48 protein-coding genes and 1 tRNA gene (2 of these 49 only partly in view) are annotated in these 57,671 nt (G+C 58.3%); 25 read left to right on the top strand and 24 right to left on the bottom strand.

The window, feature by feature from the left end; translation table 11 throughout:
- Positions 1 to 96, bottom strand: the 5' portion of a protein-coding gene (locus ABVF61_RS13530) for a helix-turn-helix domain-containing protein (RefSeq protein ID WP_353994077.1). It extends 798 nt beyond the left edge of the window; only the first 96 of its 894 coding nucleotides appear in the window; it begins with the start codon at positions 94 to 96; the stop codon falls past the left edge of the window.
- 161 nt (positions 97 to 257) lie between these two features.
- Here ABVF61_RS13530 and ABVF61_RS13525 point away from each other — a divergent pair, with 161 nt between their 5' ends.
- From ABVF61_RS13525 to ABVF61_RS13500, 6 genes are all read left to right on the top strand, one after another.
- On the top strand, positions 258 to 956 hold the full coding sequence (locus ABVF61_RS13525; protein ID WP_353994076.1) for a hydrolase: 699 nt from the start codon (positions 258 to 260) through the stop codon (positions 954 to 956).
- Between the two features lie 104 nt (positions 957 to 1,060).
- Entirely contained in the window at positions 1,061 to 2,857 is a 1,797-nt protein-coding gene (locus tag ABVF61_RS13520) for an amidohydrolase (RefSeq protein ID WP_353994075.1), read from the top strand.
- Between the two features lie 75 nt (positions 2,858 to 2,932).
- On the top strand, positions 2,933 to 4,657 hold the full coding sequence (locus ABVF61_RS13515; RefSeq protein WP_353994074.1) for an amidohydrolase: 1,725 nt from the start codon (positions 2,933 to 2,935) through the stop codon (positions 4,655 to 4,657).
- Between the two features lie 17 nt (positions 4,658 to 4,674).
- Positions 4,675 to 4,947, top strand: coding sequence for a DUF1427 family protein (locus tag ABVF61_RS13510; RefSeq protein ID WP_353994073.1), 273 nt, complete (start codon positions 4,675 to 4,677; stop codon positions 4,945 to 4,947).
- Positions 4,948 to 4,961: 14 nt separating this feature from the next.
- Positions 4,962 to 5,807, top strand: coding sequence for an efflux RND transporter periplasmic adaptor subunit (locus tag ABVF61_RS13505; protein WP_353994072.1), 846 nt, complete (start codon positions 4,962 to 4,964; stop codon positions 5,805 to 5,807).
- A 67-nt stretch (positions 5,808 to 5,874) separates the two neighbouring features.
- Positions 5,875 to 7,485 (top strand): MFS transporter, encoded by a 1,611-nt coding sequence (locus ABVF61_RS13500; protein WP_353994071.1) that lies wholly within the window; start codon positions 5,875 to 5,877, stop codon positions 7,483 to 7,485.
- A gap of 21 nt (positions 7,486 to 7,506) precedes the next feature.
- Here the strand turns inward: ABVF61_RS13500 and ABVF61_RS13495 are convergent, their stop codons facing one another.
- From ABVF61_RS13495 to ABVF61_RS13470, 6 genes are all read right to left on the bottom strand, one after another.
- Positions 7,507 to 8,526: a LacI family DNA-binding transcriptional regulator gene (locus ABVF61_RS13495; protein ID WP_353994070.1), complete on the bottom strand. Its 1,020-nt coding sequence runs from the start codon at positions 8,524 to 8,526 to the stop codon at positions 7,507 to 7,509.
- A complete protein-coding gene (locus ABVF61_RS13490) occupies positions 8,523 to 10,010 on the bottom strand; it encodes a glycerophosphodiester phosphodiesterase (RefSeq protein ID WP_353994069.1) in 1,488 nt (495 codons plus the stop codon). The genes ABVF61_RS13495 and ABVF61_RS13490 overlap by 4 nt, the downstream gene beginning before the upstream one ends.
- Positions 10,011 to 10,020: 10 nt before the next feature.
- Positions 10,021 to 11,079, bottom strand: a complete 1,059-nt coding sequence (locus tag ABVF61_RS13485; RefSeq protein ID WP_353994068.1) for an ABC transporter ATP-binding protein — start codon at positions 11,077 to 11,079, stop codon at positions 10,021 to 10,023.
- Positions 11,079 to 11,906, bottom strand: a complete 828-nt coding sequence (locus tag ABVF61_RS13480) for a carbohydrate ABC transporter permease (protein WP_353994067.1) — start codon at positions 11,904 to 11,906, stop codon at positions 11,079 to 11,081. The genes ABVF61_RS13485 and ABVF61_RS13480 overlap by 1 nt, the downstream gene beginning before the upstream one ends.
- Before the next feature lie 8 nt (positions 11,907 to 11,914).
- Entirely contained in the window at positions 11,915 to 13,219 is a 1,305-nt protein-coding gene (locus ABVF61_RS13475) for a carbohydrate ABC transporter permease (RefSeq protein ID WP_353994066.1), read from the bottom strand.
- Between the two features lie 68 nt (positions 13,220 to 13,287).
- Entirely contained in the window at positions 13,288 to 14,658 is a 1,371-nt protein-coding gene (locus ABVF61_RS13470; protein ID WP_353994065.1) for an ABC transporter substrate-binding protein, read from the bottom strand.
- Between the two features lie 422 nt (positions 14,659 to 15,080).
- On the opposite strand from ABVF61_RS13470, the gene ABVF61_RS13465 reads away from it, so the two are divergent.
- The 5 genes from ABVF61_RS13465 (at position 15,081) to ABVF61_RS13445 (ending at position 19,753) form a co-directional block, all read left to right on the top strand.
- Positions 15,081 to 15,473 carry a Spy/CpxP family protein refolding chaperone gene (locus ABVF61_RS13465; RefSeq protein WP_353994064.1) on the top strand — a complete coding sequence of 131 codons (393 nt, stop codon included), beginning with the start codon at positions 15,081 to 15,083 and terminating at the stop codon, positions 15,471 to 15,473.
- Between the two features lie 58 nt (positions 15,474 to 15,531).
- Positions 15,532 to 16,155: a Spy/CpxP family protein refolding chaperone gene (locus tag ABVF61_RS13460; RefSeq protein WP_353994063.1), complete on the top strand. Its 624-nt coding sequence runs from the start codon at positions 15,532 to 15,534 to the stop codon at positions 16,153 to 16,155.
- 32 nt (positions 16,156 to 16,187) lie between these two features.
- On the top strand, positions 16,188 to 16,874 hold the full coding sequence (locus tag ABVF61_RS13455; protein ID WP_353994062.1) for a response regulator: 687 nt from the start codon (positions 16,188 to 16,190) through the stop codon (positions 16,872 to 16,874).
- Between the two features lie 10 nt (positions 16,875 to 16,884).
- Positions 16,885 to 18,165, top strand: coding sequence for a HAMP domain-containing sensor histidine kinase (locus ABVF61_RS13450; RefSeq protein ID WP_353994061.1), 1,281 nt, complete (start codon positions 16,885 to 16,887; stop codon positions 18,163 to 18,165).
- Between the two features lie 190 nt (positions 18,166 to 18,355).
- The gene (locus ABVF61_RS13445) at positions 18,356 to 19,753 is read left to right on the top strand and encodes an amidase (RefSeq protein ID WP_353994060.1); all 1,398 of its coding nucleotides are present in this window, start codon (positions 18,356 to 18,358) and stop codon (positions 19,751 to 19,753) included.
- Positions 19,754 to 19,808: 55 nt separating this feature from the next.
- Here ABVF61_RS13445 and ABVF61_RS13440 read toward each other — a convergent pair.
- Positions 19,809 to 19,884, bottom strand: a tRNA-Ala gene (locus ABVF61_RS13440).
- 152 nt (positions 19,885 to 20,036) lie between these two features.
- Complete coding sequence (locus ABVF61_RS13435) at positions 20,037 to 20,429, bottom strand: TIGR02300 family protein (protein ID WP_353994059.1); 393 nt, start codon at positions 20,427 to 20,429, stop codon at positions 20,037 to 20,039.
- Between the two features lie 415 nt (positions 20,430 to 20,844).
- Between ABVF61_RS13435 and aroA the strand changes: the two genes are divergently transcribed.
- The 5 genes from aroA to ABVF61_RS13410 all read left to right on the top strand — a co-directional run bounded on the left by aroA (position 20,845) and on the right by ABVF61_RS13410 (position 27,054).
- Entirely contained in the window at positions 20,845 to 22,200 is a 1,356-nt protein-coding gene (gene aroA / locus ABVF61_RS13430; RefSeq protein ID WP_353994058.1) for a 3-phosphoshikimate 1-carboxyvinyltransferase, read from the top strand.
- Positions 22,197 to 22,823, top strand: a complete 627-nt coding sequence (gene cmk, locus ABVF61_RS13425) for a (d)CMP kinase (protein ID WP_353994057.1) — start codon at positions 22,197 to 22,199, stop codon at positions 22,821 to 22,823. The genes aroA and cmk overlap by 4 nt, the downstream gene beginning before the upstream one ends.
- A gap of 274 nt (positions 22,824 to 23,097) precedes the next feature.
- Positions 23,098 to 24,795, top strand: coding sequence for a 30S ribosomal protein S1 (gene rpsA, locus ABVF61_RS13420; RefSeq protein WP_353994056.1), 1,698 nt, complete (start codon positions 23,098 to 23,100; stop codon positions 24,793 to 24,795).
- Between the two features lie 187 nt (positions 24,796 to 24,982).
- On the top strand, positions 24,983 to 26,035 hold the full coding sequence (locus ABVF61_RS13415) for a DUF3616 domain-containing protein (RefSeq protein ID WP_353994055.1): 1,053 nt from the start codon (positions 24,983 to 24,985) through the stop codon (positions 26,033 to 26,035).
- A 134-nt stretch (positions 26,036 to 26,169) separates the two neighbouring features.
- Positions 26,170 to 27,054 (top strand): DMT family transporter, encoded by an 885-nt coding sequence (locus ABVF61_RS13410; RefSeq protein WP_353994054.1) that lies wholly within the window; start codon positions 26,170 to 26,172, stop codon positions 27,052 to 27,054.
- A 30-nt stretch (positions 27,055 to 27,084) separates the two neighbouring features.
- Here ABVF61_RS13410 and ABVF61_RS13405 read toward each other — a convergent pair whose 3' ends face one another.
- From ABVF61_RS13405 to mtnK, 3 genes are read right to left on the bottom strand one after another with little or no spacing between them, the layout of a single operon-like run.
- Entirely contained in the window at positions 27,085 to 28,104 is a 1,020-nt protein-coding gene (locus ABVF61_RS13405; protein ID WP_353994053.1) for a sugar-binding transcriptional regulator, read from the bottom strand.
- Positions 28,101 to 29,210 (bottom strand): S-methyl-5-thioribose-1-phosphate isomerase, encoded by a 1,110-nt coding sequence (gene mtnA, locus ABVF61_RS13400; protein WP_353994052.1) that lies wholly within the window; start codon positions 29,208 to 29,210, stop codon positions 28,101 to 28,103. The genes ABVF61_RS13405 and mtnA overlap by 4 nt, the downstream gene beginning before the upstream one ends.
- Positions 29,207 to 30,481, bottom strand: a complete 1,275-nt coding sequence (gene mtnK, locus ABVF61_RS13395; protein WP_353994051.1) for an S-methyl-5-thioribose kinase — start codon at positions 30,479 to 30,481, stop codon at positions 29,207 to 29,209. Before mtnK ends, mtnA begins: the two co-directional genes overlap by 4 nt.
- Positions 30,482 to 30,607: 126 nt before the next feature.
- Here mtnK and ABVF61_RS13390 point away from each other — a divergent pair, with 126 nt between their 5' ends.
- The 4 genes from ABVF61_RS13390 to ABVF61_RS13375 all read left to right on the top strand — a co-directional run bounded on the left by ABVF61_RS13390 (position 30,608) and on the right by ABVF61_RS13375 (position 34,879).
- Complete coding sequence (locus tag ABVF61_RS13390; RefSeq protein WP_353994050.1) at positions 30,608 to 32,122, top strand: sugar ABC transporter ATP-binding protein; 1,515 nt, start codon at positions 30,608 to 30,610, stop codon at positions 32,120 to 32,122.
- A 10-nt stretch (positions 32,123 to 32,132) separates the two neighbouring features.
- Positions 32,133 to 33,146 (top strand): ABC transporter permease, encoded by a 1,014-nt coding sequence (locus ABVF61_RS13385; protein ID WP_353994049.1) that lies wholly within the window; start codon positions 32,133 to 32,135, stop codon positions 33,144 to 33,146.
- A gap of 54 nt (positions 33,147 to 33,200) precedes the next feature.
- A complete protein-coding gene (locus tag ABVF61_RS13380) occupies positions 33,201 to 34,223 on the top strand; it encodes a substrate-binding domain-containing protein (protein WP_353996423.1) in 1,023 nt (340 codons plus the stop codon).
- A gap of 227 nt (positions 34,224 to 34,450) precedes the next feature.
- The gene (locus ABVF61_RS13375) at positions 34,451 to 34,879 is read left to right on the top strand and encodes an FKBP-type peptidyl-prolyl cis-trans isomerase (RefSeq protein ID WP_353994048.1); all 429 of its coding nucleotides are present in this window, start codon (positions 34,451 to 34,453) and stop codon (positions 34,877 to 34,879) included.
- A gap of 93 nt (positions 34,880 to 34,972) precedes the next feature.
- Here ABVF61_RS13375 and ABVF61_RS13370 read toward each other — a convergent pair whose 3' ends face one another.
- Positions 34,973 to 36,202, bottom strand: a complete 1,230-nt coding sequence (locus tag ABVF61_RS13370) for an MFS transporter (protein WP_353994047.1) — start codon at positions 36,200 to 36,202, stop codon at positions 34,973 to 34,975.
- Positions 36,203 to 36,338: 136 nt separating this feature from the next.
- Between ABVF61_RS13370 and ABVF61_RS13365 the strand changes: the two genes are divergently transcribed.
- The 5 genes from ABVF61_RS13365 to ABVF61_RS13345 all read left to right on the top strand — a co-directional run bounded on the left by ABVF61_RS13365 (position 36,339) and on the right by ABVF61_RS13345 (position 40,390).
- Positions 36,339 to 37,586, top strand: coding sequence for an ArsB/NhaD family transporter (locus tag ABVF61_RS13365; protein WP_353994046.1), 1,248 nt, complete (start codon positions 36,339 to 36,341; stop codon positions 37,584 to 37,586).
- 151 nt (positions 37,587 to 37,737) lie between these two features.
- Positions 37,738 to 38,724, top strand: a complete 987-nt coding sequence (gene sppA / locus ABVF61_RS13360; RefSeq protein WP_353994045.1) for a signal peptide peptidase SppA — start codon at positions 37,738 to 37,740, stop codon at positions 38,722 to 38,724.
- A 15-nt stretch (positions 38,725 to 38,739) separates the two neighbouring features.
- Positions 38,740 to 39,039: an integration host factor subunit beta gene (gene ihfB / locus ABVF61_RS13355; protein WP_299476276.1), complete on the top strand. Its 300-nt coding sequence runs from the start codon at positions 38,740 to 38,742 to the stop codon at positions 39,037 to 39,039.
- A gap of 63 nt (positions 39,040 to 39,102) precedes the next feature.
- Entirely contained in the window at positions 39,103 to 39,468 is a 366-nt protein-coding gene (locus ABVF61_RS13350; RefSeq protein ID WP_353994044.1) for a LapA family protein, read from the top strand.
- A 13-nt stretch (positions 39,469 to 39,481) separates the two neighbouring features.
- Positions 39,482 to 40,390: an ornithine cyclodeaminase gene (locus tag ABVF61_RS13345; RefSeq protein WP_353994043.1), complete on the top strand. Its 909-nt coding sequence runs from the start codon at positions 39,482 to 39,484 to the stop codon at positions 40,388 to 40,390.
- Between the two features lie 296 nt (positions 40,391 to 40,686).
- Here ABVF61_RS13345 and ABVF61_RS13340 read toward each other — a convergent pair whose 3' ends face one another.
- The 11 genes from ABVF61_RS13340 to ABVF61_RS13290 form a co-directional block, all read right to left on the bottom strand.
- Positions 40,687 to 41,073, bottom strand: a complete 387-nt coding sequence (locus ABVF61_RS13340; protein WP_353994042.1) for a VOC family protein — start codon at positions 41,071 to 41,073, stop codon at positions 40,687 to 40,689.
- 87 nt (positions 41,074 to 41,160) lie between these two features.
- A complete protein-coding gene (locus ABVF61_RS13335; RefSeq protein WP_353994041.1) occupies positions 41,161 to 41,772 on the bottom strand; it encodes a trimeric intracellular cation channel family protein in 612 nt (203 codons plus the stop codon).
- Positions 41,773 to 41,849: 77 nt separating this feature from the next.
- Positions 41,850 to 42,488 carry a nucleotide exchange factor GrpE gene (gene grpE, locus ABVF61_RS13330; RefSeq protein ID WP_353994040.1) on the bottom strand — a complete coding sequence of 213 codons (639 nt, stop codon included), beginning with the start codon at positions 42,486 to 42,488 and terminating at the stop codon, positions 41,850 to 41,852.
- A gap of 143 nt (positions 42,489 to 42,631) precedes the next feature.
- Positions 42,632 to 42,952: a thioredoxin gene (gene trxA / locus ABVF61_RS13325; protein WP_353994039.1), complete on the bottom strand. Its 321-nt coding sequence runs from the start codon at positions 42,950 to 42,952 to the stop codon at positions 42,632 to 42,634.
- An 85-nt stretch (positions 42,953 to 43,037) separates the two neighbouring features.
- Entirely contained in the window at positions 43,038 to 46,577 is a 3,540-nt protein-coding gene (gene addA / locus ABVF61_RS13320) for a double-strand break repair helicase AddA (RefSeq protein WP_502949964.1), read from the bottom strand.
- Entirely contained in the window at positions 46,547 to 49,684 is a 3,138-nt protein-coding gene (addB, locus tag ABVF61_RS13315; RefSeq protein WP_353994037.1) for a double-strand break repair protein AddB, read from the bottom strand. The genes addA and addB overlap by 31 nt, the downstream gene beginning before the upstream one ends.
- Before the next feature lie 275 nt (positions 49,685 to 49,959).
- A complete protein-coding gene (locus ABVF61_RS13310) occupies positions 49,960 to 50,661 on the bottom strand; it encodes a nucleotidyltransferase family protein (RefSeq protein ID WP_353994036.1) in 702 nt (233 codons plus the stop codon).
- 75 nt (positions 50,662 to 50,736) lie between these two features.
- Complete coding sequence (gene tsaE / locus ABVF61_RS13305; RefSeq protein WP_353994035.1) at positions 50,737 to 52,263, bottom strand: tRNA (adenosine(37)-N6)-threonylcarbamoyltransferase complex ATPase subunit type 1 TsaE; 1,527 nt, start codon at positions 52,261 to 52,263, stop codon at positions 50,737 to 50,739.
- A 12-nt stretch (positions 52,264 to 52,275) separates the two neighbouring features.
- Entirely contained in the window at positions 52,276 to 54,702 is a 2,427-nt protein-coding gene (locus tag ABVF61_RS13300) for a PAS domain-containing sensor histidine kinase (protein WP_353994034.1), read from the bottom strand.
- A gap of 327 nt (positions 54,703 to 55,029) precedes the next feature.
- Positions 55,030 to 56,418 (bottom strand): adenosylhomocysteinase, encoded by a 1,389-nt coding sequence (gene ahcY / locus ABVF61_RS13295; protein WP_353994033.1) that lies wholly within the window; start codon positions 56,416 to 56,418, stop codon positions 55,030 to 55,032.
- Positions 56,419 to 56,630: 212 nt separating this feature from the next.
- On the bottom strand, positions 56,631 to 57,671 hold the 3' portion of the coding sequence (locus tag ABVF61_RS13290) for a class I SAM-dependent methyltransferase (RefSeq protein ID WP_353994032.1). 270 nt of this gene lie beyond the right edge of the window; 1,041 of the gene's 1,311 nt are visible here — the last part of the coding sequence; the start codon falls outside the window, past its right edge; it ends in the stop codon at positions 56,631 to 56,633.

Below are 57,671 nucleotides of genomic sequence, written 5' to 3'. Positions count from 1 at the left end.
GTCGATCCCGAAAAGTTCCGGAATGGCATCTTCTTCACGGATCTGCCGATAAATCCGGCAATGCTCAGGTTCGTTCTTAAAGGCGTGACGACCCATTGTTCAGTCCAATTTGACGCGCTTTACATGCGCCGATTTCCAGTCCGCAATTTCCTGTAAAACATATGCACGAAAGATGAAATATTTCCAGATGGCAGCACCTATCTCCTGTCTCGAGCGAACCAAAAACCCTGTTTGCACATGAAGTTATGGAGATTGGAATGTCCGAGAAATTCGAATTGCTGACGCCGCAAAACGCACAGGTTATTTTTATCGACCATCAGCCGCAGATGGCATTCGGCGTTCAGTCCATCGATCGCCAGACCCTGAAGAACAACGCGGTGGCGCTCGCAAAATCCGCAAAGGTGTTCAACCTGCCCGTTACGATCACCACCGTCGAGACCGATGGCTTTTCCGGCCACACCTACCCCGAACTTCTCGCTGTCTTTCCGGATGCACCGCTCCTGGAGCGCACTTCCATGAACTCCTGGGACGATCAGAAAGTGCGTGACGCGCTGGCGAAGAACGGCCGCAAGAAAGTGATCGTGTCCGGCCTGTGGACCGAAGTCTGCAACCTGATGTTTTCGCTCGATGCGATCGGGGAAGGTGGATACGAGATTTACATGGTCGAAGACGCCTCCGGCGGCACATCCCAGAATGCACACGATATGGCCATGCAGCGCATGATCCAGGCCGGCGTCGTACCGGTCACATGGCAGCAGGTCCTTCTGGAGCTTCAGCGCGACTGGGCCCGCAAGGAGACCTACGATCCGGTTCTCGACGTCGTCAAGGAGCACTCCGGTGCTTACGGCATGGGCGTCGATTACGCCTACACCATGGTTCACAAGGCACCTGAGCGCGTCACTCACGGAGAACGCCTCGACCCGGTCCCTGCAACGGCCGCCGTTGCAGCCGCTTAACGCACGAACCTGAAACCCAAGGCCAGCGCCCGGCGAACTGACGCTGGCAGGGTTCCCCATCGATAACACTTCACGCGCCGCTGCAAAGCGGCAGGAGACAAGTCATGCCTCTTCACCGCCGTCAGTTTCTCCAGGGTGCGTCCGCGCTCCTGGCCTCCAGTTCCCTGTCGACGGCCTACGCGCAGGCCACAGGCGATTTTGCGGATCTGGTCGTTCTCGACGGACGCATCACAACAATGGATCCGACGCGTCCGGAAGCAACAGCGTTTGCCGCGCGCGGCGGCCGGTTCATCGCCATCGGCGACGAAGCCGACATTGCCCCGCTGATCGGTCCGTTCACGCAAGTGATCCGCGCGAACAAAAAACGCGTCATCCCGGGCCTGATCGACAGCCACACCCACTCGATCAGAGGCGGTGTGAACTACAATCTTGAAGTCCGTTGGGATGCTGCAGACAGTCTGGAAGAAGCGCTGCACCTGCTGCGGGTGCAGGCGGACCGGACGCCCGATGGGCAGTTCATCCGGGTCGCCGGCGGTTTTTCCGAGTTTCAGTTCAAGGAAAAACGTCTGCCCACCATCGAAGAGCTCGACAGTGTCGCACCGAACCACCCGGTTCTGATCCACTACCTTTACAAGATGACACTGCTCAACAGCCGGGCGATCTCGTATTTCAACTACGATCAGGCTGATCACTCGACCTATCCGGGCGGCATTATCGAGAAGGACGAAAACGGAGCATCGACAGGGCGCCTTCTGGCGGCACCTTCCGGGCTCTTGATGTACAAAACGCTGAGCCAGGCCCCCAAGCTTTCGATCCGCGACCAGATCAACTCCTCCATGCAATACATGGATGAACTGAATTCGCTCGGCATCACGTCCGTGTCGGATGCGGGCGGTGGCGGTATGGAGTTTCCGGATGCGGATCCCTACAAGATCATCAACCACATGCACAGCGAAGGCCTGCTGACCACGCGTATCGGTTATCATACGTTCCCGCAGGTCAAAGGCCGCGAGTTCGATGATTATACGGACTGGACATCCCGCTTCACGCCGGGAGCCGGCGACGACATGCTGAAGCTGGTGGGTGCGGGGGAAAACCTGACCTGGGCGTCCTACGACTACGAGATCTTCGGTGACCCGCGGCCAGAAATCGACCGCGATGCAGAAGAAATCCAGCACAAGATCATGACCCTGCTGGGTGAAAAAGGCTGGGCGTTCCGTCAGCACATCACCTATGACGAAACCGGAGATCGCCTGCTCAAGGTGTATGAAGACGTCGCCAAGGGTGCGGGCCTTGTCGACGGCTGGTTCATCGACCATGTCGAAACCTTCTCGGAAAGAAACCTTGAAAGGATCGCGGAACTTGGCGGCGGGATTGCGCTGCAGAACCGCCTTCAGTTCCAGGCCGAGGACTTCGTGCGCAACTATGGTCCTGAGAAACTGAAGAAGACACCGAACTTCCGGTTCATCATGGACCTTGGCGTGCCGTTGGGCGGAGGCACCGATGCGACCCGCGTAACCTCGTATAATCCCTGGTACTCCCTCCAGTGGATGGCGACCGGTCTCTCGCGCGGCGGCATGCGGATGTATGATGATGCCAACCTGCTAACCCGCGAAGAAGCCCTGCGTGTCTGGACGACCGGCTCTTCCTGGTTCACCGGAGATGCAGGAAAGAAAGGCGCCATCACCGAGGGACTGCTTGCGGATTTTACGATCCTGGACCGTGATTATTTCGCGGTGACGGACGCAGAGATCGCCCGCATCACATCTGCGCTGACGGCCGTCGACGGCAAGGTGGTGTTCGCCAAGGATGATCTGGCGCATCACGACCTGCGGCATGTACCGCCGGTCAGCCCCGACTGGTCACCGGTGATCACATTCGGCGACACACGATCCCTCTAGCAGCGCCAATAGGAGACCGGTTCAAGACACCGGTCTCCGGAAGACTTCAATTCCCGTTCTTTCCCGAGAGTTCTCATGACCGAAGCAGACCTGATCCTGACCAATGGAAAAATCACGACTTTCGACGCGCAGGGTCGGGTCGCAGAGGCCGTTGCAATTGCAGGCGAAACAATCCTGGAGGTCGGCACCGACGAGGATATCCTGCGGCTCAAGGGCAACGACACCATCGTGATCGACCTTGAGGGCAAGCGGGCCATTCCCGGCCTCATCGACAGCCACACGCATATCATCCGGCAGGGCAACAACTTCGCCATGGAACTCAGGTGGGACAACGTTCCTTCACTTGCCGACGGCCTTGCCATGCTCAAGGCACAGGCACACCGGACACCTGCCGGACAATGGATCCGCGTCGTTGGCGGCTGGTCCGCAGACCAATTCGCGGAAAGACGGTTGCCGACGATCAACGAGATCAACGCGGTCGCGCCCGATGTACCTGTCTATGTGCTGCATCTTTACGACCGTGCCTGGCTGAACAAAGCCGCCCTGCGCGCGCTCGGCATCGACAGCCACTATTATGAGCCATTCGTATCGGGCCGGCTTGAACGCGACGACAATGGCAATCCGACGGGACTTGCTCTCGCGCGCCCGAACGCGCAGCCGCTCTACGCGCTACTCGACTTGGCGCCGAAGCTCGATTTCGAGCAGCAGATCCTGTCGACGAAACACTATTTCCGGGCCTTGAACGGGCTTGGCCTGACCTCTGCACTCGACTGCGCCGGAGGCTTTCTGAACTACCCGGATGATTACGGTGTCATCACCGAGCTGAACCGCAGGGGTGAGCAGACCGTGCGGATCGGCTACCAGCTTTTCGCGCAGCGCCCGCTCTCCGAGCTCGACGACTTCAAGCGCTGGCATGACATGGTGAAACCGGATCAGGGCAACAATTACCTGAAGTGTGTCGGGGCCGGTGAAATGCTGGTCGCATCCGCCTATGATTTCGAGGATTTCTCGTATCCGCGCCCTGAATTGCCGAAGCGCATGGAAGGCGATCTCAGGCCTGTTCTCGAATTCCTTCTGGAGAACAGGTGGCCGATCCGGTTTCACTGCACCTATGAGGAAAGCGCCCACCGCCTTCTTACGGTGCTCGAGGAGGTCGGCCGCGACAAGGGTCTTGAGGAACTCAACTGGATCTTCGATCACGGGGAAACGATCTCGGAGAAAACCATGGATTGGGTTGCCCGCCTGGGCGGCGGCATTTCCTACCAGAACCGCATCGCCTTTCAGGCGACCGCCTACCGCGAGCGCTACGGCGAAGATGCGTTGAGGGAGGTCATGCCGGTCCGCAAGATGATGGCCTCCGGCGTGCCGCTTGCGGCTGGAACCGACGCCACGCGCGTGTCGTCCTACAATCCCTGGCTCGCCATTCACTGGGCGGTGTCGGGCAAAGGACGCGGCGGTGACCTCATCTGGGCGAAGGAGAACCGTCTGAGCCGTGAGGACGCCCTGCGCCACTGGACCGCTGCGGGTGCCTGGTTCAGCCGCGAGCAGGGCATCAAGGGTCAGATCGCGGCAGGTCAGCTTGCCGATCTTGCGGTGCTCGACCGCGACTACTTTGCCGTCGAAGAAAGTGAAATCGCGGATATCACCTCAGATCTGACACTGTCCGGTGGGAAGGTTGTCCATGCGAAAGACTCCCTGTCGCACTACGCACCGCCACCTTTACCGGAATTGCCGGACTGGTCGCCCATCCCGTTCTTTGGCGCTCCAGGTGCGCCGGTTGACGCCAAGAGCTTCGTTTGAGCCGGAAGGAGGCAGATATGAACTACACGCCTTATCTCGTTTCTCTGGCCATCGGGCTCGGCGTTGGTGTGCTCTATGCGCTCCTTGGAACCCGTTCGCCCGCACCACCGGTGATCGCCTTGCTCGGGCTCTTGGGCATGCTGGTCGGAGAAACCGCCGTCTCATGGGCGAAATCGAAGCTCACGGTTCAAGAAGCTGCCGCACATTGTCTGGACAGCAAGTCTTTCGCCACCGCCAAGTCCGGGAACGGGGCCGAGGCACCCGACCGGCCGATCCGAAACAGCAGTTAAGCAAGGCGAGCGAGATGACCGACACAACGCGGCAACGCAAAACCAGACCTCTGAGTGTTCTGGGTCTCCTGTTTATTCTTCTTCCGATGACGCCATCGCAGGCCGAAGAGCTTGTGTTCGACGGAACTGTTGAAGTGCGCGAAACCGCTGTTCTGTCCGCGGGAACCGATGGGCAACTTACCGAAATCCTGTTTCAGGGAGGCGAGCTGGTGAGCGCCGGTCAGGCTTTGATGCGGCAGGACACGCGCTCGCTCGACATCGACGTGCAGATGGCCGAAGCACAATTGAAAGCCGCGGACGCCCAGCTTGCGGCCGCGCAGCAACGGGCGTCCCGGCTCACAACCCTTTCGGAGCGCAATGTTGCCTCGGACGCCAGCCTGGACGATGCGACCGCTCTTCTGGCCGCATCGGACGCGCGCCGCCTGATCGCCGCGGCGCAATTGAATCAGGCGGAACTAGCGCTTGAAAAGGCGACCATCCGAGCACCGATCGCGGGCATCATCAGCCGGCCATCCGCGGCGCTTGGCGCGTTTCTGGAAGCAGAAGCCGGTCCGCCCCTTGCCAGGATCGTGCAACTGGACCCCGTTCTCGTGGCTTACAAGGTGCCGTACGAAACGCGTATCGCGACGCTTCGCACGTCCAATGCGAAAACCCTTGAAGACCTGTTCCCGAGACTGTCCTTGGCCGTCCGGCTGCAAAGCGGAGAAACAGTTGCGGAAGGGCTCACCCCTGAGTTTGCAAGCGCGACCGTCGACGAGACGTCCGGAGCGCTGACCGTCTTCACGGTTGTTCCGAACCCGGACCGCATATTGCGTCCCGGCATGTCGGTTGTCGTAACTGCTGATCTTATCCAGGACTGAACGCTGCGTCCCGTTACCGCGACTGCGCCACCATTCCGAAAGAGCGAATTTACCCCGGAGGGTTTCCATGTCTACCAAGGTTGAAACGACACCGGCTGCCGACAAGGACGGCGGCGCGTGGGCGCCCTTTCAATCCCTGCCCTTTGCGATGCTGTGGACGGCGACGGTCATCTCCAATGTGGGAACGTGGATGCATGATGTCGGGGCCGGTTGGCTCATGACCACACTGTCGCCAAGTCCGGTGATGGTCTCGCTGGTGCAGGCCGCAACAACGTTACCCGTCTTCCTGTTCGCCCTGCTGGCCGGCGCCGTCGCGGACATTGTCGATCGTCGGCGGCTTCTTCTGATCGTGAACTTGCTGATGGGTATCGTCGCCGGGCTTTTTGCCTTTGTTGTTGCCAGCGGGCAGGCAACCGTCGAACTCCTGTTGCTTTTTACGTTCCTGCTTGGAACCGGAGCCGCCTTTGTAGCGCCTGCCTGGCAGGCGATCGTGCCAAGTCTTGTTCCGAAAAAGGACCTCTCCTCCGCCGTCGCGCTCAATTCGATGGGGATCAATATCAGCCGCGCGATCGGTCCTGCGCTCGCCGGCGTCTTGATTACGGCTGTCGGTCTGGCATCTCCGTTCGCTCTCAACGCGCTCAGCTTCGTCGGCATTCTTGCCGCTCTGGTTTTCTGGAAACCGGAAAGCAAATCCGAGAAGCGCTTGCCGCCCGAACCAGTCTTCAGCGCCATCCAGACGGGCGTGCGTTATGCCCTGCACAGTCCCGCGCTCAAGTCGACGCTCCTGCGCGCCATCGCCTTCTTCCTGTTTGCAAGCGCCTACTGGGCCATGTTGCCGCTGATCGCGAAGGACCTCCTGGCAGGCGGCCCCGGCCTCTACGGCATGCTGCTTGGGTGTGTCGGCGGGGGTGCCGTGCTCGGGGCTCTGTTTCTGCCGAAGATCCGCAAGCGGCTCGGCGCCGACAACACGGTCGCGGCGGGAACGATCGGCACGGCCCTGGTGCTGGCCGTCTTCGCTCTTGTGCCGTCGGCCATTGCTGCCTACGCGGTCTCGCTGCTTGCCGGTTTCGCCTGGATCGCCGTGCTTTCGAGCCTGAATGTCTCAGCCCAGGCGTCCTTGCCTGAATGGGTCCGTGCACGCGGGCTTTCCATTTACCTCACGGTTTTCTTCGGCTCCATGAGTCTTGGCAGCGTGATCTGGGGCCAGGTGGCGTCGTTCGCGGGGATCCCGGCGGCGCTTCTCGCAGCAGCTGTCGTCTTGCTGGTGATGCTTGCGCTTGTGCGAAACGTGCCGCTGACATCGGTCGGTTCGCTCGACCTGACGCCCTCCGCGCATTGGCCCGCTCCGATCGCCTCGGACGAACTCGCGGCGGACAGAGGTCCGGTCATGATCCTGATCGACTACAGGATAAAAGCAGAAGACACCGATGCGTTCCTGACGGCCTTGCGCAGGTTTTCCGCACAGAGGCGGCGCGACGGAGCGGTTGACTGGAACATTTTCCAGGATGCAGAAAACGAGGAGCAATGGACGGAGAGTTTCGTTGTATCAAGCTGGCTCGATCATTTGCGTCAGCATGATCGTGTGACCCAGACAGACGCGGATTTGCAGAAAGAGGTTCGCAAGTTCCATCAAGGATCCGACGCCCCGAAGGTCAGGCATTTGATCGCACCAGACTGAGTGCCGCTTGGCACGATCACCCTAGTTTGAAAAGGTGGTTCCCCGCTGCTTTAGCGATACGCCACAGACTTCAACCTGTTGCGGCAGCTCCGGTTTCTCGAGCCGCTGCATCAGGAGATTAAGCGTGATCTCGCACAGCTCCCGGCGGCTTTGAACGATGGTCGTCATGTCGTAGGATCTCCAGGAAGCCTGAACGATGTCGTCATAGGCAATCAGCTGGATCTCCTCCGGGACCTTGATCCCATGGTCGTGGCGCAATCCGTCCAGCACGCCGAGGGCAAGATAGTCCGCGGTGCAGAACAGACCGTCGACTTCGCTTCTGACGCGATTGACATAAGTTGACGCCTCCAGACCGCCCTCGTAAGTTTGAGCTCCCCAGGCAATGCGGATGACCGGTATGCCCGCATCGTTGGCGATTTGCTCGAATGCCAGGGCGCGGCCGTTGATGGAGAAAGACGAGCGTTCAGGCGTGACGACGGCAAGTTTCCGGCAACCGCTAGCCACAAGGTGCTCGAACGCAAGTCGTCCACCGGCTTCGAAATCGGTCACGACCCGGTCAACCGGTGCGCCGGGATCGCTCTTGTTGACCACGACCAGCGGAACCCCGTTTTCCCGGCATTCCCGGCAGATTTCTTCCGGTGGCGTGTCGGATGTGACGATTACGCCGGCAACGCTGTATTGCAGCAATGAACCGATCAGGTCGGCAACATCGGCCGAGGGGTCACCGCGCAGCAGAATTGGTCTGAAGCCACGTTCCAACAGTCCTTGGGACAGAAGATCAATCTGCTCGGCACGAAACGGATTATCCAGGTCCGCGGCAACCACGCCCACAAGATCCGACTTCTGCTTGTGCAGCGAGCGTGCCAGAACATTGACCCTGTAACCGAGTTCACGGGCCGCCTTGATGACCTTCTTGCGCGTTTCCTCCGATACGCTGGCCCCATCGGTAAATGTCCGCGACACGGCCGAACGTGATACGCCGGCAAGTTTGGCCACGTCGAAGGAGTTGACCTGTTTCCTGGGGCTCCCCTGGTCAGTCATTCTTTGTTCCGATTTTTATCTTTTTCGAACAGGATCCGCCGCGCGAGGAATGGCTCGTTGACATTGAAAATGTCCGGCTGAAACTGGGCGAGCTCTGAAAACACGTTAGGATCGCTGCCCATATAAGCAACCATTACCTTGCGCCCGGTAGAGCGGACGGCAGCAAAATCCCCAAGGTTTGCGTTTCGTGCGTTGAACTCGATGATGTCGGCATCGAAGGCCGCCATGCATTCGTTCAGCGTCTCATAGTCTTCAGGGCGTGCCATCAAGCGGGCTGCGGGAGCTACGCGGCGGATTGTTTTCAGCAGCTCCTGATCGAAGGACCAGAAAAATGCGTTGTCCGGCGGGATTCGAGCGAGGACGGTCTCGACAACGGCCAGCGCGTCCGCCTGCTTGATCTCGACATAGAGTTTGCGGCCAGTCGCGGCCGCAAGATCAACGTATCCGGCAAGTTCAGGTAAAGGTTCTCCCTTGAAAAAGGGATCAAACTTTAATCCCGCATCCAGCTTCCCGAGTTCCTCCAGCGTTGCGTTGGCTAGAGGCCCTGAACCCGTCGTTGTCCGGTCGAGTGTCTCGTCATGGTGGACCACAAGATGCCCGTCCACCGATTGACGCACGTCGATTTCGACGTACTCAAATCCGGCATCCCAGGCTGCCCGCGCGCTGGCAAGCGTATTCTCCGGCGCAATTCGGCAAGCTCCGCGGTGGCAAACGATTTCGGGGATCCTGCCGGTTTCAAAGCTCAGTGCAGACACCATTTCCGGCTGATCGGAACAGATGCCAAGAACCGGCATCCTGACAAGTTCTGCGAGAACGTCGGCGCGCTCCTCGTGCCAGGTCACGACCGGGAGATCCATCGACTTTGCGGTTTGAAAGAAAGCCTCGTCCAGCAAGCGGTCAGGACGCTCGCCCGCACGTTCCCAGCACGGATGCACGATCTCGGCGCGGCACTCACGCGCAAGGGCGAAGGGATCAAGGCCCAGCCCGACGAGTATAGAAACCGGATAGGGGCAGTCGCTTTCAACAAGTTCTGAGGCATAGTCGGAGGTGTTGGCGCCGACGATGACCTTTTCGATCCCGTTTTCGATCAGGCACTCGATCGCCAGAGACGCGGCTCTGCCTTCCTTAGCGTCAAGGTAGATACCAGCACCTAGCTCCGACGCCAGCGTGGCAACCTCTGAAAATCTGGGCGCCGGACGACCGGCAGACGTTGTCAATTGCGACAGTTTTTCCGCTGAAAGCGCGCTGACCGGATCAGCTAAACCGCAGGTCTTGGAAAGATCTTCATCGTGAAAGGCAACCGGAATGCCATCTGCCGTCAGCCGAACGTCGACTTCCCACATCTCGGCGCCAAGTTCATGCGCGATCCTGAAGGCACGCATGGTGTTGTCGAAAGCATAGGCGCTCGCGCCGCGATGCGCTATTGCGAGCGGTGGTCCATCGTGCCGGTGGATCCAGGTTTTTCCGGGTTGAAAGGCAGCCATCGATTCACCGTCAAAGCCGGACGCCATCCGGCCCGAAGGCCAGGATCCGGTCCGCTGCGATGCCCCAGGTCACCTCGTCGCCAACCCTATAGCCGCCACCCTGTGTCTGGATCGAGCGCAGGACCGCGCCGTTTTCCAAAGTAACGTCGTAAAGCTCCTCGCGGCCCTGGGTTTCCACGAAACTGATCCTGCCCGTAACCTTTAACGCGTTGTCCGGCTGAAAGAATTCCGGGCGAATACCAAACCGCATTGCTGCGCCTTGCCCGGGAAGCGTAATGCCCGCGGGTACCGGCAGGGTGACTTCCGAGTTTGCAAGCCTGAAGCCTGCTTCATCCGCGCTGCCTTCAAGAAAGGCAATCGGAGGGTTTCCAAGAAAGCCGGCAACAAAATCAGAAGAGGGGTCCGCGTACATCTCCTTTGGTGACGACAGTTGCATGATCCTGCCCTTGTCCATGATGGCGATCCGGTCGCACATGGACATGGCCTCCACCTGATCATGGGTCACGAGAACGGCCGTGATCCCCGTTTGAAGCTGGATCCGCCGGATTTCGGAGCGCATTTCCAGGCGCAGCTTTGCATCGAGGTTGGCAAGCGGCTCATCGAGAAGAAGAATGTCCGGCTTGCGGACCAGCGCCCGCGCCAATGCAACGCGTTGCTGCTGCCCGCCGGAGAGCTGCGCCGGCCGGCGCTGCAGGAGTTCACCGATGTGAACCAATGCGGCAATCTCCTGAACCTTCCGGTCGATTTCCGCCTTGCTTTGCTTTCGGACCTTCAGCGGAAAGGCGATGTTGTCATAGACGTTCATATGCGGATAAAGGGCATAGTTCTGAAACACCACTCCGACATTTCGTTTTTGCGAAGAGACCTTGGTTACATCCTTGTCTCCGAAAAGAAGCCGGCCGCCGTTCATTCGGTGAATGCCGCAAATGGCGAACAAAGTGGTGGACTTGCCGCAACCGGAGGGCCCGAGCAGTGCCAGCATCTCGCCGCTTTTGATGTCCAGCGACATGTTGTCAATGACCGTTGTGTCGCCGAAGGTCTTGGTGAAGTTTTCGATTGAAATGCGCATCAGCCCTTCGTGCCTCCGCCATAGATGTTCATGAGTTTCTTGTTGAAGATCAGATAGATCAGGATAACCGGCAGCGCATAAAAGACGCCGACTGTCTTGAACATGTTGAAGTCGGGCTTAACGTCGTCAACGATGAGATTTTGCAGATAAACGCCGAGAACCTGGGCATCTGCTCCGGGTGCTAGAACCTGCGGCAGTATGAATTCGCTCCACCCTGACAAGAAGGCGAAGATGCCAAGAGCGGTGAGACCAGGCTGCACTTGCGGGAGAACCAGTTTGTACCAGACGGTAAACCGGCTGGCGCCGTCCTGGAGGCCCGCCATTTCAATCTCCCAGGGCACCGTGTCGTAAAAGCCCTTCATGATCCAGATGCCGAACGGCAGTTCGAGCGCAGCCTTTACAAGGATCACGCCAACCAGCGTGTCGTAGAGGCCAATCATCTGAAGGATCAGAAAGATCGCGATGATCAGCGTGATGGTTGGAAAGGCATGCAGGATGATCAGGCTTGCCAGAAACAAGCCACGGAACGGCATGTTGAGCCTGGACAGTGCATACCCGGACGTCAGAGAGACCGACAGAACCAGCAGGGTTGAAACACAGGCGAAAATGAAGGTGTTGAGCGTGACCGCCCAGATTGACGTCCGGCCGGCCTCCGGTGTTTCCCAGATGAACCGCCAGTGTTCAAAAGTAAAGCCGCTCGGAATGAGTGAGCCGGGCGGGCTGACCGTGATCGTGTCGATCACGAGATAGACATACATGATAACCAGTGGCATCGAGGTCAGCGCAAGCGCCAGCAGAATTGGCCAGGTTTTGAAATTGCTCGACATTCCGACTCCTACTGCTCGATCCGAGGTTTGCTGATCATGGTCTTGAAGTCGAAAAGGCGCAGATACATCAGCGATGCCACGATGCCGATGATCACGAGAACGACTGCCAGGGATGCGCCGTAGCCGTATTCGAGGTTTCCGCCATAGTTGTTGAGCGCAATCTTGAAGGAATAAAGCGCCCAGACATCCGTTGCGCTGCCGGGACCACCGTCGGTCGACAGGTAGATGTATTCGAATGACGTGAGCAGCGAGAGCGTCTGATAAGCGGTCGTGAACAGGATCGGCCAGCGCAGCTGCGGAAGGATGATGTACCAGACCTGTTGCCATCTGCTGGCGCCGTCGACCTCGCTGGCGTAAAGCATGGAGGAGGGTATGGCGCGTATGGCACTGGAAAAGAGGATCATGCCCATCGACGCCCCGACGAATCCGTTGATCAGAATGACAACGACCCAGGCGTGATAGGCGGTGTCCAGCATGAGGTTTCTTGGCGCAACGTCGAAGAAGCTCAACAGTGTCGACAGGAACCCCGTATCCCAGGTCATCCATTTCCATAAGAGCACATAAAGCACCGGCGGCAGGATCCTGGGCAGGAACCAGATCGTGCGAAACGCCGCCGCTTGTCCGGCTGGCAAATAGAACGTCGTGATCGCAAGAAACAGACCGAACCCAATGTTGAATGCGAGGGTAAAGCCGACATAAACGCCCGTATTGGATGCGGCCCGGTAGGTCGACGGCAAAGACGCCATCCGGGAATAATTTTCCGTCGTCCAGACCCAGCCGGTATAGGCGTCTTTGGTGATAATCTCGGTCTCTTCCGGTGTCAGATTCAGATCGAGCTCATGCAACCCTTCGAGGAAGTCTTCACGGTTCGAATAGCGGGTGTTCAAGATGGAACGTTTGAAAAGATCAGCCGCCTTTTTCAGCTCGCGTGTCGATTTGGGCCTCGATCTGATTTTCTTGAGCGCGCGCTCCAGATCCCGTCGCCCCTCAAAGCTCTGGTCGAGAAGGGACTTTTCGATCGCATTGGCAAATTCAGTTCCATAAGCCGCCTTTACGTCTGCTATCCCGGCAGCATCGACCCGGTAGATATTGCTTTCAAGGCTTTCGATCACGTCCGGCTGCAGACCGTCTTCCCGCAGCCGCCGGACAGTGTCCTGAGAGACCTCATAGGCCCCTCCGGTAATTCCGGTGGATGTGCTCATCGAGGTGAAGGAAAACACACCTGTCAGAAGGACAGGCACGAGAAAGAACAGCACGGAAAGAACGATTGCCGGTGCCATGAAACACAGGCCGAAAAGGTCAGCGCGGCGCATAATGAACCTCTGGAAAAACAGCCGGGCAGCAAAGGGAGTGAAACGCCGCCCGGCCGTCGTTGGTGCAGTTAACGAACGATCAGATCGTCGCCGAGCGTCGCCTGCATTTCAGCTTCAACTTCAGCAACCGCTTCCGCCGGTGTTTTGGTGCCGGTCCAGGCTGTTTCCAGACCCTTGAACATCAGTTCGGAGAACTGGCCGTATTTCAGATGGTTCGGCTGGGCGTTCGCGTGGCCGAGCAGACGATCCGTCGCCTCTGCTGCCCAACGGTCATTTGCGTAAAGCTCGATGTTGGACTGTTCCTTCGAGATACCGAGATGCGCAGATTTGATCGCGTGCAGGGAATTGATGCGTGGCTCGGACGCGATCTTGATCAGCTGTGCAGCGATCTCCACGGCCTCTTCATCGTCCTGGGTTGTCAGGAGATAGGCAAGCGGGTGGGTGATGGTATTGGCGCGGCCGTTTTCGTTGCCTGCAGGGATCAGCGTGAACTGAATGTTGCCGAAGAAATCATCCAGGCCTTCCTTGCCGGTGTAGCGCGCATAGTGCCATGTGCCACCATGCCAGAGAGCCGCCTTGCCGGAAGCCACTTCCGAATACCACTGTGCCCAATCGGTACCAATGTGGTTCTTGCGGGTGACCCCAGCTTCAACGGCGTCCACGAAGAACTGGTAGAAATCGGTCATCGCCTGTTTGTCGAGGACCAGCTTGCCAGTTTCAGGATCAATCAGTTCGCCGCCGAACGACTGATAGAACTGCGCATAGTCAGGTCCGTTGGAAACGCGCGGATAGAAGCCATAACCTTCTTCGACCAATTCCATGTCGACAGCTTTCTTGGCATCTTCCAGCACATTCTGCAGCGTGTATTCGCCAGACTCGACCTTCGCCGGAAGCGCCTCGATTTCCGCGTCAGTGTAGCCGATCTTCTTGAGCGTATCGATCCAGAAGAAGAACGGACGGCTTTCGGCATCCTGCGGCAAGCCGACGACCTGACCGTTGTAAGAAGTGATTTCAACGAGGTTGTCGTAAAGATTGTTCAGGGGCCACGCGTCCATGTCGACATAATCCTCGACTGGAACAATCAAACCGGCCTGGCTCCAGGGCGCAATGTCAAGGTGGCTGGTCACAACGATGTTCGGTGCGGTGCCGGCTTCTGCCGCGAGAGTGACAGCTTGCTTGAATTCCGCCCAACCGGCGAAATCACGCTTGCCTTCCACGGTGATGTTCAGCTCTTCGCCATTGATCGCGTATTCCCGTGCCAGCATGTCAGCAGCCATTTCAATGGCTTCAATGCGATAGGCATCGCTGTCGTTGGATCCGCCTGCCCAAACTGAAATGGTCAGGTCCTTTGCCAGGGCTCCGCCGGCGACAGTCGACGCCGTGAGGGCCAGAACAGCTGCCGCCGTAGACTGGCGCAGTCTTGATACGAAAGTGGTCATGATACTCACCTGCTCTCTTTCTCGCGCCGTTTCCGGAGTGGTTTTTCAGCGCAGAATTCAATGTTTGCACACGTGTGCAAATCGATCAATACAGACGAGTCATTACGGCTGTGTGACACCCTTTGGCATTGTCGGAATTCTTCGGGCGACGGCAGCAGGATCGCATTGCGACGCAACAGAAATAAGTCAGCAGAACTCATTTTCAGCGCTCTCTCCAACCCGGCAACAAGCGCGCAGCAGGAGCGAATTGTCTCCACGCTGACCGGCTTTACAAAACTTTACACAAGCGAAGAACGCCAGAAACCGGCGCCGACTATCTGTTGGAGGCAGCGGGAGGCTTGGTGCCTTCTTACGTGCCGTCGGCGGACACCGACCCGCCCCGTCTCTGGTGCTTGCCGGCGGCCCAGAAAGGGAAACAGGATATGGAATCACATTTCCGGACCGGGCTTTGGCGAAGTTACATCGCCACAGCTGCTCTGGTCCTGTCATTGGTCATGACAGCTGGAAGCGTCCACGCCCAAGCCGCCGCGGAAGCGCCTCGAATAGCAGAAGTCGCAGCCAAACTTGATCTTACGGCAGCTCAGGAACCGGCCTTCACCCGCATCCTGCAAGCGCATGTTGCAACAACAAGATCTCTTCTTGAAAAGCACGGTGTCGATCCGTCGAAGGGACGGCCGCCGATGAAGGTGATGCGCGCCCTTCGCTCAGAGATGCTGCAAAACCGCCAGAACCTGGAAACGGAACTTGCCGCTGTACTGACCCCGCAGCAGCTGGACCAGTTCAAGAACTTATCGCGGGAGCGCTCGCGCCGTTGACCCCTACCTCACCGCAGACTGGCAACCGGCCCTTTTGCAAAACACACAGGAGCCCACAATGTTGAACAAACTCGAAAACGCGCGTCTCAGAGTAACAACGACCAGGACCGGTCAGGTTATTGCCGCCTGCATGATCAGCGCTGGAATCCTTGCAGTTTCAGCAATGACTGCAACCAGCGCGTCGAATGCGATCGGCTTCAATCAGCTGGCACTTCACGAAAGCGCGTATTCCGGAGTTGCTGGCGTTGCCGATACCGAGAAAGCAGGTTGGCGCAGGGGCTCTGCAGGCCCCGGCATGTTACATCGGCTCAGCGATGCGGAAATCGAAAAACGGATTACCCGCGTTGTACGGCATATCGCGATTGAGATCGACGCAACACAGGATCAGGTCGACGAGATCATAGGTATTGTCACCCCGGTCGCGATTGGCCTGAAGGAAACCCACCAGCAATTTGCCACCGTTGGCGAGGATTTGCGCAAGCTGCTGCTGGCGGAGGATGTCGACCGTTTCGCCGTCGAGGCAATCCGCGCCGAAAAACTTGCTCTTGCGGATGAGGTCAGCAAAAAGCTGACGGGCGTGATGATCGAAGTTACCGCGGTGCTGACACCTGAGCAGCGTGTGCAACTGGACGAGCGTATCACTGAGTTCCGTGCTATGCGTCCGGGGTTTCGCCGGCACTAAGCCGGTTCAACCCAGATCGAGACACGTGAAGAATGCCACAGCAAATTCTTCTCATTGAGGACGACACCCGGCTTGCCAAGATGGTTCAAGACTATCTTGGCGAGGCAGGCTTTTCGATCACGATCGCCGCGACCGGACAGGAAGGGCTGACGCTTCAACACCAGCGTGCTTACGATGCGATCCTGCTGGACCTCATGCTGCCTGATGCAGACGGTCTTGATATCTGCCGGACGCTGCGGGCCCACTGCCGCACACCGATCCTGATGCTGACGGCGAAGGGCGAGCCGATGGATAGGATCATCGGCCTGGAGCTCGGTGCGGACGACTATCTGCCCAAACCCTTCGAACCACGCGAGTTACTGGCGCGGCTGAAGGCAATCCTCCGGCGCGGTCCTCTTGAACCGGACAGCCAGGTTCTGCGGTTCGGACGCCTCGAGATAGACAGCTCCGCCATGGAGGCCAGGATCGATGGTACGCTCTGCAATCTGACCGCCCACCAGTTTCAGCTTCTTGAAATCCTGGCAGGCCGGGCCGGCCGGGTCCTGTCGCGGGATGCGATCATGACCTTGCTGAAAGGCGAGAGCCTGGCGGCTTTTGACAGGTCGATCGATGTCCACGTGTCTCGCATCAGAGCCGAGATCGAAGACGATCCCAACAAGCCCCGCCGCCTCATAACGGTGCGCGGCGCGGGGTACGTCTTTGCCCGTTCGCAGGAATAGAGCCGGCATCATGCGCCTTTTCAAATCCGTCCTGATGCGCAGGCTTTATCTCCAAATCTATGCGACCATCGTTGGCAGCCTGGTGCTCGTGGTAATCCTCTCCGGGCTCTTGTGGGAAGCTGTCGGCCGGGAGCGGCTGAACCGCAACATTCTGGACACTGTAAGCCGTTTCGTTGCGCTTACCTTGCCGCCGGCGGATGCCAGCCACGCCGACCAGCAGCGGACCATCCAGGGTCTTGGAGCGGAGCTGGATATCGCCCTTGCGCTTTTTGACGAAAACGGAGATCCGATCGCCGTCTACGGTGAACCAGATATGCCACCGGAGCGGCGCTCGGGTGAAACCGGCTGGTTCCGGGCACGCGGAGGGCCCATTCTTTCCCTGGCACTCCCGGACGGACGCTGGCTTGTTGCCGATGCCCATGACGGTTCGCCTCTCGAACCGCTTCTGAACCTTCTTTTTACACTGGCGCTTGTTGCCGTTTGTGTCGGCATTGGTGTCTATCCGATCTCCCGCCGCCTTGCAAAACGGCTCGAAACACTGAGCCGGGGTGTTGAGCGTATCGGATCGGGGGATCTTCATGCCCGGGTCGATGTCCAGGGTCAGGACGAAGTTGCCCAGCTTGCGCGCAAGTTCAATGCAGCAGCCGACAAGATCGAAAATCTCGTGACCGCACACAGGATGCTCCTGGCCAACGCCTCGCATGAATTGCGCACACCGCTGGCGCGCATCAAGCTTGGGCTAGAAATGGATCAGATCGACGGAACGCAGGAACGGCGGGCAGCCCTGAAACGCGACATACTCGAGCTTGATGCGCTCATTGATGAAATCCTGGTGATGAGCCGCCTGGATGGCGATATGCCGGTAGAGCGGTCGGAACCGATCGATCTGCTCGCGCTCATTGCGGAGGAATGCGCGCGCCATGACCATTGTTCTTATTCCGGCAACGCACCTGAAATCTCCGGCGATCCGAGGCTTTTGCACCGCATGCTTGGAAACCTGATTGAAAATGCCGTCAAACACGGTGAACCGCCGGTGACGGTCAGTCTCTCGGTCTCCGGGCAGACCATCAAGATTGACGTCATCGATTGCGGCCATGGAATCACGGAGGCCGAATGTGAAAGTGTTTTCCAACCCTTTTATCGCGGACCTGACAAACAGAACGTGGATGGTTACGGGCTCGGCCTTCCCCTCGTGCGCAAAATCGCCGAGGCACATGGCGGCACAGCGTTTGTCGTCGCCGTCCCGAAAGGCAGCTCGATGATCCGGGTGAGCCTGCCTTTGACACGCTGAAAAGGCGTAAAACGCACTTTCGACTGTCGCCAACGCGGCAAGTCTCTGGAAACGGTTCTTTCGTTTCCTGTCTTCGCGCCAACGAACGCCATCACCGGGATGTTTTCCGCTGAGGGAAAAGAATTTGGACTGTGCAGCGCCACAAAATCACCTACCATCACGAGAGGTCCGAGATGAGAGGTGCTTGCCCATGAACGCCGCCGATTTTGCATTTCAGGATGCAGACGCACTCTGCCGGATGAGTGCCCGCGATCTGGCAAAGGGCTATCGCGATAGAACGATTTCTCCGGTCGAAGTTACCACAGCCTGTCTCGCCAGAGCGGACAGTCTCGACCCCGTTTTCAATGCCTTTACGTTCATCGACCACGAGGGAGCGCTTGAGGCGGCGCACGCCTCCGAGGCGCGTTGGGCCGAAGGGGAACCGCTGTCGGAGGTTGACGGCGTTCCGGCAACCATCAAGGACATTGTCTGGGTGAAGGACTGGGTGGTCCGTTTCGGCAGCGCGCTGACGAGCCCCACCCCTTTTCAGGAAGACGCACCAAGTGTACGCCTGATGCGCGCCGCCGGTATCGTTTTTCTCGGCCAGACAACAACACCGGAGTTCGGCTGGAAGGCCATCACGGACAGCAAGGCCTTCGGCGTCACCCGTCACCCGCACAACACTGACCTGACCCCCGGCGGTTCATCGGGCGGTGCCGCCGTGGCGGCAGCCCTGGGTGCCGGTGTCTTTCACCTCGGAACGGACGGTGGGGGATCGATCAGAATTCCATCGGCCTTTTGCGGCCTGACCGGACTAAAACCGACGTTCTCGCGCGTGCCTGCCTATCCTGCGAGCGCCTTTGGAACGGTCGCGCATATCGGCCCCATGTGCCGCAATGCCGAAGACGCCTTCGAGATGCTCAAGGCAATGTCCGGGCGGGATCGCCGCGACTGGTATCAGGGTGAAGGACGTCTTGACGCGCTGGACAATGAGGCTGTCGAATTCAAGGGATTGCGCATCGGCTACTGGACCAAACCGCCCGCAGGCCGTCTTGATCCGGAAGTCGCGCAAATCGTCGACGGGCAGGTGAAATCGCTGGAAGCTCTCGGGGCCATCGTCGAACCGTTCGACCTGCCCGGATCCGATCTTCTTGAAACTTTTCACGTGCACTGGTTTTCCGGCGCGGCGGCGCGCCTGGCATCATTCAGCTCCGCCGAATGGGACCAGGTCGACCCTGGCCTTTTGGAGATAGCGGAAACAGGCCGGTCTTTTTCGGCCCAGACCCTTGTCGCCGCACAGGTTGAGCGGGCCGAGTTTGGCGCAAAAATGGATGCTGCCCTTGAGACGTATGATTTCATCGTGTCGCCCGCCGTCACCGTTCCGGCTTTCGGCGCCGGCCTGGAAGTCCCGGCAGGCTCAGGCCTTGGCCGATGGACCGAATGGGCAAGTTTCAGTTTCCCGATCAACCTGACCCAGCAGCCGGCCGGCGTTGTTGAATGCGGCAAGACACAGGCAGGACTACCCGTCGCACTTCAGGTGATCGGTGCGCGCGGCAAAGATGCGAGGGTTCTGTCGTTTTTGGGTATTGTTGAAGAGATGCGCGGATAATAGCGCACCCTGCGGCACCATTTCGACCCTGGGCGGATTTTGAGAAGAGAGGAAATGGTGGAGCCAAGGGGGATCGAACCCCTGACCTCTTCGCTGCCAGCGAAGCGCTCTCCCAGCTGAGCTATGGCCCCATATTCCATTGTCGGCCGGTGTCAATCCTCCGGCGCTGATGGGGGCGGAACATAGTCACACCGCCCCTCAAGATCAAGCAGAAATTTCGGTGAAACCGCCTGCTGAAAACCGAACAGAACAGACAGTCAGAAATATCTTTCCGATCAATATGTTACTGGTCCTGATCGTCCTCGATCTCGACCCTGATGCCGGGGACCGAGTCTTCGTCTTCGTCCTCGTCTTCGAGGAAGACGTCGTCGTCGTCGCTTTCATCACTGTCGATTTCCACGTCGTCGTCGCCTTCAAGATCCGGCACGTCATCGGAGCCTTCCGCTTCGGCGTCGGCTTCTTCGAGCGTCACGATTTCCGGAGCTGCCGCGTCCTCTTCTTCTTCGTCGTCTTCCGGCTTTTCTTCTACCTTGGCCGCCTTGGCAGCGCGCGTGGTCATCACCGTTTCGAAAATGGTGCCGCATTTCGGGCAGGTAATCGGATCGCGATGAAGATCATAGTATTTAGCGCCGCAGCTCGGGCAGAGCCGCTTTGTGCCAAGTTCAGGTTTTGCCACTGTGCTCACCCTTCATTCGTTTTCTGGCTGACAATTCGGTGGGCCGCGCATAGCGTCAAGCTCAGCCCGTGTCAAAGCCAAATCGGTAAAAAAATATGTTCGCCCCATTCTTCTGCATGTTGCGAGCCAAATATCAAGCGCGTGAAAAAGTTCTCGCCAAAAAACTCACACGTGCGTGCACATGGTTCCGGTCAGACCGAAAGGCCGATACGGTGGCAGGCCAATTGAGGCGGCGGGCGACGTCCGGGGCTTGTTACGGGATCATAATTTACGGCCGTGCGACCTGCGCCAAGGTCCTGAGGCACGCCGCAATACCATTGTGTTTGCTTGTTGAAAAACACGGGTGATGACGGAACAGTATCCGCGTGATAGGACGTGACACCTTTTGCAAACTTCAAAGTTCCGGACATTGAAAATGTCACATGATACCGCGCCGACCCCACTCACCGCGAGCACCGGCAAACCGCTGACCGGCACGATCCGTGTGCCGGGCGACAAATCCATTTCCCACAGATCCCTGATGTTCGGCGCACTGGCCGTTGGCCGCACGACCGTCAAAGGTCTTCTGGAGTCTGAAGACGTTCTGGCGACTGCCGATGCGATGCGTGCAGTGGGTGCGACGATCGCAAAGCAACAGGATGGTCAATATACTGTCGACGGCATTGGCCTCGGAAGCCTTCTGGAACCGGAACACGTGATTGACTTCGGCAATGCCGGCACAGGCGTACGTCTGACCATGGGTATATTTGGCAGTCACAATATCGCGGCCACCTTCGTGGGCGATGCGTCCCTTTCAAAACGGCCTATGGGCAGGGTTCTCAATCCTTTGCGCGAGATGGGGACCAACGTGATTGCGCGTGACGGTGACCGCCTGCCGGCCTCCATTCGCGGTGCAGAAACGGCCTTGCCGATCATTTACCGGGTCCCGATGCCGTCCGCGCAGGTCAAATCAGCAGTGCTGCTGGCCGGGTTGAATGCACCGGGCGAGACCACCGTGATCGAGCCTATCCCGACACGCGACCACACAGAGAAGATGCTAAAGGGGTTCGGTGCCGAGATTTCCGTTTCCCTGAACGAGGCGGGGGAGCGCGTCATCAGGCTCAAGGGTCAGCCGGACCTGAAACCGCAGGATATCGATGTGCCGGGCGATCCCTCTTCAGCAGGCTTTCCGCTTGTCGCGGCACTGATCGTTCCAGGCTCGGACATCACAATCGAAAACGTTCTTCTGAATGAACATCGCACCGGACTGATCACGACCCTCATCGAGATGGGTGGTGATATCGAAATCGTAAACCGGCGCGAGACAGGCGGAGAAGAGGTCGGCGATCTCAGGGTCAAGGCCAGCCGGCTGAAGGGCATCACGGTGCCGGCGAGCCGAGCGCCCTCGATGATCGACGAATACCCGGTTTTGGCCATCGCCGCGGCCTTTGCCGAGGGCGACACTTACATGCCGGGTCTCGACGAGTTGCGCGTAAAGGAATCCGACCGGCTTGCGGCGGTTGCGCGCGGGCTTGAGGCAAACGGCATTCCTTGTGTCGAAACCGAAGACACGCTTACGGTCACCGGCGAGGCAAACGCGATTGGCGGTGGCACGGTAACAACCCATCTCGATCACCGCATTGCGATGGCCTTTCTGGTTCTGGGCATGGCGGCGCACAAACCGGTCACCGTGGATGACGGCGCGGTCATAGCGACCAGTTTCCCGACCTTCACGGCACTCTTTGAAGATCTCGGGGCGACCTTGTCCATGCAGCCGGGCGAGGCGGCATGATCATAGCGATTGACGGTCCTGCAGCTTCGGGAAAGGGAACTCTCGCGCGCAGGCTCGCCGACCACTTAAGCATCCGGCACCTCGACACAGGACTGACTTATCGCGCCGTTGCGGCTGCGTTGCTGGCCAAGGGGCTACCGCTCGGAGACGAAGGTGTTGCCATCGAGATCGCTCAAAATCTCGACCTTGCTCACATGGACAAGACGGTTCTTGCCGCCCACGAAATCGGCGAAGCCGCCTCCCGCATTGCTGTGCTGGGTGGTCTGCGCGAAGAGCTCGTCAATCTGCAGCGCCGTTTTGCGCAAACGCCTCCGGGCGCTGTTTTGGACGGACGCGACATCGGCACGGTTGTCTGTCCTGACGCGACGGTCAAGCTGTTCGTCACGGCCTCTCCTGAGGCACGCGCACGCAGACGGACCGACGAGATGATCTCCAAGGGAAACGATGCAAATTACGCATCGGTTCTCGACGATCTGAAGCGCCGAGACGAACGGGACAGCCAAAGAACTGTCGCTCCATTGAAACAAGCTGATGATGCGGTCTTGCTTGATACGACAGAAATGGATATAGAGACGGCGTTCCAGGCGGCCGTGGATATCGTTTCCCGCGCAAAGGGTGCCTAGAGAGAAGTGGGGTTCGCCTTGAAGGTGCGCCCCTTTTAGCGCATCCGGAACACTTGGCCCGTGAGGCCGACAGTTCTTGATTAGAACGACATGTAATTTCGGCAGGGCGCTGCGTATCCGCGCCCTGTGGCGAGACTGGATTTTCCGTCTTCCGCCCCCGCCGGCCCGCTTTCGAAGCGGCAGGATCAGCGGACACCGCGATCCCGGGAGATGGAAACTCCAGAGTGCAACACCAACCCGCCGGCGGTGCGCCAACAGGCGCTCAGGAGAATAAATGACCGATTTCAATCCCTCTACCGAGGATTTTGCAGCTCTTCTCGAAGAGTCTTTCGTCCAGCATGACCTTTACGAAGGTGCCGTTGTCAAAGGTACCGTCGTTGCAATCGAAAAAGACCTCGCCGTCATCGACGTCGGCCTGAAGGTCGAAGGCCGCGTGCCGCTGAAGGAATTTGGCGCCAAGGGCCGCGACGGTGAAATGAGCGTCGGGACGGAAGTTGAAGTTTACCTGGAGCGTGTCGAAAACGCTCTTGGCGAAGCCGTTCTATCGCGCGAAAAAGCCCGCCGCGAAGAAAGCTGGGTTCGCCTGGAAGTCGCTTTCGAAGCCAACGAGAAAGTCAACGGCCAGATCTTCAACCAGGTCAAGGGCGGGTTCACCGTCGATCTGGACGGCGCTGTTGCCTTCCTGCCGCGTTCGCAGGTCGATATTCGTCCGGTTCGCGACGTGACCCCGCTGATGCACACACCGCAGCCGTTCCAGATCCTGAAAATGGACAAGCGCCGTGGCAACATCGTTGTCTCACGCCGTGTCGTTCTGGAAGAAACCCGCGCCGAACAGCGTTCGGAACTGGTCCAGAGCCTGGAAGAAGGCCACACCGTGGAAGGCGTCGTCAAGAACATCACCGATTATGGTGCGTTCGTCGACCTCGGCGGTATCGACGGTCTGCTGCACGTCACCGACATTGCGTGGCGCCGCATCAACCATCCGTCGGAAGTTCTCACTATCGGCCAGACCGTCAAGGTGCAGATCATCCGCGTCAACCAGGACACGCATCGCATCAGCCTCGGCATGAAGCAGCTTGAAACTGATCCGTGGGACGGTATCGAAGCCAAGTATCCGATCGAAGCGAAGTTCAACGGCCGCGTGACCAACATCACCGACTACGGTGCCTTCGTCGAACTGGAGCCGGGCATCGAAGGCCTGATCCACGTTTCGGAAATGTCCTGGACCAAGAAGAACGTCCATCCGGGCAAGATCGTTTCCACTTCCCAGGAAGTCGAAGTGATGATCCTGGAAGTCGATCCGGTCAAGCGCCGCATCTCGCTCGGTCTGAAGCAGACCTTGCAGAATCCGTGGGACGCGTTCGCAGAGCAGTTCCCGATCGGCACCAATGTCGAAGGCGAAGTCAAGAACAAGACCGAATTCGGCCTGTTCATCGGCCTCGACGGCGACGTGGACGGCATGGTTCACCTCTCCGACCTGGACTGGAACCGTCCGGGCGAGCAGGTGATCGAGGAGTACAAGAAGGGCGACATGGTCAAGGCCGTCGTTCTGGATGTTGACGTCGAGAAAGAGCGTATCTCTCTCGGCATCAAGCAACTCACCGGCGATCCGATGGAATCGGGCGCTGCCGGCGAACTGCGGAAGAACTCCGTCGTGACCTGTGAAGTCACAGAGGTCAAGGACAGCGGCCTGGACGTCAAGATCGCGGACAGCGACCTGACCGCCTTCATCCGCCGCGCGGATCTTTCCCGCGACCGGGAAGAGCAGCGTCCGGAGCGGTACTCCGTCGGCGACAAGTTCGATGCCCGCATCACGCAGTTCGACAAGAAGACCCGCCGCGTGACCGTGTCCATCAAGGCACTGGAAATCGCAGAAGAGAAGGAAGCTGTTGCACAGTACGGTTCTTCCGACTCTGGCGCGTCTCTCGGCGACATCCTCGGCGCTGCCCTCAAGCAGCAGTCCGAAGACTAAGGTTTTCGCTTCCCGAACCATCGGGAACGGAAATGAAAAGCCCGGCAGCAATGCCGGGCTTTTTTGTTGAGCTGGATTGTCGGATCAACCAACACGCCTCCAGTAAACTGGCCTCTTTACATAGACAATGCCACTCGCTTGTGCCCTGATGAACCGGACGGAAAATGGTTCGCCACGGGAGTGACCGATGCGCTTGTTTCTTGTTGTTCTCCTAGCATCCCTGATGACTTCACCTGCCTTTGCGGACATCGAACGCCTCAAGAGCAAATGGAAGGTCAAACCGGATTTCGAGAAGAGTGGAGCTGCTCGGGAATCGATCAGCGGCGCGGACTGCGCTCCGGACGGCGGATGGTGCCTGGCGGCCAATGATGAGAAGAACTATGCGCAGTTCTTCCAGATCGGGAAGGACAGGCTCGACCCGGACAAGAATGGGGTGATCCGGCTGCTGCCGAAAAAGGTCGACGGCGAGAAGATGGACGAGATTGATGCGGAAGGCGTGGTCTTCGTGCCGTCCGGCGATGACAACGCACCATCCTACTTTTATGTCACCGGCTCACACGGGCTTTCCAGAGGCGGCGATTTGCAACCGTCTCGATACTGGCTGTTTCGATTCCCGGTCGAAACAGGCACCGGCAAGCCGACTTTCACATTCGACGACAAGGAGGTCGCCCCGGAGGTTGAGCGAACAGACCTCCTGGCAGACACGATCGATGCCAATCCCGATCTTACCTCTTATTTCGAAGGGAAACTGGACCAAAATGGCGTGACCATCGAAGGGATCTCCGAGATGGACGGCGACATGCTGTTCGGTCTCAGGAGTCCGTGCCTTGCCAACCACGCGTTTATCCTACGGGTGCCTGGCAGCGAGCTTTTCAAGGAGACCCCACCCTCCTCAACAACGGAGAAAGTTGAGCTGGGCGACAATGTCGGTGTGCGCGATCTGACCCGGGTAAAGGATGGCCTTCTCATTCTTGCGGGCCGAAGCGACGACCGCCGCGGGGTTCAAGACTTCACCTGTGGTGAGGACCGATCGCCACCCTCACCGCCGCCCTCTCTCTGGTTCTGGAGCGGCAAGAATGGCGACTCTGCCGAACCATTTGGAGCGCTTCCCGGTGTTGATGTCAACGCGAGCGCCGAGACACTGCTTGTGCTCGAGGAAACCCAAACGGCCTACAGGGTGCTGGTGCTGTTCGACGGTGAGAAAAACGGCGCGCCGGTCGAGTTTCTGGTCAGCAAATAGCAATCACCACTGGTGCGCGCACATGCTCGCACCTTTTGGTAAGAGAACCGAATTCGGCCTTGCCGGGCTTGCAATGTTGCCGCTCATTTGGATGATCGCCGGATACTCTCGACAGTCCGTTTTGGATTTCCAACATGTCAGCCCTCGATCTGTGCCGCCTGGCCGGCACCGTCTTTCTTGCCGTCACGCTGGTGGTGATCGGCGATACCTGCGGAAAGCTGCTCACGCAGAGCGATGTGGATCCTTTCATCGTCGCCTGGTCACGCTTCGCGATCGGGGCGCTTGTCCTGTGGCCGCTCGCCCGTATCCAGTGGCGGGAACTTGCCGGCATGAAGGATTGGCGCGTGATCCTGCGGGCCGTCTTCATCGCGGGCGGGATCTCATCCATTCTGACGGCACTGAAAACCGAACCGATCGCAAACGTCTTCGGTGCCTTTTTCGTCGGACCGATCATTTCCTATGTCCTGGCAGTCGTCTTCTTGAAGGAACGACCGTCGACCACCCACACCATTTTGCTGGCCATCGGATTTCTGGGTGTGCTGCTGGTCGTCAAACCCGGTTTCGGCGTCACCACAGGCACGCTGTTCGCCCTGCTCGCCGGGACTTTTTATGGCTGTTATCTCTTCATGACAAAGCTGCTTGCCGGTGCCATGCGACCCACACGGCTGCTGATGTCGCAATTGCTGTTCGGCACGGTTTTGCTCACACCTCTCGGCCTCACCTCAACATTTCCACCGAATGAAACGGCCGTGTGGGCACTGCTTGTTGCGAGCGCCCTCGCCTCCACGGCGGGAAACTATCTTCTTGTCATTGCCAACCGGACGGCGGACGCAAGTCTGGTGGCGCCTTTGGTTTATACGCAGCTCATCTCCGCAACCATTTTAGGTGTCATCGTCTTCGGCGACTGGCCGGACCCTGTCGCGCTGCTGGGCTTGGCGCTCATTGCCTTGTCCGGGCTTGGCTCACTAGCTGTGCGCAGAAAGCCTGATGACCGGGCCACGATTATGCGTTCCGGCTGACATCGCGGCCTCGAACAGGGCCGCAATCCCTCAGTGCTCTTGTTCTGCCAGCGCCAGAAGCTGCTCCGCGGTTTCAGAACAGGTTGCGACGTGGGTGGCATATCCACCGCGAATGGCCGCAAGCATGGGTGCCGCGCGATCCGGGCCGGACCCAACCAGCAGACCCATATCCTTGTTGCGCATCTGATCCAGCGTGACCGCAATCATCCGGTCTTCGATGTCCCGGTTGAGGCCATTGCCGTTCCGGTCGATCAGACGCCCACAGATAACCCCGATCGCACCATCCTCCGCGCAAGCGTCGACATCGGCTTTGTCAAGGAGGCCTGTATGCACCACATGGCTGTCGCCACCGCAGGTACCACAGGCGAAAACCGTTTTGTTGCAAGTCGCAACAGCTTCCAGCTGCGCCTGGATAACCGGTTCCCGTTTCAGCTGCTCGACAAGGTTCTTGTCAGACAACACCAGCGGGACGTGCAGATTGACACAATGGGCGCTGTAGCGTCTTGCAAGGGTGGCGGAACAGGTCTCGGCTGCAAATCCCAGCGCAGCCGGGCGCGATCCGACAAGCTGAACCACGGTCAGGCCCTCGACAGCGACACGTGGTGCGGCTTCGGCAACACGATAGACTGTTTCACCCCACGCCACACCCAGCCTGTCACCCGGCGTCAGCAAACTGGGCAGCCAGTCGGCGACGACCCGCGTTACCCGATCAAGAGACTGCTCATTGCTACCGGGCGCGGATGGCACGACCAACGCATCGCGAAGACCAAACCGGTCGACGATCCGGCGCGCAAGATCCTGATTTCGAAAGACGTCGGTGTCGAGCGAAATCCGCACATAGTCACGCTTTCGCGCCTCCGCCAGATAGTTGACAACCGTTGCCCGCGAGATACCGAGACGCTCGGCAATATCATTCTGGTTCATGCCATCATGATAGTAGCACCAGGTCACCTCAATGATGGCATCCTCCTGGGTGCGCGCCCGCGTGGCGATGGAGCGGGGTCCGCTCCTGCCGTCCGCCGGCAACGACCTGGAAGGACCCGGACTCATGCGCTTTTGGCAAGCCTGGCCAAATCAGGAAAGAGCTCGGCCAACCCCTCAGCGCTCGCCTTGCACACACCTCGTTCGGTTATCAGCCCGGTGACGAGATGGTTCGGCGTCACGTCGAAGGCCGGGTTGCCGCCGGGCGTGCCGTTCGGAGTGACCTGAACCCGGCCGATTGTGCCTTCGGGAGTCAGACCCTGGATGTGCGTAACCTCTTGCTCAGCCCGTTCTTCAATCGGGATTTCAGCAACACCATCAGACACACTCCAATCGATGGTGGGCGACGGCAAAGCAACGTAAAACGGAACCTTGTTGGCTTGCGCGGCAAGTGCCTTCAGATAGGTTCCGATCTTGTTACAGACGTCTCCGCTGCGTGTGGTCCGGTCCGTGCCCGTAATGACGATGTCGACGAGACCATGCTGCATCAGATGTCCGCCCGCATTGTCGGTAACATACGTGTGCGGAATTCCATGACTACCAAGTTCCCAGGCAGTGAGTACTCCCTGGTTACGCGGCCGTGTTTCATCGACCCAGACATGGATCGGGATGCCGTTGTCATGGGCCTGATACATCGGGCTCGTGGCGGTTCCCCAATCCACTGTGGCAATCCAGCCGGCATTGCAATGCGTCAGGATGCGGACCGGTTCGCCCGACGATTTTCCCGCCGCGATCCTTCGAATGATCTCCAGCCCATGCTGGCCTATGTTGTAATTGATGTCGACGTCTTCATCAGAAATTTCGTGCGCAAGACGCAGGGCAGCTTCCGCGCGGTCTTCTACTGCCAGCGGCATCAGATGCCCACGGCAAAGATTGAGCGCCCACCGCAGATTGATCGCGGTCGGACGGGTCTTGTCCAGATACTCCCAGGCCTTTTGCAGGTTCTCGTCTGACGGGTCCAACCTGGCCGCCAGTGCCATGCCATAGGCGGCTGTCGCGCCGATCAACGGCGCTCCGCGCACGCGCATCTCGACGATCGCGTCGGCAAAATCCTTTAGCGTGTCAACCTGCTGAATACGAAATTCATGGGGCAACCAGCGTTGATCGATTATCTGGAGCGCGCCCTTGTCTTCATCCCACCAGAGCGAGCGATAGTGCGTCCCGTTGACTTTCATAGGATGTCCTCAGTGTTGACCTGGCGCGCAAGGGCGAGCAGGTCGTTGATGGAGCCAAAATTGTCCGCTTCCCGGATCAATTGCGCTCCCATGTGCAGATTGCGCGCTTCCAATTTCGCCTTAATCGCCTTGTCCTCGATCTCCTCGAAGTCGGCATTGTGGGCGAGCGATAACGTCCGGCGGTGCATTTCTATCCCGCAGAACCCGATCGCGTCGGTCATGATTTCGGCCAGCAATTCGGCGCAGGCATCAGCCGAGTGATGACCCTGGTCTTCAAACAGCGCCCCGGGATAGAGCATGCCGGTCCGCTCGGTTTGCCAAAGCAGCCTGAACTCCTCCTCGAACGCAACGACGGTCTCGGTGATGACCGACAGAAGCCATTCCTGATACGCGGTCAGTTCCTCTGCACCGCGATGCGCGGGCTGACTGAAATAGGCCATCAGAAAGTTTGCCAGCAGCATGCCGATGTCGAACCCCATCGGTCCGTACTGGACGAACTCAGGATCGATGACGCGGGTCTGCGTGTCGGTCGACATGATCGATCCGCTATGCAGATCGCCGTGCACCATCGTCTCCGTGTTAGAGGCAAATTTCATTAGGAGGCGCTGCACCTTGGCCTTCAGACGCGCATCAGATCTGAGTGCAGACACCACCGGTTCGAGCCCATCGGTGTGATGATTCATTTCCGCTTCGTGATAGGGATCAGTAAAGACCAGCGCCTCCGTGATCGCCGGAATTTCAATGTTGCCGGCAAACAGACTGACATCCTGTTTCTTGTCGGAGCTCTTCATTGACAGCTCCGATCCGCGGAAAGCTGTGCGGGCACAGAACTTGCCGAGAAACTCACCAAGGCCCGCAACCTTTTCCCCATCAATGAGCTTGCGGCGGAGGATCTTGTGAGGAGCAAGGTATTCCATCACGATCAGCGCCTGCTCTTCATCGAAGTGATAAATGGCGGGTACCGAGCCGGGATCTCTCTGTTCCTGCCGCAGCAAGGCGTGGTTTTCAAAAAAGGCCCGATAGAGCGGCAACGGCCAACTGTCGCCGACAAGGCGCACATAAGGCAGTGCCTGTTTGACGACCACCGTTCCCTCCGGACCCTCGACGATAAAGACAAGGTTCAGATTGCCGTCACCCACCTCGCTCACGGTCCATCCAGCCGGGTCTTTTCCGACGCGCGTTGCCACGGCTTCGACCGGTGCCAGACGCGCTGCGAGGGTCTCCGGCGACAATGGCCGATACTGCTCCGGCGTTTCCATGACTGCGATCATTCCTCCCTGTTCCGCCCAGATAATGATCAAGATTATTCAAAAGTCAACTGAGTTGACAAATGCCTATATTGCATGTTGTATCAGTGGCAAGCGGGAGGGGAACCCGCAAAAAATCTGGGAGGAACGGTGCAAAACGTCACCTGCAAACTCCGCGGTCTGGAAAAGTCCTTCGGGCAGAATCACGTTCTCAAGGGCATCGATCTGGATCTGCGGTCCGGGGAAGTCACTGCGTTGATGGGGGCCAACGGTGCCGGCAAGTCAACGCTCGTCAAAGTGCTGTGCGGCTATCACTTTGCCGACGCGGGCGAGATAGAGCTTGGTGGAAAACCGTTTTCGCCAGCCGATGCCGCAGACGCGATCTCCAAGGGTGTCGTGACCGTTCACCAGTCCATTGACGATGGCGTCATCCCGGACCTCGACGTTGCGACCAACCTGACGCTCGACCGGCTGACAGAGCCGGGTGTCGGCCTGTTCGTCAATGACAGGAAGCTCCGCAATCAGGCCCGGAAAGTTGCCGAGAGCATGGGCCTGACGATGGATGTGCGCATGCGGGTCGCCGACCTTGACGTCGCGGACCGCCAGATGATCGCAATTGCTCGCGCCATGGCGCGATCGCCGAAGCTGCTTATCCTGGACGAACCGACGTCATCGCTCTCCGCCACCGAAGCCGAACGCTTGTTCGAACTGATCGACCGGTTGCGGGGGGAAGGTGTCGCAATCCTTTATATTTCGCACCGCATGTCCGATATCAGGCGGGTCGCCGACCGGATCATTTCGATGCGGGACGGGGCTATTTCCGGCGTCTTCGAAACAGAACCGCTTGATTATGTCGGGGCCGTCAACGCCATGCTCGGCCACCAGATGACCGAGGTCGACATCGACCCGGTTCAAGGGGGCGAAACCGTGCTGCGCCTGGACAAGCTCAGACTGTTCGCCGATAGCCGGGACATAGATTTTGAAGCGCGGGAAGGCGAAGTGGTCGCCTTTACCGGGTTGCTCGGGAGCGGCAAGACACGCCTTGCCGAAGTCATCTACGGTCTTGCCGAACCTGCGGGCGGACATCTTGAGCTGGATGGCAAGTCCTATCGACCCACAGATTCGGGCGACGCTGTTTCAAAAGGCGTTTTCATGTCTCCGAAGGACCGGAGCATCAATGCTGTCGTTCCGGACTTCGACATTGCCAACAACATGACCGTGCCGTTTCTCGGCGCCTTCAGCAGCCTGTCTTTTTTGAACGACAAAAAGCAGCGAACCGCAGCCCGGGAGATGATCGAAAAAATAGGCGTCGTCTGCCAGAGCGACGCAGACGGCATCGATACGCTGTCGGGCGGCAACCAGCAGAAGGTAATGATCGGCCGTTGGCTCCTGAAGGCCTCACGCGTGCTTCTGCTGGACGAGCCGTTTCAGGGTGTCGATATCGGCGCGCGGCGCGATATCGGCCGCTACATTCAGCAAACCGCAAAAGGCCGCACAACACTCGTCTTTGTCGCGGAGATCGACGAAGCGCTTGAAATCGCCGACCGGATCGTTGTGCTGAACGAAGCCGCGATTGTGGGCGAATACATCAATCAAAATGTTGACCTGAACAGCCTGGTCGCGGACGTGTCCGGCCCCGGTGAACGACTGGCTCTTGCAGGATGAAGTTTAAAATATGAACAGCAGCGCACTCGATTTCGCAATTAAATACGGTTTCCTGGTCCTGCTCGGCGGGCTTGCCTTGTTCTTTTCACTCTATGCAAGCGGATTTGCCAGCCCGCGATCAGCCGTCTTCGTTTTACAGTCCGTCGCTATTACCGGCATTCTGGCACTTGGCGTCACCTGCACCCTGGTTGTCGGAGGCTTTGACCTCTCCATAGGTTCGGTTGCGACCTCCGCACTGATGCTGTCGGCCTATACCATGGTAATACTGGAACAATCGGCATTCGTTGCGGTTGCGCTGTGTCTGCTGATGGGCGCATTGGTCGGCCTTGTGAACGGATTGCTGATCGTCAAGATGCGGGTCCCGGACCTTTTGGCCACGCTTGGCATGATGTTTCTCCTGATCGGCCTGCAGCGCATCCCGACACAGGGCAACTCCATCGCAACCGGGATGAGCCTGGAAGACGGGTCCGTGGCGGAAGGTACTTTCTCCGCTGCATTCCTGTGGCTCGGCCGCCACCGGTTTGACCTCTTTCTCGACCGTCTCGTGCCGGTGCCGGTCGTGGTCTTCCTATTGATCGCGGTCCTGATCTGGCTCTTTCTCGGCTATACGCGGCACGGGCGGCTCATGTACGCAATCGGGTCAAACGAACGGGCCGCGGAGCTCGTTGGCACCAATGTGCATCGCTACAAGGTCGTCGCTTACATGATTTCCGGGATGCTCGCTTCGGTCGGAGGGATCCTGCTGGCAGCCCGCCTTGGACGTGGCGACATAGCGTCCGGAAACAATCTGCTGCTCGACAGTGTTGCCGCGGCGTTGATCGGTTTTGCCGTGCTCGGCGCGGCCCGTCCGAATGCTTTCGGGACGGCTGCGGGTGCGCTCTTCGTCGGGATCCTGCTTCAGGGCCTGACCATGATGAATGCGCCCTACTACATGCAGGATTTTGTAAAGGGGGCCGTTCTGGTCGCCGCACTTGTCTTCACATTCTATCTGTCTTCGCGGCGCGGAGGCAGAAGAACAGCGTGACGCCTGAAGGCGCCGCTCATATTGGGAGGAAACAATATGTTCAGACGTGAATTCATGAAACTGGCTCTTGCAGCCGGAATTGGTCTTGGAGGCGGCGGTGCACTTGCAGCGGACATGCCAGCGCCCTTCGACAAGCCCGAGGACGTCAAGATCGCGCTCGTGCGCTATCTGTCGACCGGTGACTTCTTCCAGTCCTATCTGTCGGGCGTCGAAAAGCAGGCTGAGGCGCTTGGCGTGGATCTGCGTGTCTTCGACAGCCGCCAGGACGCGGCGCTTCAGGCAGACATGGTGGATCAGGCGATTGCCCTTGGCGTCGATGGCATCGTGATCCAGCATGGCCTGACCGAATCCATGAAACCGGCCGCACAGCGCGCAGTTGATGCAGGCATCAAGGTCGTCGCTTTTGATGTGAATGTCGAGAATGACGCCATCCCACAGGTGGAACAATCGGATTATCTGCTTGGAAAAATGGCGCTCGAACAGGCAATCAAGGACAACGGCACCTCCTTCACCGCCGGGTACGTCTACGTTCCGGGCATTGCACCGCTCGACCGCCGTGACAAGGCCTGGAAGGAAGTGAAAGGCGACAATCCGGGCATCAAGGAAGCGGCCATGTTCGGCACGCTGGACAATCCGATTGCCAATTCCGTCGCCAACCAGGCACGTTCGGTGCTTCAGGCAAACCCGACCATCAATGTCGTGTTCGCGCCGTATGACGAATTCGCAAAAGGCGTCAAGATCGCGGTTGACGAGGCCGGACTGAACCAGGACATCAAGATCTATTCCGCCGACGTTTCAACGGCCGACATTTCCGCCATGCGCGAGCCGGACTCCGCCTGGGCGGCGACCGTTGCCACCAACCCGGCCGTGGTCGGCGAGGTAAGCGTTCGCACGCTTGCCCTGATGCTGGCCGGTGAAGACCCCGGAAAGCAGGTGATCGTTCCGCCGACCCTGATCACGCAGGACTTCCTCAACGAACAGGACGTGCGCAACATGGAGGATCTCGGCGAAAAGATGCCCCAGTTCCAGCACGCGGACGTTTCTGTCGCCGAATGGATCCCGCTTCCCGCGCGGTGATCCAAGCATGGATGACCCCGGCAAACCCGGTCCCAAGCGGCCGGGTTTGTTGTCATGACCACGGAACCGGCAACCGGACTGAATTTGCCCCGTCTTAGTCTTGTGACTACCGTAAATCTTGCAAGCTTTACAAATTTGCTTCGTGCTTTACGGTGCCCCTCATGTCGAGCATCCGCATCCCGCCGCGGCCTCAAAATGCAACTCAAAACAGAACTGCGAAACGCACAATGACCGAAGCCAAGGCCGGTGACACGGTTCGTCTTCACTACAAGGGAACGCTGGATGACGGCTCCGTCTTCGACTCGTCCGAAGGACGGGAACCGCTTGAGTTCACCGTCGGGTCCGGCCAGATCATTCCGGGTCTCGACCAGGCAATCCCGGGCATGAAAGTCGGCGACGAAAAGACCGTTCGTGTTGAAGCGGAGAACGCTTACGGGCCGATCAATCTCGAGGCCAGACAATCGGTGCCGCGCGCGAATATTCCAGACAGTGTTCCCCTTGAGATCGGATTGCAGCTTCAGGCGCAGACGGAAAACGGTGGCGTCATGAGTGTGACCGTCGTTGAGTTTTCCGATGACGAGGTCGTACTGGACGCCAATCACCCGTTGGCAGGTCAGGCCCTGACATTTGAGATCCAGATGGTCGGGATCAATTGACCCGGTCCACAGCCGGCATACTAGTGTGCCGCTAAACGATCCTAAAAACCCGCCTTTCGGCGGGTTTTTGCTGCACGGTCTGGAAAGGCCCGACTATTCTGTGGCTGCAGCCGACTGACTGTCCGGCTTCTCCCGAACCAGCGTTTCTTCCATGAACAGGACATAAATGATCAAGCCGACCGTCGCCGTCGCAGCAAGGGTTAAAAACCCAACGGTATAGCTGGTGAACTGCACAATATACTCGGCAACGATGTTGCTGAGCGACGCTCCTATCCCGATCAGCATTGCCAGAACCCCCTGGGCGAAATTGAAGCGACCTGTCCCTGCCGTGATGTCGGCAAGCACAAGCAGAAAGACCATTGCAAAAATACCGTTTGCAACACCGTCCAGCGCCTGGATCGCGACAAGCGCGTAGGTATTGTCGAACTGGCTGAACAGGATACCGCGCACCGGCAAGACCAGAAACGCGATCAGAAGCAGTGGTTTACGGCCCCACACGTCCGCCTTCTTGCCGCAGAAAATCGCCATGCCGATCATGACAAGCTGCGCGGCAATCACGCAGGCGGCCGTAAAAGCGACGCCGTGCTCTGCATCACTGTTGGATGACAGCTTCTGGCTGACCAACGGCAACATGGACGCATTGGCCGAGTGAAACAGGAAAATGCAGATGGCAAAGACCAGCAAGCGCCGGTCTTCAAACAGACTGAGGATTCCTTCCGGAGATTTTGCGCCGGTGTTTTCTTCGCCGACACCGCCGCGGGCAAGATCGTGATCGATTGCATCCTTGTTGATCAGCAGCGCGCAGAAAATCATGCCGCATGCCATCGCCGCCACAAGCCAGAATACGCCGAGAGCCGACCAGGTCAGCGCCAGTACGGCTGCGATCATCGCCGCGATCATGTTGCCTGCGTGGTTCCAGGCCTGGTTTGCACTGGTCTGTCTGGTGAAATAGGCGTGCCCGACCAGTCCCAGGGTCACAGCGGCAATAAGTGGCCCGAGAAACGCTGATGCGGACCCGATCAGGATCTGGGCCGTGTACACCGCGTAAGCGTCGTTGAACGCCAGAATACCGATGGTGCTGGTGGCAATGGCGATCGCACATATGATCAGCAACGTGCGCTTCCATTTTACCGTATCAACGATAGCCCCGGCCGGAGACTGCATGACGACGGTCGCAATGCTTCCGGCCGCAAGCGCGAAGCCAATCGCACCCGGCGACCAGTGCTGAAGCGAAAGCAGATAGATCGCGAGGTAGGGGCCGATACCACCGACAACGTCTCCGGCGAAGAAATTCACGCCCAGCAACGGTTTGTTCAACTGCATGGCCTGTGCCCCGGCGTTCCTTGGGTTTGCGACTTGATTCACAAGTATCACAAACAGAAACTGGAATTCGGATTTTAATGCGCCTTAAAATAGAATAACAATGTCTTTCAACAGAATTTGCGTGAGAACTGATTAGATGCCTTTAAGTCTAATTGTATCTATATTTGTTTTTTTCATGATTGCGATCAGACAATGGCTGCCAGATTGGCTTAAAATCTGGATGATTATGACAATAGGCGCCGTATTTCTGCTGATTACTGGAAATATTTCACCTACGGAAGCTTTAAACGCAATCGACTGGAACGTCATCGCCTATTTGTTTGGTGTATTTGCCATCTCTCATGCCCTTTTCGCGTCCGGTATTTCTTTGAAGGTAAGCAACTGGATCTGTGCCGAAAACCGGTCTATTCCGCAAATCCTGTTGTTCTTTATCTTGTTTGTGACTGCCGTTTCAGCAGTGCTGACGAACGATGCCGCGGCAGCCATCGGGACACCCATTGCGATTGCGATTGCCGCCAGCCTGGGCATTTCGGCAGCCCTGCCGCTGATTGCTCTTTGTGTCTCGGTTACAGTCGGCAGCATGTTTTCACCGGTGGGGAACCCTCAGAATCTGCTGATTGTCGCAGACGGGCATTTCAACAATCCGGTCGGGGTTTTTCTGGAATGGCTCGCCGTTCCAGGCCTGATCTCGCTGGCCTTTACGCTCCTCTGGTTCTGGTATTGTTTTTCGAAAACGCCGAAGGGAGACGCACCGGAACATGTCGCGCCAGACGAACAGACGAGCCGCCGCTGGCCAGCTTTGCTTGCCACCGCGCTTTTGTGCGTTCTTGTCATTACGGACAGCGTTGCCCATGAAAGCGATTGGCTGCCCGATCTGCCGCTCGGTGCACTCAGCCTGATTGCGGCGGTTCCCCTCTTTCTGTTTTCCTCAAACCGGCTTCAGCTGGTCAAAGAGGTCGACTGGCATACGCTGATATTCTTCGTGGCGATGTTCATCGTGACCGGGGCGGTGCTGAAATCCGGTGCGCTGCAGGAATGGCTCAGCCCCTGGCATGATCAGCTTGGAGAACCTTTGCTGGTCACTTCCATCGCATTTTTCGGCAGTCAGGTGTTCTCAAACGTTCCGCTCGTGGAGATCTATCTGAACCTGCTGGAGGGCCACGACACACCTACACTGATGTTGCTGTCCGGAATTTCGACACTCGCCGGAAATCTCTTCATCCTGAGTGCGGCCAGCAACGTGATCATTGTTCAGCAGAGCGAAAAACACGGTGTCACGCCGTTTCAGTTCTGGCAGTTCACGCGTTACGTCTTGCCGGTCACTGTCGTTTCCTTGGCTGTCTGTTACGCCTGGGTTGCTTTCCTGGTCTCGATTTCAGAATGAGTTTGGGACCTGTTGGCGCCACTTTTTCCGGCTGCCTGCCCTAATCTGCCGCAATCTGATGCCAAAGTCGGATAAGCGATTGCAATTTTCCCAACACTCACCCTATGTAGGTTATTGGTTTTCATAAGATCTTGATCGGAGCGACCTGTTCATGCCTGTAGACGTTGACGCGCTGGTGGATAGACGAAGATTGCGGCGTAAAGTGACTTTCTGGCGTGCAGCGACGTTTTTGGTAATTGCGGCAGCTCTCATTGCCGGACTGGCCTATGCGTCCGGTGTCTCCGGGCTCTCCAAACGCTCTGCCCACATTGCGCGCATCCCCGTCGAAGGAGTGATTGTCGAGAACCGCAAGACGCTCAAGATGATCGAGAAGATCGCCAAGGCGGACGCGGTCAAAGGCGTCGTCATCTCCATCAATTCACCAGGCGGCAGCACCACGGGCGGCGAAGCGCTTTATCAGGCCTTGCGGGAACTGGCCGAGAAAAAGCCGGTCGTCGCCGAAATCCGTACGGTGGGAACCTCGGCTGGCTACATGGTGGCTCTCGCCTCCGATCACATCGTCGCCCGCTACAACACCATCACCGGTTCAATCGGTGTCCTGTTCCAGTTCGGTAATCTTGAGAAGCTGCTGGAGACGGTTGGTGTTCAGATGGAAGCGGTTAAAAGCGCACCTCTCAAGGCTGAGCCGGACTTTTATTCCGCGACCACGCCTCAGGCGCGCGCGATGCTGCAATCTCTCGTGAACGATTCCTACAACTGGTTTGTCGGACTGGTTGCCGAGCGGCGCCAGCTCGAACCAGCAACAGCACGCGAACTCGCCAACGGGCGCATCCTGACAGGGCACAGCGCGCTGGAAAACAAGCTCATAGATGCAATTGGGGGGGAGGATACCGCCGTTGCATGGCTGGAGACGGAAAAGGGCGTTGCCAAGGACCTGCCGGTCGTCACATGGACGACAAACGAAAACCTTGAAGAGCTGCCGTTTTCGTCCCGTGTTTCCCGGGAATTGGGAAAAGGTATCGGATCAGCTGTCATAAACCCGCTAAATGACGCTAAGGGGCTGATTCCTCGAGGCCTTACGCTTGACGGGCTCGTATCCGTTTGGCAGGCTTCTGACGCGGCAGAACAAAAACCGTAAGCGAGGGGGCTCTCCATGATCAAATCTGAGCTGGTTCAGCATATCGCAGAACAGAATCCGCATCTCTACCAGCGAGACGTCGAGAACATTGTCAATGCGATCCTGGATGAGATTACCGAGGCCCTGATGCGCGGGGACCGGGTTGAATTGCGCGGTTTCGGTGCATTTTCCGTGAAGAACCGGCCTGCACGTGTCGGGCGCAATCCCCGTACCGGCCAGAAGGTGGAAGTGGATGAGAAACACGTTCCCTTCTTCAAAACCGGCAAAGAAATGCGTATACGTCTGAACGATGGTGTCGATCACGGCGACGACTGACAAGAGGTCGCCCGTTCGCCTGTCCAAAATCGAATTTTGACCTGAAACCGCCGGGAGAGCGCAGTGACCCGTTTCATCAAGAATGTGATCCTATTCGCAATCGCGGTGGTTCTGGTTCCTCTTTCCGTCGCCAACAGGCATACGGTCAATCTCTCCCTCAATCCATTCGATCCCCAGGATCCGCGGTTGACGATCACCGATATCCCGCTTTTCTGGGTGATCTTTGCGAGCCTCGCCGTCGGCATTGTCGTTGGCGGTCTGGGCGCCTGGGCCAAGCAGGGGCGCTGGCGCAAGGAAGCACGTCTGAAGCGCCGGGAAGCTGACATGTGGCACAAAGAAGCCGATCAGCTGCGTGAAATGACCAGCGCAACCCAACCGGCCGCGAACACCAAGGGACTGCCGGGACCGGACAAGCGTTCGGCAGCCTAGGCGCAAATCGCGCATGCGGATTATCTCCAGCGACGAGATTGATGCCTGTCTGGAAGACAGGGACGTTCTTGAAACGCTCCGCCGCGCTTACCGGTCGAACACCGTTGCTCCTACGTGCCCTGATTACGACATAACCCGGCTGAAAGGCCTGTCAGGCAATCTTGCCGTGCAACCGGCATGGACAGACTTTTCCGCCCAGAATGACGTGGAACGCGGATATGTCGGCTGCAGTCTGGCGCTCGACCTGCCCGAAAACGGAGGTGTCTCGTCGAACCTCTATATTCTTTTCTCCGGAACCGGCGCACAGCCAATCGCCCTGATCGACGGAATGCGTCTGGGAACATGGCGCATGGCGGGCACGCATGCGTTGGCGATGTCTTATCTGGCGCGTGAGGACACATCGCGGCTTCTGGTGATCGGCAACAATCCGCGTCTTCCCAGGGTGCTCGCCGCCTATGCCACCGCGCGTAACCTGACGTCGGTCCTTTTCGCTGGCACCTCAAAGGAGGTGCGGAAGAAGGCCGCAGCGCAACCTGCACTTTCCAATGTGCATCTTGGCGAGACGACAGAAATCCATGCTGCTCAGGAAGGTGCCGACATGATCTGTATTGCCGGTCCGGACATCAACACCGGCACGTTTCACGCGCTGACATATCTTGATCCCGCCGCCGGTTGTCACGTCGACATTCTCGATACAACAGCAAGTCTTTCCTCAGAGCTTCTGGAAGACGTGCGCCTCTTCACGTCAGACTTGTCAGACCCGCCGCGAGCCGAGCTCGAATGGGCCGCCGACCTGTCGGAGCTTGCCCGGGGAAACAAGGCCGGTCGCCGGTATTACGGGCAGAGGACCCTTTTCTATCCGAGCAAGAGAACCGGGCTCACGGATTTTACACTTGCCGCACACATTTTTTTGAGAACCTGAGATCTGGATATTGCCCCCTGTGACACCACATTTGGTTGCAGCAGGGGGAGTATTCCGGACTGTCACCTCTTTACCGACTGGCAACAAAAGCCGGGGAGAGCAGCAGTTCAAAGTGATCGTTTTGCAAAGGAGCAGGACATGCTGAGGACACTTGCCTATTCGGCAAGCCTACCAGCAATATCGATTGGTCTGATTTTTTACGTGTCAGCCACATCGGGGCTGGTCTACTAGGCCAAACAGAAGCCGGTTCCGCAAGGAACCGGCTTTGTTTGTTTGAATGCGGGTTCTTGCGCGCATCAGGTCGCCATTTCGGACGGTGTCATCCATCCCTGCACAGCTCCACCGACATCCTTTAATATAGCAATCCGTCCGATGCCCGGCACGTCGAACGGTGGTCGCATCACCTCACCGCCGTGGGCAACGGCAAGTTCGAGACGCTCGTCGACGTTGTCGACAGCGATGTAAGACATCCAGTGCTCGGGAACACCGTCGAAATGGGAGCCTTCCATGGCAAAGAAGCCCGCGACCGGATTTTCGCCGAGACTTGCCAAGACATAAACTCCGCCGCCGTCCATCGGCATCTCAGAAAATGTCCAGCCGAGGCAATTTTCGTAAAACGCCCGGGCTTTTACCGTGTCCCGGGTCATCAGTTCATTCCAGTAGAATACTCCGTGTTCAACCATTGCGACCTCCACGCCTTACCAGTCTGTCCGGACCACGTTATCGTCATCGACCACGCAACGCCACGCCAAGCCTGAAACCAAGCCGCTTCAGTTTCCAGCCTTGTTCCCATAGCCCGGCAGTGTCCATCCCCGCAGGATTGCGCCGCCTCGCAGAACGAGTGCGATCGTTGCGGCAACAAGCGCTGCAAGAATTTGCGGCGTGCCCAGAAGGCTCAGGCACACAAAGCTGCCGGCACCGGCAAAAGCCGCGCTGACGTAGATTTCGGGTTTGATGATGGCAGATGGTTCTCGGGCGATCGTGTCGCGAATGACCCCACCGAATGTGGCTGTTGCAACCCCCATCAGGATTGCAACGAGTGTCGTGTCACCCACCGACATTGCCTTTGCGGCGCCCATGACCGAATAAGCCGAGATGCCGACCGCGTCCGCCCATCGCAAGGGTTTGCCCAGCCGTTCAATCCGATCCGCAAACACCCAGACACTCACGGAAACGATAAGGCACACCAAAAGATATGTCTCGTTTTCCACCCAGAAAACCGGGACTCCCAGCAGCAGATCTCTCAAGGTTCCACCACCGATGCCGGTGACTGTTGCAAAAAACAAAAGTGCGATGAAATCCAGCTGTTTTCGGGAGGCGACGATACCACCGGTCACCGCGAAGACGGCAACGCCCAGATAATCCAGCAACTGCAACAGCATCGGTTACTCCAACAAAAAAGCCGCTTCCGTCATATGCCGGAAGCGGCTTTCAAGAAGAAATTCGAAACAGGCGCGCGTCAAGCGCTCTTGTCGGCCGTCTGGCCAGCGTCACCGTTTTCCGGGGCCTGCGGCGCCGGTGCCTCCTTCGGCCCGCCCTTGGAAACGCCGACCATGGCCGGGCGCAGTACGCGTTCGCCAATCACATAGCCCGCCTGAACAACCTGGACGACCGTGTTGTTCGGCACCTCGGTGTTCGGAACCTCAAACATTGCCTGGTGGAAATTCGGGTCAAACTTCTGTCCTTCGGGCTCCAGCTTCCGCACACCGTTCTTTTCGAGCTGGTTGAGCAAATCACGCTCGATCATTTCAACACCCTCGATCAGGGCCGCAATACCGGCATCCGCGTTCTTGCGGTCTTCGTCCGGCAGGGCGTCGAGCGCACGGCGCAGGTTGTCAGAGACCGTGAGCATGTCGCGCGCAAATCCAGAGACTGCGTATTGACGTGCGTCCTTGACTTCCTTTTCCGTGCGCCGCCGCAGATTTTCCATCTCGGCCATCGCACGCAAGGCGCGGTCCTTAAATTCAGCGTTTTCCGCTTTCAGAACGTCGATCGGATCGACTGCTGCTTCAACCGCTTCAGGTCCTGCCGCCGCAGCGTCGGCCCCGGGCGCTGCATCCGTTGGCTGTTCTTCCGGGGTGTTGTTCTCGTCACTCATGAATGTTCCGTTCGGCTCAAACTCTTTGCGGTTGCTTATACGACCGGCAGCAGAGATTTCAAAGCAAATCGGCGGACAAGCCGTTGCCTGTCCGCCGGATGCGTTCCTATTGTCCGCAGCCGGGCAGCCGCTGAATAATCTGATTAGATGGCGCTCTTGATCCAGTCGGACAATTTGCCTTTGGGCGCGGCGCCAACCTGGGTCGCCATCGGCTCACCATCCTTGAAGAGGATCAGCATCGGGATCGACCGGACACCGTATTTCATAGCCATGTCCTGGTTTTCATCGATGTTGAGCTTGGTGATTTTCACCGTGCCGTCCATCTCTTCAGAGATTTCTTCCAGGGCGGGTGCAATCATTTTACAAGGGCCGCACCATTCAGCCCAGAAATCGACCACAACGGGGCCTTCGGATTTCAGGACCTCTGATTCAAAGGACGCGTCGGTAACTTGGGTGGTTGCCATATCTAGATCTCGTGGTTCGAAAGCACGCGCCCACACGATGTAAGCGCATCAGTTGGGCCGAAGGTAGGTAGCAGGGCGTCTCTCGTCAAGCTGAAGTGCCGTCCGGTTTCAGCGAGGTCAGCGTCTGATCCAGGATATTGGCGGGAATTTCCATCAATGCGGGCCGAGCCGTCCACAAAAGGTAAGCCGAGACAGGGCGATCCGGATAAATCTGAGAAAGCAATTCCCTGTAAACACAAAGCTGTGCGCGGTATTCGAGCGGTACAGCATCCACCATTGCCGGCGGACGGGCGTTGGTCTTGTAATCCACAATCACAACCCGTTCATTGGTGACAACCAGGCGGTCAATTTGTCCGGAGACCTCAACTTGAGTGCCGTCGCTCGCGCGAATCGTTCCGACAAGCGAAACTTCGGCCTGCGATGTGTCATCAAATAGCGGTGCAAATTCGCCAGCTTGAAGGATCGACGAAATCTCGTCCAGCAACACAGTCCTTTTTGCAGAAAACTCGGGCTTGAGAACCTGGTTCAAAAATCTGTCCGCCGCGCTGTGTCTTTCCTCTTCGGGAACACCCGGCAAAAGCTCAAGAAGCCTGTGTATCAGCCGCCCTCTCTCGAGCGGCCAGGACTGCGGCTGGCTTTGTGCCTGAAGCCTGGTAACAGCGGAAACGGAAACGATGCCGTCCTTTTCCTCCATGTCTTCAAACGCTTTGGAAGGTTGCAGCCGTTTGATCTTCGGCAAGGGTACAACCTGTTCCTTGAGCCAGTCCGGAGTTTCCGAAAATGCCGGTTCCCTGGCAGGTTCGCTCCGCGCCTCTTTCGGGCGAGTATCGCTCTCCAGCGCCTCTGCTGACTTTTGCCAGCGCCACCCGATCACATTCCCGGACAGGTCTTTTCTCTCACGTGCCTCCGGCTTCAGCGCCCGGGCAACAAGCGCATACCAGCAGTCTTCGTGCGCCCCGCGTTTCGGCTCCCAGCCACAGACGACCAGGCGGTCTTCAGCGCGCGTAAGCGCAACATAAAGCAAGCGCCTGTATTCCTCAGCCTGGGTATCGCGAAGTTTCTCGATCGCCTCTTCGTGCCATGGTGTCCGATCGGCTTTAGGTGGCAACCAGATGAGCGCTGGCGGCAGCAGTTCGTTATCCATACGCAGCCGCGGCAAAAATGCGGGATCGTGGATCGCGGATACGGGCGCAGCGCCCGGGTCCACCAGGAAAACGGTCTTGGCCTCAAGTCCTTTGGAGCCATGTACCGTCATGATCCGGACCATGCCCTTGGTGTTGGTCAATTCCCGTTTGATTTCCGTCGGTGCAGCCGCCATCCATGCCAGAAATCCTTCCAGGCCCGGCGTTCCGGCCTGTTCGTAGGCAATAGTGAGTGCCAGAAACTCGTCAAGGACGTCATCGACCTCAACACCGAGCCGGGCATGAAACGCCTTGCGGCCACCATCCGCGCCCAACAATCGTGCATAGAATTCGTATGGCGGGACAAAGTCGGCGCGCGCACGCCAGTCCTCAAAACGATTCCGGACGGCCTGCCACATTTCAGATGTCTCGGAGCGTTTGACGAGCATCTGCCACAGCGTGCCCGGACGCAGCTGCGCAGCACTTTCCCGTGCGACTTCCAGCAGGTTCTCATCGGTGAGATTGAAAAGCGGGCTTTTCAGAACCGCCGCCAGGGACAGATCGTCTTCCGGTAAGAGCAGGAAGCGCCCGAGCGCGGCAAGATCCTGCACCGCTATGTGCTCGGTCAAAACAAGGCGGTCGCTGCCAGCTGCCGGAATACCGCGTTCCTTGAGTTCCCTGTTCAACGCTTCCACGAACGGCCCGCGCTTGCGCACGAGGATCATGACATCGCCCGGGTCAGCTTCGCCGGTTCGCATCCAGTCGGCAATCTGTGATGCAATGCGCCCTGCGACCGTCAGCATCGGACTGCCCGAGCCGACGTGGTCTACCGGTAGCCGCCAGTCATCGGGTTCTTCGATCTCGGCTTCTGCTTCGAGAGGCCATATGTCGACGATGCCCGGATCACGCCGGATCGCTTCGTGGACCGGCGCGGCCGTTTCCTGTGCCAGTCCACGATGTGCCGATACATCCTGAAAAACCGTGTCTACAGCTCCGAGGACATCCGGCGTCGAGCGGAAGGACAATTGAAGATTGACTGAATGAAACTCCTGGTCCGCCGCTTCCGCCTGTTTTGAAAAAGCGCGCCGCATGGCATCGAAATAGGCCGGCACTGCCCCTTGAAAGGAGTAGATCGACTGCTTTTCGTCGCCAACGGCAAAGAGCGTTCGTGTTCTGTCGCCCGCCCCGTCACCGACAAAGAACTCCGATGCGAGCGATGTCACGACGTCCCACTGTCGAGGGCTCGTGTCCTGGGCCTCATCGACCAGAATATGATCAAGTCCCTGGTCGAGCTTGTACTGCACCCATTGCGCCGCGTCTGATTTTTGCAGGAGTGTTGCCGTCTTTACGACAAGGTCCTCAAAATCCAGAAAACCGCGGCCTGTCTTGGCTTTTTCATAATGACGGATCACAGCGTCAGCGAGCCGCAACAAAGACGACGTCCCCTCGAACGTTGCTATTTTCCGGCGCATGAACAGCAAGTCCAGCAGGCGGGCCTGTTCTCCGGTCAGAGCTTCGATCATGTCTGGAAAGTCCGCCGCAACTTTCTTGGTCGCAAGAGACTTTCTGGGTTCAAGCTTTGACGTCAGAAAGACTGCCAGCCAGGCGTCCCGAAACGTGCCCGGGTCCTGGTGCCGGACGGCACTCACCAGAGAATCCGCGCGGGCCAGATCGGTCTTGCTGCCGTTTTTCAGAGCCTCGGCGTAGCTCAGGCATTGGTTCAGGTCGAATGGACATTCGGCCCGGAAGCGCTCGTCAAAGCTCACGAGCCGGTCCGTTGGAGATACCTCCAGCAAACCGGCAAGATCTGTGAGCGCGTTATCCAGACCGCCGGCATCGACGGTCCATCGGCGGAAGGAATCCCTGTTCTGGATCAGTTCCTCAAGGGCTTTTTGCGCGCTCGCGTCGCTCATCAGACCGAGCACGGACGAAAGCGCCGCCCCCAGAGAGCTTCCTGGTTCGACTTCAGCCCTGTGCAACACGGTTGCGTGTGCTTCAGCCATCAGCTCTGCGGCAATCCGGTCGTCAAGGACGGAAAAATGCCCCGCAACATTGGCTTCCAAGGGGAACTGATGGAGAAGCGCTTCGCAGAACCCGTGGATGGTCTGGATTTTCAACCCCCCGGGGGTTTCAAGTGCACGCGCGAAGAGCCGTCTGGCCAATGCAAGCCGTGCGCTGTCCGGCGTCCGGCCCTCGATCTCGCGCAGCTCTGCCGTCAGGGCTTCGTCCTCCATGGTGACCCAGTCACCAAGGATCCGGAACACCCGTGTTGCCATTTCCGCGGCCGCAGCCTTGGTGAAGGTCAATGCGAGAATCCGGCCAGGATCCGTTCCATCAAGCAGAAGGCGCACAACACGGCGCGACAAGACAAATGTCTTGCCCGATCCCGCATTCGCGCTGACCCAGGCAGACGCGCGCGGGCGCGAGGCAAGATCCTGCCTTTTGCGGGTCAACTCGGGGATCTGGAAGCCGCTCACGCCGTATCCTCGCTTCCAAGCGACCATTCCTTGGTGCGCGCGAGATGGTCATAGTCGCCATCCATCACCCGTTCGCGCATCACGCGTGCCCGCGACAGATAGCCGGTATCCACTTTTGCGTAATGAGCGATCAACTGTTCGAGGCGCTGCCAGGCATCCTCGTTCAGGTCCTCCAGCGGCACGTCTTTCGGGTTGCGCAAAACTGGTTCGACGCTGTTCTTCAGTTGCAAATACAATAGTTCGCAAACACGTTCAGCAGCCGGGACATCCTTGAAACCATAACGATTGATCATGGCCGCTTCGAGCGGCAACTGCGGCGATAGCAACGCGTCGACCTGTTTCTGAGAGGGCACCTGACCGGTCTTATAGTCAATGACTGAAAGGCCGCCTTCTTTCAGGACATCAATGCGATCCGCGCGTCCGCGCAGCCGGAACTCAAAGCCTGGCAACCTGAGATCCACACCTCCACCAATTTCAAGGAACCTCCTGTCGACGGTCTTGGAACGTTCGTCCTCAAAGGCTACAAAATCGGCTGCGACTTTTTGAAATCTCGGCCACCAGAGCGCCCGGATTGCCGGAAACGCGTCGAGTGGTCGAAAAAGGTCTTCACCGATCCGGATCAGGGCCTCAACGGCGGTCTTGTCAAACGGCCCGCTCCAGGTCGAAAGAAATAGCGCCAGCGCATCGTGGATCAGATTTCCCTTGTCGGCAGCGCCTGGCTCGCCGCCGATCGGGTCGACAGGCTGAAGGTCCAGTACATGGCGGGCGAATATTGCATAAGGATCCCGGATCAGCCTCTCTATTTCCGTGATGGAAAGCGACTTCGGCCGAGCCTCAAGAGGTGGCGCGGGTTTTGGCCTTGCAGCTGATTTGATTGCCCCACCCGGACGATCCAGCCCTGACGCCAATCTGGAATAGATGTTTCCGCGCTGTTCCATCGCCCCGGTGACTTCCGGTCCGGCTAATGTGGTCAGCCTCTGCAGCCAGCGCGATGCGACCGTCGGTGCTCCGTCAGTGCGTCCGGCGCGCGAAAGCAGGATACGTTTTGCTCCCATGCCCTGCGCAAAATCGTGGGCGGCTGCACCCAGGCGTCGCTCAGGCGGTTCCAACCCGATGTCCTGCTTCATTGGCCGGTTCAACCAAGGGTCATTGCGGGTGCGCTGAGGCCAGACGCCCTCGTTCAGTCCGCCAAGAATGACGAAGTCGAAGCTCTGCAGTCGCGCTTCCATCGGGCCAAGTATTTGAACACGCTGATCACCCGGCAGCCGGCGGCGTACTGCCTGTCCTGCCATCAGTGCGGGAAGCACGGTTGGCCATTCGGCAGGCGGAAATTCCAGGCCGCCGCTTTCCGCCTCCAGGAGATCGCCGAGAAACTGCGCAAGCGCCTCCCCGGCCTCGCCGGCAAAGAGCTCGGCAGAGCTGCCGGTCTCATCGGTCGCGACAGCCTGAATGACTTCCAGATGTCGACGGGCAAGTTCCGTGACCGACACCGGATCGGCGTGACCCGCGAGGTCCTCGAGCGGTGCAAGGGCTGTTGCGAGCCGATCGACAAGATCGCCGACGACGTCCCAATCCGCCTCATGAACCTTTTTCCAGCGCGGTATGTGGGCTTTACCGATCTCCCGATGCGAAGCTTCGACCGCCGCCCGCAACCCGTCCGTTCCCGGAACGGCGCGAGGCCCGCGAACGACACCCCGTTCGAGCGCCCGGGCGGCTGACCGGATTTCCTTGTAAGGCAAGCCAAGCCGGGCAAGCGGATGCTTAAGTAACGCGAGAAGGTCAATCGGCTCGCATCCGTTTAGCGCGAGCTTTGCCGCCAGTAGCGACAGAACCGCAGGCGCGGTCTGATCGAGTGGACGACCGGCGCTGTCATCTACCTGTATGTTCCAGCGTGACAGCTCCGCCGCCACGCGACGGGTCAGAAGCCTGTCGGGTGAGATCAAGGCGGCAAGTTCCTGGCGTTCGATTGCCTCGCGAAGCGCAACGGAAAGGCTCAATGCTTCATCTGCCTCGTTACGTGCCACAAGGATGCCGACGTCCTTCAAGGCATCGCTGCGCTCGTCAATGCCAGTTTCACGCAGATAGCCGGTCCAGCCATCCGATGTGTCCGCCGGGCGGAGGGCCTCAGACACCAGTTTTTCTCTTTGCAGTGCTTCCCGGGTGAGGTTCTGGCCAAGGCCGGTTACATCCGCTCTGGTAACGCTCAGCCGGTCCAGCAATTGCTTGAGCGAATATTGCGGATGTGACGGCAACGCCGACACCCGTTTCTTGCCCGGCACACCTTTTCCCGGTTCGCGGGCGTGCTGCTGACCGATCGAAGCCCAGGATCTTTCGTCGAGATGCTGATCGACACCGGGCAACACGATTACGCCTCTTTCCAGCCCTGCGACCACCTTCAACAGTTCTGATGTCGCCGGAACAGAGCCTGTAACACCTGCTACGATGACCGGGTCGCGGGGTGCAGCGTTCGAAAGACGCTGCGCCTCCCTGCGGATCAAGGCGGATCTACGTGCCTTTGGATCCATCCGCCCGCTCTCGACCAAATGAGCGGGCCAGGCTTCCTGAACGATTTTCAGAAAGTCCAGAGTGATCTGCCAGTACCGCGCAAAATCGTCCGGGACCAGGGTCGACAACTGCGTCCAGTCCGCTTCCTCGGTTTCTATTTCGTCCATCAACGACAAAAGATCGGCGGCAAGCCAAGCCGCGTCGGCCGTTGATGCCGGGACCCCCAACGGTTCATCCAGTCGCAGATCAAGCGCTTCGCGCCTGAGTGTTCCCTTCCAGGCCTTGACGAGCCGCGTCATAGCCAGATGACGTTCCAGAAACGGCATTGACGGCGGAAGCGGTTCCAGATCAGCTTCCCCGGAAAGGCTCTGAACATCTTCGTCCGCGTCGCCCACCGGCCTGATCGCCGGCAGAAGGACCGGCTTGCCGCCGAATTTTTTCTGAAACACCCGAGGCAAGAGACGTGCTGAGCGCCGGGTCGGCAGATAGAGAGTAACCGTCGGCAGTAAATGCGGCTCTGCAAGAGGACAGAACCCCGGGATAAGAGAACCTTCGACGAGCGCATCAACGAGTGTTTCGAGGAACGGAACAGAGGGCGAGATGGAGAAAAGACGCGCTCGTTCAGTCATGACCTGGCTCTAGGGTACGGACCCATAAATGAGGTTGATTTGGTTTGGATCGTTTTGGCCAGATGAAAGGAGCGAAAGCGCAGGAAATGTGGTTCATTTTCAAGCCTTTCGCGACGCGGCAGGTGGCCAAAACGGCCAAATCCGAAGGACGGCAAAATGGCTTTACCTCGCCGCGTCAGCGTGCTTGACCGGGCACAAAGCCCGCTCTTCGCACGTTTCCTCGCGAGAATTCGCCATTTCTGCCGCCAAATCAGCCTCATTTATGGGTCCGTACCCTAGGCCGCGCTTTCGCGCACAGCATATTCCGCTGCCCGGATAGCATCGGGCGTCCCGATATGAAGCCACAGGCCTTCCATCTGAACACCGAAAAGCCGTCCGGCCTCAATCGCCCTGTCGAAGAGAATATTCATCGAGAAGGGGCCCTCCGGGGCGCCGTCGAAAAACCGGGGATGCAGGATCGCCGCGCCTGCATAAGCGAACGGTGACACGCTCTTTTCCAGCCGTCTCGTCAGGCTGCCGTCTCTTGCCATTTCAAAGTCGCCCCTGCCGGAATAACCGACGGATTTGACAGTCTCAGCGACCAGGAGCAAGGCGTCCATCCGCGTTTCGTCCCAGGCATCGATCATGTGTTCCAGATTGGGCTTTACGCCCTCGATCCAATAACAGGTATCGGCGTTCAGCTGGAAGAACGGTTCATCACCGAGCAGCGGCAGCGCCTTCTTGATACCGCCGCCGGTCTCCAGGAGCTGCTCGCGTTCATCAGAGATCAGGATATCCATGTCCTGGCGACGGCGTACATGGACTTCGACGAGGTCGGCCAGATAGTGAACGTTGACAACGCAGGTGTTCACGCCTGCGGCAACGAGCCGGTCCATGCCATGATCAATCAGCGCCTGGCCGTTGACTTCAATCAGCGGCTTCGGCGTGGTGGCCGTCAGTGGCCGCATCCTTTTGCCGAGGCCTGCGGCCAGGATCATTGCTTTGCTCGGGCGAAACCGCTCTTGTTTCATCTTTTCACTCGAATATTGTTCCCGGCGACGACACAACGGCATCTATTTCCGGAAACGTCCGTACCAGTCTTTCAAATCCGACATGCCCGGCCTGTCAAGGACCCGGTCGAGATAGGCCTGCATGCGCGGCAAATGGCCGAGATAAGCCGGCTTGTTGTCGCGGCGCGCAAGTCGAACGAATATGCCGAGGATCTTTGACACCCGCTGCGCAGCCATCACCGAATAGGCCCTTGAAAAGCTGTCCCTGTCAAACCCGGAAGACTGCTTTTCCATTCCTGAGACATAGGCATCATAAAGACCGGCTTCCAGTTCCGGACTCATTTCCGTGCGGGCGTCGAGAAGCAGAGAGGCAACGTCATAGGCGACAGGGCCGATGACAGTGTCCTGCAGGTCGATCAGGCCGATCCTGTCCGTCCCGATCGCGCCGCACTGCCACAACAGGTTCGGCGAATGGAAATCCCTCAGAACCCAACCTTGCTGAGCGCCGGCAATGCCTTCCAGACTGTTCTGCCAAAGAAGTTCAAACTCGCGACGCAGCTCCGCATCGACCGCTATTTCGCAAAATTCGGGGACATACCAGTCCAGGAACAGCGAGGCTTCGGCAATCAGAGCCTCGCTGGAATAATCAGGGAGCGTATATCTTCCACCATCAGCATGGGGAACCGTGCGCGGCCAGGTTTGGCTGTGCATTTTCACCAGAATGTCGACCGCAATGCGATAGCGTTCGGGCTCGGGAAGACCGTCAACAACAATGGTCTCATCGCCGAGGTCCTCCGAAAGAACCAGACCTTTTTCCAGATCTGCCGCAAAAACCTGCGGTGCGCGGATTCCATGGCGGCGCAATTCAGAACCGATTGCCAGAACGGACCTGCAGTCTTGTGCCAGATGAACTCGGGACATGTAGTCGCGAACTGCGTCAGAGACGGCGTCCTTTGAAAACGGCCAGCGCATCAAGACTGATTTGCCGCTTTCGCCGGTCACGGTTTCAAACGTGCGCAAAGAGGCGTCGCCAGCGAGAAAACGCCGCTCTGCCGCGGCGAGGCCCGCCCCTTTCAAAAAGTCGCGGACTTCGATGGTCTGCCCGATCCGCTGCTCCCACTCGGGATCCGTTGAGTAGAAGGCAAATCGTCGCCGTTCCCCGTTGTCACCGTCTTCGCTTATCTGGATCCACAACGCGTTTGGTGGCAACAGGTCTTCAGCAAGCTCGGGCCACTCGATGAGTGCAGCACCGGTTTCAAGGAGGTCATGGAGACCGAGTTCCTCGAGCTCTTCCGGCTCCTCCAGCCGATAGAGATCGAAATGGGACAAATCGAAACGTGGCAATTCGTAGAGCTGGACGAGTGTGAATGTCGGGCTGGGGACCTCCAAATCCGGGTCGTCGGCGAAAGATCTGATCAGCGCGCGCGCGAAGGTGGATTTGCCCGCTCCGAGATCACCGGAGAGGCAAACGACGTCGCCAGAACCCAGGATCATGGCGATATCGCCCGCAAACCGACGTGTTTCGGCTTCGTCCAAAGCTTCCAGTTCAAGGAATGTTGCAGGGAGTCGCCGCAGCCGCTGTTGTGCCATGGGCTGTCCTATTTATTCGGCGGCGACCTGATCAGCCAGTTCCGGGCGCGACGGGAAAACGCAGGTAACCGTTGTCCCCTTGCCTTCTGCCGATTGAATATCGACCGTCCCGCCATGCAGTTCGACAAAGCTTTTCACAATCGCAAGACCTAGCCCGGCACCCTGGCGCCGACTGCCCGTGTCATGTCCGACGAAGCGGTTGAATACCTGAGTCAGGATCTCGGCAGGAATACCATAGCCGTGATCCTGGACAACGAATGTGACCGTGTCATCGTCCCGATTGCAGCTCACGTCGACGACGCCGTTTTCTTCCGAATACCGAACAGCGTTGGCGATCAGATTGAAGAGGACCTGGCGCAGCCGCCGTTCATCGGCGACGATCACGCCGATATCGTCCGGAACGTGCGTTCTGAGGCTGATCTTTGCCTCTGCTATCCGGTCTTTCAAGCCTTCAACGGCTGCTGACACAGTCGAGGCGACGTCGACCTCACCAAGATCCAGCTCCATGATGCCCGCATCAAGCGTGGCAAGATCCAGGATGTCGTTGATGATTGCCAGCAGGGCGGAAGAAGACGACTGAATGTAATCGGCGTATTCGCTCTGCTTCTCGCTGAGGTCGCCGAATTTCGGATCGGCCAGAAGCTGCGCAAAGCCGATTATATTGGTCAGCGGCGAGCGCAATTCATACGAAACATGCTGGATGAACGCGTTCTTGATCTGATCGGCCTGCTGCAAAGCCTCGTTTTTTTCAAGCAGGGCACGTTCGACATTCACACTGTCGGTCACGTCAACAAATGTCACCAGCGTGCCGCCATCGGGCAACGGCACGGTTGCGTAGTCGAGGACATCACCGTTGCGGCGCTCCAGCCGGCTGACCTTGTGGGTGCGATTGTCGAGCAGTCCGGTGACGTTGCCGACAAGCTGCTTCCAAGCCTCTTCCTCAATCTCGCTGAGCGTACAGGCTGACACGACCTCATTTACATGCGGCAGCTCAGCGAGCTTGTCTTCCTCAAGCTTCCAGATTTGCCCAAAAGCCGGGTTCCAGAGCCGCAGGCGGCCGTCAGAGCCAAACACCGCCACGGCTTCCGACAGATTGTCGAGGGTCTCTCCCTGGACGCGCGCCAAGGCGTTGTAGCGGCTTTCCAGATCCAGCCGTTCCGTGAAGTTCTCGTAGATATACGTCACGCCACCTTGCGGGTGCGGGTTCGCGATCACGCGCAGCGTGCGCCCATCAGGCAGGTGCCACCAGTTTTCGCGCGCTTCCAGCGATTGATAGCTTTCCAGCATCTTGTTTCGCCAGACGCGGTAATCGGCCTGTTCCGGCAGTTTGCGTGCGGCGCGCAGCGCATCGAGAACCGCGCCGTCTTCAGGGTGGCTTTCCAGAAGCGATTCGTCCAGATCCCACAATTGACGGAACGCGGCATTGTAGAACTGCAACTTCCTGTCACTGCCGTAGATCGCCACCGCGGCCGCCAGCTGATCGAGCGTCCGCCCGTGATATTCTTCCGCCCGGCCGAGTTCCTTCTTGGCCTGCTCCAGATCACTGATGTCAACGGCAATGCCGGCACCACCGACACTCGCGTTGACATCCGTGACTTCAAAAACCCTGCGCTCTCCGGAGGCAACAATCGGAATGCGCGCGCTGAAACGGCCATCTTCCGTGCGCTGCACGGCCATCGCCGTGCGCGCAGCGGCGTCAAGGAAGGTCGCTTTTTCCTGAACCGCGCGTTCTGCATCGTGCATTTCAACGGCTTCTGCATAGGCCGCGTTGGCCCAGATCAGGTTGCCTTCCGCATCCCGCTGCCAGGCAGGTGCCGGCATGGCATCCAGCAATGAATGCAGCATGTGGAGTTCACCGGACAATCCGGCATTGCGCGCAGCAAGTTCCGCCTGCATTTGCCGCTCGCCCGTCAGGTCGCGCAAACGCAGAACGACGGCACCACCTGTTGTGCGCCCCAGCGCCTCTACATAGGTGCCCGTCCGTGTCTTCAACGTCGCGGAAAAAGCTTCGCCAGACCGGAACAGCATATCGAGATGCCGCTCCAGATCGCCTGCGCATTTGGTCGTCAGCCAGCTGCCGAATGCAAGGAGCTGTGCAGGCGGACGTGGCACACCCGACTTTTCGGGCAAAATCCCCCAGATCTGGGGAACGGCTCCGTTGCCGGTCCACACGATCACCCGTTGCTCATCGGTGTTGAGCATCGCCTCAAGACGGTCGACCCGAAATTTCAGGTCGCTCTTTTCCTTTTCAAGGGCGGCAGTGACTTGAGCAGATTGTTTGCGATGCCTGACAAGCGAAACGGCGACGGTGACCGCGAAGGCACACATGCCACCCACCGCGCCCACGAGGATCATGGCTCCCGGGTTGATCGCCGCAGATGTATCGGCAAGCATGTCGGCTGCAGCAGGAGACGTCAAAAATCCGTATCCCGCCAGCATGGTGCTGCCAAGCTTTACGTTTTTCAGACTCCGACCTCGCCACGCCGCGCTGAATCGCACGCCGTTTCTGCCGCCTTTCGGCATATTCTGATCCCCTTACGCCGCTAGTCCCGCTGTGCGGGTGCAGCCCCCGGTTTGTGGGAGCAAATCAAAGACATCCGCCTCCTGGCCTCTGATTCGCTTAAACCATAACCTTTTTGAGAATCACGCAGAAGAGTCCGTGACTGAAAAGTTAACAGAACCCTTAAAACTGAAGGGTTCTGCATTTTTTTGTTCACATGGTCGAATCGAGGCCATTACCACATGTAGTAGCCCCATACCTGTGAATCAGTATTTGTAGTGTTCCGACTTGAACGGACCGACCTTATTAATCCCCAGATAATCAGATTGATCGTCCGTGAGTTCGGTCAACGTGACGCCCAGTTTTTCAAGGTGAAGACGGGCAACTTTCTCGTCCAAATGCTTCGGCAGAACATAGACCTCGTTCTTGTACTGATCGCCCTTGGTGTAGAGTTCGATCTGCGCCAGAACCTGGTTCGTGAAGCTCGCCGACATCACAAAGCTCGGGTGACCGGTTGCGTTGCCGAGGTTTACCAGGCGCCCCTGCGACAGGAGGATCATCCGTTTTCCGTCCGGGAACTCATACATGTCAACCTGATCCTTGACCGGGCGGCATTTTGTGTTCTTCAGAGCGGCGACCTGAATTTCGTTGTCGAAGTGGCCGATGTTACAGACGATCGCCATGTCCTTCATGCCACGCATATGGTCGAAGGTGATGATGTCCTTGTTGCCCGTCGCGGTGACGTAGATGTCTCCTTCAGGCAATGCCTGTTCGATGGTCTTGACCTCGAAACCGTCCATCGAAGCCTGCAACGCACAGATCGGATCGATCTCGGTCACGATCACGCGCGCTCCGGAACCGGCAAGCGATTGTGCAGAGCCTTTGCCGACATCGCCATAGCCACAAACAACGGCGACCTTGCCGGACATCATAACGTCCGTACCACGGCGGATACCGTCGACAAGCGACTCACGGCAGCCATAGCGATTGTCGAATTTCGACTTGGTGACACTGTCGTTGACGTTGATTGCCGGGAACGGCAGCTGGCCGTTCTTCTGCATTTCATAAAGACGCAGCACGCCGGTTGTCGTTTCTTCCGAAACGCCCTGGATCAGGTCCCGCTGTTTGGTGAACCAGCCCGGGTTGGATGCCATGCGCTTCTTGATCTGCGCGAAGAGGCATTCCTCTTCCTCGGACTTCGGGTTTTCAATCAGGCCGGTTTCGCCAGCTTCAACGCGCGCACCAAGAAGGATGTAGAGCGTCGCGTCGCCGCCATCGTCAAGGATCATGTTCGCGCCATCGGCGAAGTCGAAGATCTTGTCCGCGTAGTCCCAGTATTCTTCCAGCGTCTCGCCCTTCACGGCAAACACCGGAATACCTGCAGCTGCGATCGCGGCGGCTGCCTGATCCTGCGTGGAGAAGATGTTGCAGGACGCCCAGCGGACTTCCGCGCCCAGCGCGACCAGGGTTTCAATCAGCACGGCCGTTTGAATGGTCATGTGCAGTGAACCGGCGATACGTGCGCCTTTCAGCGGCTTTGCGTCGCCGAACTCAGCGCGGCAAGCCATCAGACCCGGCATTTCGTGTTCGGCGATTTCAATCTCGGTACGGCCCCAGTCTGCGAGCCCGATGTCTTTGACGATGTAGTCAGTCATGAGTTTGTCCTGCAATTGGATCCAGCTATCTACGCCGGCCTTGTGTGAGCAACCGCCTTCTCTGCCATCTGTAACGCGACATGGGTTGAGACGGACGCCAGCCGGTTTCCGGGTCATGCCGGAAGCCGTTGGGAGGGGTTATAGCGCTCGGCAGCACTTCTCGCAATAAAGATATAAAGAATTCTTTATATGATTTTTCAATTCGTGAATTTTCACCTGTAAAGGTCTTCTCTCGACGGAGGCAATCCCGAGGGGCCCTTGGTGCGGCGAGAGGCAACCGTTTGGAAAATTCCGATGGAGCCGCGCTCAAAACCGAGCGAGACGCCACACAGATAGGCGAGCCAGAGCCGGTACTTCTGCTCTCCAATGTCGGCGATTGCCGCTTCCTTGACCGCCATCAGGTTTTCGGCCCAGAGCTTCGTGGTCCGTGCATAGTGTTCGCGCCAGGCTTCGACATCGTGCACCTCAAAGCCGTGCGCTTCGAGGTTGGTCAGCGTCCAGCCAATATGATCGACCTCGCCGCCCGGGAAAATGTAGCGGACGAGCGCCTGGTACTCCGGCTTCTTCTGGCGAAACTTCTTGAGGTCCTTCTTGCCGCGTCTCGTGATCGCGTGATGCAGGTAGATCCCGCGCGGCTTCAACAGGCGATGCACGCTTTGAAAATAATTGTCGTAGTTGTCGAGACCGACCGCCTCGAACATGCCGATGGAGGAAATCTTGTCGAAACGCTCGCCCTTCATGTCGCGATAGTCGATGAGTTCCACCGAAACCTTGTCTTCCAGGCCGCGTTCGGCAATCCTTTCACGGGCGAGCTTCAATTGTTCCTCGGCAAGTGTCACACCAACTGCAGTTACGCCGTAATTCGCCGCTGCGTGGCAGATCAGGGCACCCCAGCCGCACCCGATATCAAGCATCCGGTCGCCGGGCTTGAGCCGCAACTTCCTGCAAATCATGTCGAGTTTGTCTTTCTGCGCGGTCGCCAGATCGTTGGACCAGTCCCGGAAATAGGCGCACGTATAGACCATCTCCGGGTCGAGGAAGAGCTTATAGAAGTCGTTCGAAACATCGTAGTGGAAGGCGATGTCGTCTTTCCGGCTTCCGGAGCTTCGGTCGGCGACCTTACCGGCATCCAGGCCGTCTTCCTGCTGCGGATCGCCTTTGTCCTTGGCCCCAAGCAACAACGGCACCGCGCTTTTCAGAATGAGGATCTTGTTGAGGCGCTTGCGCAATTCGCGGCTTTTGATCTTCGGCCT

Source organism: Roseibium sp. HPY-6 (assembly GCF_040530035.1).
Taxonomy (GTDB): Bacteria; Pseudomonadota; Alphaproteobacteria; order Rhizobiales; family Stappiaceae; genus Roseibium.
The sequence above is the reverse complement of the archived record's forward strand: the minus strand, read 5'-3'. Positions and strand labels throughout refer to the sequence as shown.

Coding starts and splice junctions, on each gene's coding strand:
- ABVF61_RS13525 (WP_353994076.1), top strand. CDS start 258: ATGTCCGAGAAATTCGAATTGCTGACGCCGCAAAACGCACAGGTTATT.
- ABVF61_RS13520 (WP_353994075.1), top strand. CDS start 1,061: ATGCCTCTTCACCGCCGTCAGTTTCTCCAGGGTGCGTCCGCGCTCCTG.
- ABVF61_RS13515 (WP_353994074.1), top strand. CDS start 2,933: ATGACCGAAGCAGACCTGATCCTGACCAATGGAAAAATCACGACTTTC.
- ABVF61_RS13510 (WP_353994073.1), top strand. CDS start 4,675: ATGAACTACACGCCTTATCTCGTTTCTCTGGCCATCGGGCTCGGCGTT.
- ABVF61_RS13505 (WP_353994072.1), top strand. CDS start 4,962: ATGACCGACACAACGCGGCAACGCAAAACCAGACCTCTGAGTGTTCTG.
- ABVF61_RS13500 (WP_353994071.1), top strand. CDS start 5,875: ATGTCTACCAAGGTTGAAACGACACCGGCTGCCGACAAGGACGGCGGC.
- ABVF61_RS13495 (WP_353994070.1), bottom strand. CDS start 8,526: ATGACTGACCAGGGGAGCCCCAGGAAACAGGTCAACTCCTTCGACGTG.
- ABVF61_RS13490 (WP_353994069.1), bottom strand. CDS start 10,010: ATGGCTGCCTTTCAACCCGGAAAAACCTGGATCCACCGGCACGATGGA.
- ABVF61_RS13485 (WP_353994068.1), bottom strand. CDS start 11,079: ATGCGCATTTCAATCGAAAACTTCACCAAGACCTTCGGCGACACAACG.
- ABVF61_RS13480 (WP_353994067.1), bottom strand. CDS start 11,906: ATGTCGAGCAATTTCAAAACCTGGCCAATTCTGCTGGCGCTTGCGCTG.
- ABVF61_RS13475 (WP_353994066.1), bottom strand. CDS start 13,219: ATGCGCCGCGCTGACCTTTTCGGCCTGTGTTTCATGGCACCGGCAATC.
- ABVF61_RS13470 (WP_353994065.1), bottom strand. CDS start 14,658: ATGACCACTTTCGTATCAAGACTGCGCCAGTCTACGGCGGCAGCTGTT.
- ABVF61_RS13465 (WP_353994064.1), top strand. CDS start 15,081: ATGGAATCACATTTCCGGACCGGGCTTTGGCGAAGTTACATCGCCACA.
- ABVF61_RS13460 (WP_353994063.1), top strand. CDS start 15,532: ATGTTGAACAAACTCGAAAACGCGCGTCTCAGAGTAACAACGACCAGG.
- ABVF61_RS13455 (WP_353994062.1), top strand. CDS start 16,188: ATGCCACAGCAAATTCTTCTCATTGAGGACGACACCCGGCTTGCCAAG.
- ABVF61_RS13450 (WP_353994061.1), top strand. CDS start 16,885: ATGCGCCTTTTCAAATCCGTCCTGATGCGCAGGCTTTATCTCCAAATC.
- ABVF61_RS13445 (WP_353994060.1), top strand. CDS start 18,356: ATGAACGCCGCCGATTTTGCATTTCAGGATGCAGACGCACTCTGCCGG.
- aroA (WP_353994058.1), top strand. CDS start 20,845: ATGTCACATGATACCGCGCCGACCCCACTCACCGCGAGCACCGGCAAA.
- cmk (WP_353994057.1), top strand. CDS start 22,197: ATGATCATAGCGATTGACGGTCCTGCAGCTTCGGGAAAGGGAACTCTC.
- rpsA (WP_353994056.1), top strand. CDS start 23,098: ATGACCGATTTCAATCCCTCTACCGAGGATTTTGCAGCTCTTCTCGAA.
- ABVF61_RS13415 (WP_353994055.1), top strand. CDS start 24,983: ATGCGCTTGTTTCTTGTTGTTCTCCTAGCATCCCTGATGACTTCACCT.
- ABVF61_RS13410 (WP_353994054.1), top strand. CDS start 26,170: ATGTCAGCCCTCGATCTGTGCCGCCTGGCCGGCACCGTCTTTCTTGCC.
- ABVF61_RS13405 (WP_353994053.1), bottom strand. CDS start 28,104: ATGAGTCCGGGTCCTTCCAGGTCGTTGCCGGCGGACGGCAGGAGCGGA.
- mtnA (WP_353994052.1), bottom strand. CDS start 29,210: ATGAAAGTCAACGGGACGCACTATCGCTCGCTCTGGTGGGATGAAGAC.
- mtnK (WP_353994051.1), bottom strand. CDS start 30,481: ATGATCGCAGTCATGGAAACGCCGGAGCAGTATCGGCCATTGTCGCCG.
- ABVF61_RS13385 (WP_353994049.1), top strand. CDS start 32,133: ATGAACAGCAGCGCACTCGATTTCGCAATTAAATACGGTTTCCTGGTC.
- ABVF61_RS13380 (WP_353996423.1), top strand. CDS start 33,201: ATGAAACTGGCTCTTGCAGCCGGAATTGGTCTTGGAGGCGGCGGTGCA.
- ABVF61_RS13375 (WP_353994048.1), top strand. CDS start 34,451: ATGACCGAAGCCAAGGCCGGTGACACGGTTCGTCTTCACTACAAGGGA.
- ABVF61_RS13370 (WP_353994047.1), bottom strand. CDS start 36,202: ATGCAGTTGAACAAACCGTTGCTGGGCGTGAATTTCTTCGCCGGAGAC.
- ABVF61_RS13365 (WP_353994046.1), top strand. CDS start 36,339: ATGCCTTTAAGTCTAATTGTATCTATATTTGTTTTTTTCATGATTGCG.
- sppA (WP_353994045.1), top strand. CDS start 37,738: ATGCCTGTAGACGTTGACGCGCTGGTGGATAGACGAAGATTGCGGCGT.
- ihfB (WP_299476276.1), top strand. CDS start 38,740: ATGATCAAATCTGAGCTGGTTCAGCATATCGCAGAACAGAATCCGCAT.
- ABVF61_RS13345 (WP_353994043.1), top strand. CDS start 39,482: ATGCGGATTATCTCCAGCGACGAGATTGATGCCTGTCTGGAAGACAGG.
- ABVF61_RS13340 (WP_353994042.1), bottom strand. CDS start 41,073: ATGGTTGAACACGGAGTATTCTACTGGAATGAACTGATGACCCGGGAC.
- ABVF61_RS13335 (WP_353994041.1), bottom strand. CDS start 41,772: ATGCTGTTGCAGTTGCTGGATTATCTGGGCGTTGCCGTCTTCGCGGTG.
- grpE (WP_353994040.1), bottom strand. CDS start 42,488: ATGAGTGACGAGAACAACACCCCGGAAGAACAGCCAACGGATGCAGCG.
- trxA (WP_353994039.1), bottom strand. CDS start 42,952: ATGGCAACCACCCAAGTTACCGACGCGTCCTTTGAATCAGAGGTCCTG.
- addA (WP_502949964.1), bottom strand. CDS start 46,577: ATGGTCGCTTGGAAGCGAGGATACGGCGTGAGCGGCTTCCAGATCCCC.
- addB (WP_353994037.1), bottom strand. CDS start 49,684: ATGACTGAACGAGCGCGTCTTTTCTCCATCTCGCCCTCTGTTCCGTTC.
- ABVF61_RS13310 (WP_353994036.1), bottom strand. CDS start 50,661: ATGATCCTGGCCGCAGGCCTCGGCAAAAGGATGCGGCCACTGACGGCC.
- tsaE (WP_353994035.1), bottom strand. CDS start 52,263: ATGGCACAACAGCGGCTGCGGCGACTCCCTGCAACATTCCTTGAACTG.
- ABVF61_RS13300 (WP_353994034.1), bottom strand. CDS start 54,702: ATGCTGGCGGGATACGGATTTTTGACGTCTCCTGCTGCAGCCGACATG.
- ahcY (WP_353994033.1), bottom strand. CDS start 56,418: ATGACTGACTACATCGTCAAAGACATCGGGCTCGCAGACTGGGGCCGT.